The sequence below is a fragment of the Candidatus Binatota bacterium genome, from assembly GCA_012960245.1.
Lineage (GTDB): Bacteria > Desulfobacterota > Binatia > UBA1149 > UBA1149 > UBA1149.
In genome coordinates this window covers 1-57,671 of record DUBO01000028.1, presented here as the reverse complement: position 1 = coordinate 57,671, position 57,671 = coordinate 1, and the positions used below count along the sequence as shown (strand labels likewise).

The window sequence follows — 57,671 nt, the reverse complement described above, 5'->3', positions numbered from 1 at the left end:
ACCGTTATGCCCTCGGGCACGCCGGTGCTCTCGAGTCCGACGATGGCGTAGGCGTTCCAGTCAAACACGCCCGGCTCTATCGTGTTGGCGAGCCCGAGACCCAGCAGGCGACCTTCAGCCTGGGCGCTGTCGCGCTCGGCGCAGAGCTTTTGATAGTCGGCCATGTCGAGCAGCGCGTCCAGCGTGGCCTCGTAGTTGCCCGAGTCGTACTCGTTGCCGCTGGCTATGGTGTAGGGAAACGCGTCGGCCGGAATATAGTTGCGCCTGCGGATCTCGGCGGGGTCCAGCCCCAGCTCGCGCGCGGCCTTGTCCATGGTCTGCTCGAGTACCCAGTTGTGCGGCGGCGGTCCCATGCCGCGGTAGGGACTCTGCGGAATCTTGTTGGTGGCCACGAGCGTGAGATCGTACTCGGCCGCCTGTATGGCGTAACAACCGGTAAAAGCGGCCAGGGGCTTGGCCGCCGACACGGCGCCGAAAGCCTCGGCGGTGCCGCCCATGTCGTCGAGCAACTTCACGCGCAGGCCGGTCACGGTGCCGTCCTTCTTGAGCGCCAGCTGCAGCGTGTACTCGCGATCCCAGCTCTGCCCAGCACCCGCGAGCAGGTATTCCAGGCGGTCCTCTATCCACTTCACCGGTCGGCCGGAGGCCGCCTTGGAAAGCAGCGCGCAGATGTCCACGCCACGAAACCCGCCCTTGCCACCGAAGCTGCCGCCGTGCGGGTGACTGATCATGCGCACCTGGTTCGAAGGCAGGCCGAGCACCAGCGAGCGTGCGAGGCCCATGTGCGACTGTGACTGGAAGGAGCCGCGGCAGGTGAGCATGTCGTCGGCCGGGTTCCAGTCAACCACGCAGCCGAAGGTCTCCATGGGATTAGCGCCCAGGCGGTTCCAACGGTAGTCGTCGGAGACCACGAGGTCGGCCTGGTCAAACGCCGCGTCGACCTCGCCCCAGGTAAACTTGCGCTGGAGCATCACGTTGCTGCCGTGTTCCTCGAACAACAGCGCCGCGTCGGCCGCCAGCGCGGCCTGCGCGTTAGCCACCACCGGCAGCTCCTCGTACTCAACGATGATGAGCTCAAGGGCGTCCTCGGCCAGGTAGCGATTCGTTGCCGCCACCGCCACCACGGGCTCGCCCACGAAGCGGGTCTTCTCGTGGGCCAGGCAGTAGCCACCCCAACCCTCCGGTGCCGTAGTGGCCGGGTTGGTCAGGCGCGCAGCGTCGCTGCCGGTGATCACCGCATACACGCCCTCCATCTCTTCGGCCGCCGAGCTGTCGATCGAAACGATTCGTGCGTGGGCGTAGGGGCTGCGCAGTATGGCGCAGTGAAGCATGCCGGGGAGCACCACGTTGTCGATGAACTCGGTGCGGCCGGTTACAAGCGACGGGTCTTCGAGGCGCTCAACACCCTTGCCTATCCAGCGGATCTCGCTTACCGGAAGCTCCTGGACACTGTTGGGAATGTGACTACTCACTCGCCGCCCCCGTTGCCACCAGTATCGTTGCCACCAGTATCGTTGCCACTGGGCGCCGCTTTCTTTTCGAGGGCTGCGGTCAGAAGCTCGAGCGGACCCACGCCTTGCTGGCGTAATTTTTCAGCAGCGTCGCGCACCGACTCGATGATGGCCTCGTAACCCGTGCAACGGCACACCTGCCCGCCCAATGTTTCGAGCAGCGCCTGCTCGGATGGGTCGGAGTCACGCTCGAGCAACTCGGCTGCGGCCATGATGAAGCCAGGCGTACAGAAGCCGCACTGCAGGCCGTGCTTGTCGACGAAGGCTTGCTGCAGCGGGTGCAACTCACCCTCGTTGGCCAGCGCCTCGATAGTGGTCACCTCGTGTCCGGCGGCCTGCACGGCCAGCATTATGCAGCTGCGCACCGCGCGCCCGTCGAGCAACACGGTGCAGGCACCGCAGACGCCGTGCTCACAGCCCAGGTGGGTACCGGTGAGTCCCAGCTCCACGCGTAGAAAATCGGCGAGCGTCACGCGCGGCTCGAGTTCGGCCGACTGGCGGCGGCCGTTTACGGTGACCTCCACCGTCACCCTGGATGTTTTTCCTTCGCCCATTCTTGATCCTGTCGCCCTTATCCCGGCCGCTCGGCTTAAGCCCGCGTCGCGGCTTGCTCCATTGCCCGCGCGGCCATAACTCCAGCTACCGAACGCCGCTGAGCGGCGCTGGCGTGAACATCATCCAGGGGGTCTTCGACCGCCTCGGCCACCAGCGCTGCGGCTTCTTTCCATGCTGCCGGTCCCGGCTCGGCTCCGTCGAGCGACTGCTCGGCCGCCGCGCAGCGCAACGGCACAGCTCCCACGCCGAAGGCCACCACGCGGGGATCGGCCACGCGCGCGTCGGCGATGCGCAGGGTCACCACCGCACCGGCCAGCGCGAAATCGCCATGCCGACGGGTCACCTCCTGCACCGACCAGCCGCTGCCCTCTGCCGGCAACGGAAAGCGAGCCTCTACGAGCAACTCATCCTCTTCGAGCGTGGTGGTCAGGTAGGTGACAAAAAAATCCTCGGCGCGTTCGCTGCGTCTCCCATTGGGACCTTCTATAAACAGCTCGGCGTCGGTGGCCAGGGCCAGGGCCGGCAATTCGGCGGCGGGATCGGCATGGGCCAGTGAGCCGCACACTGTGCCCTGGTTGCGGTTCTGGGGGTGGGCCACGTGGCGCAGCCCGGCCAGCAAGAGCGGGTGGCTATCGCCCAGGCCGGGAAAAAATTCCAGTGAACGCTGGCGGGCCATCGCGCCCACGCCCAGGCAGTCGCCTGATATCTCAATGCTGTCGAGCCCGGGCACGCGGGCGATATCGACGAGCAGCTCGGGGCGCGCAAGGCGCATGTTGAGCAAGGCCATCAGGCTCTGCCCGCCGGCCAGGATCTTGGCGTCAAAACCACGCTCGGCCAGCAACCCGACTGCCTCGGCCACGGTAGCGGGAGCGGCATATTCAAAGGCTGGTGGCTTCATGTATCGCTACACCCCACCTGCAGCGACACAGGTAGAACATGTTCCATTTACCTCTCGACGGCAGGCGGGGCAAGCCGCCCCCTTCTTGCCTGCTCCCTGCGGGGGAGCTAATGCTGGCCCACGGGGAGCAAGCCTATGAGTTGGAGCGATTGGCAGCAGGTAAACGGCGACGGGCTCGTCTTTGACGAAATCGTCTACGAGAAGAAACACCACGCTAAACTAGGCGGAGGCATTGCACGGGTCACGCTGAACAAGCCCGACAAGTACAACGTGATGACCCTGGAAACCGTAGAACAGATGTTCCGCGCGTTTTACGATGCCAACCACGACACATCGATCGGCCTGATCGTGGTGGCCGGCGCAGGCAAGAACTTCGGTACCGGCGGCGACGTGGAGTGGGAGACCTGGGGGCTGCGCAAGGGTTTCTATTTTCGCTACCCCCACAACCGCCTGGTGCGCAATTCACGCAAACCGGTGCTGGCCCAGGTACAGGGCTACTGCCTGGGCGGACACAACCACATGGCCTACTGCTGCGACTTCACCATCGCCGCCGACACGGCAAAGTTCGGCCAAGCGGGCCCGCGCGTGTCGAGCCCGGCCGATGGGTTTTTCGTCCCCTACCTCACCAAGGTCATAGGCGCCAAGAAGGCACGCGAAATGTGGATGCTGTGTCGCAAGTACACCGCGGAGGAAGCCGAACGCATGGGGCTGGTCAACGAGGTGGTGCCGGTCGGTGATCTCGAGGCCGCGGTCGACCGCTGGGCAGAGGAACTGCTGGCCTTGAGTCCCGGATGCCTCGAGGTGCTCAAGGCGGCCTTCGACCAGGAGATGGACGGCTACCAGGAGATGGGGGCTATATCTTCGTCAATGTACCCCGACTGGTTTGACTCGCCCGAGGGCAAGGAAGGCGGCGTGGCTTTCATGGACGGCCGTCGCTCGCCCAGGTTCTGGGAACTGCGCGAGCGCGAGGCCGGTGAGCACCGGGAACTCATGGAGCGCTACCTCCAGGAAACCCCGGCGGCGCGCAAAAGCAGCGGCAAGGACTAACCGACTGCAGGGTTCGGCGTGGTTACCGGGCATGCCCCTGGTCGCCGCCGAGCGTGGCCTCGGGCTTGTCCAGCGGCGGGCTCCTGGCCCAGGCGGGCGCGACCACCGATGTTGCGCTGGCGATCGCCGCCCGTTTCTTTGCTGCCCTCCCGACAGCTCATGCGAAGGCCAGGATCAGGGGCAGGAAGACCGCCAGGGCGAAACCTCCACTAGCCACCAACGCCGGCAACGCTCTTCCTACCGCGCTACCCACCGCCGACCCTACGACTCCGCCGGTCCGGGCCGATCTCGCGACCAGGTCTTCGCTGTCTTCGTCCCAGCCCGCGAAGGCCCCTTGGGCCAGGTTTGCTACTGCGCATCCATTTGAGTTGATATTCATCGTATTATCTCCGTTGTTCTCAGTTCCAGTCATCGTCCCGGCCTCTCCGTAATCAATCTATGTGTACATACATAAGGTGCATATACACCTTGTCAAGCAAAAAAAAGGACTTCCTTTACGCCCTCGTCCTGGTAGCACCCACCAAACGCCCCAGATCCTCTATGACCCGGGAAACGCAGTTGCCCCCCACCAATTCCTCCACCTTCTGTTGCGCCTTGCGCATCACCGGCATCGCCACCTTGAGCCTGCTGTCTCCCTTGGCGGTAAGACTTACCACCCGCTCGCGCCTGTCCACGCCCTGCTCTATGCGAACCAGTCCTTCGCGCTCCAGTGGGCGCAGATTTCGGGTAAGCGTAGTGCGGTCAAGCACGGCTTCCTCGGCCAGGTTGCCCACGCTTACCGGGCCCATGGCACGCACGCCCATAAGCAGCATAACCTGCGAAGATCTGAGCCCTGTGGACCTGATTGTGTCGTCGTAAAGGCGGGTAACAGCCCTGGCCGCACGGCGTATGTTGAAGCACGCACATCCGCTGTCCTTTCCACTGCCGCTGTCGCCAGCGCTGGTCTTTTCAGAGCCCCTTCCCATGTCTGTGTATATACACATTATACGGGGAAGCGTCAACCCCTTTTTACAAACAAGTGCATATGCACACTGTTTACGGGGCTTTCGCAGGGGCCCACTCGAGTCGTGACCAGTAGTAACGCCGGGGGGCAGCTCAGGCGGGCGCAGGTCCGGGGTAGCGCTCGCGCAGTATGCGTTTGAGTATCTTACCCGAAGGGTTGCGGGGAATTTCTTCGACCATCTCAACAGCCACCGGTCTCTTGAAGGCGGCCAGCCGGGTCTTGCAGTGCTCAAGCACTGTGCCGGGATCTACCGGGCCGGCCGAACCCACCAGCACGGCCACCGGCGATTCGCCCCACTTCTCGCTGGGCTGGCCGATGACCGCAGCGTCGGCCACGCCGTCGCAGTCGAGCAACACGTTTTCTATCTCGGCGGGGTACACGTTCTCACCGCCCGAAATGATCATGTCCTTCATTCGATCCTGTATGTATATAAAACCCTCGTCGTCTATCGTCGCGATGTCCCCCGAGTGCAGCCAACCACCGGCCAGGGTCTCCTCGGAGGCCTCGGGCCGGTTCCAGTACTCTTTCATCACGTGGGCGCCCCGTATCCATACCTCCCCGGCTTCTCCGGGCGCTACATCGTCGCCCTTGTCATCGACTACCCGTACGTCGGTGTGAAAAAAGGCCTTGCCGGTAGACCCGGCCTTGCGCAGCGAATCGGCCGAGGTCAACAGGCAAGCCGGCCCGCAGGACTCGGTCATGCCGTAGACCTGCTGGATTTCTATATCCAGCTCGGCGCAGCGCTCTATGAGGTTGACGGGTACCGGAGCGGCGCCGCTCATGCACCAGCGCAGACGGCTGCGGTCGTACTTGTCGAAGTCGGGCACCTGCAACATGAAATTGAGCATCGCCGGCACCAGCAGCATATTATCAATCTTTTCTTCTTCCAGGGCCTGCCAGGCTCGCACCGGGTCGAACGCGCGCATTACCACGCTCGTGCCACCCTTGTAGACATTAACAAGCATCGGTGTAAGCGCGCCGACGTGGAACAACGGCAGGGTAACCATGTAACGGTCGGCGTAACGCATGTCTGCGGTAGCGGCTATCGTCAAGGCCCCCCACATGGCCGACGCGTGCGTGTGTACCGCCCCCTTGGGTAAACCGGTCGTACCCGAGGTGTACATTATGTAAAGTTCGTCTTCGTCCTCGCCGCCGGTTTCCGGAGCGTCAGCCGACGCGGACTGCTGCAGCTCGTCGTAGGACGAGGCCCAGTCGGCTCGTTGGTCATCGCCCGCCTGCACCCAGGTGGTCACCGCCGTCGCGTCGGGTCGCCCCTGCAGCGCGGCCACCACCTCGGCAAACTCACCGTCAAACAACAACACGGTGGCGCCACTGTCCGACAATATAAACGTCAGCTCGTCGGCCACCAGTCGCCAGTTAAGCGGCACCACGATGGCGCCTATCCTGGCGATAGCGAAGAACGACTCGATGTACTCGGCGCCGTTCATCATCAGCAACGCCACGCGGTCGCCCTTGCCTACGCCGAGCCCGGTGAGCGCATTGGCCGTCCGGCAGGAGCGCTCGTTGAACTCGCGGTAGGTCAATCGCTGCCCCGACTCCAGGCCCACGAAGGCCTCGAGGTCCGGGTCGAGTTCGGCACGCTTGGCCAGGAAAAGCCCGATGTTGTTTTTCATAGTTGTTTTCTTAGCGCCCATCCCGGGCCCCTGTCAACCAGTATGCAATACCGCCGCGGGGCCACGAGCCTCTTCCCATTAGGGCGAGCACGGTGCTACACAGGCCTATGATCACACAGTTCGACGAGTACATGATCCACCAAACGGCCGAGCCGGTGACCCAGCCCGGCCCCAGTGATCGCAACTTCTACGACCGCTACTGGTTCAACGGCTACTCGCGCGACGGCGACTGCACCTTCGAGGTCGGATTTGGCCTGTACCCCAACCGGCTGGTGATGGACGCACACCTTACCGTGGTCCTCGACGGCCGCCAGCACGCCTTCCACGCATCGCGTCGCGCCCCGCACGAGCGCGCGGAAATGAATGTAGGCCCGCTCAGCATCGAAATAGTCGAAGCCCTGCGACAAGTGCGCGTGCGGCTGGCCGACAACGAGACCGGCATTTCGGCCGACCTCACTTTCGTGGCTCGCACGGCTCCCCACCAGGAACCCCGCAACGTGATGTACGACGACGGCCGGCTCATCATGAACACGACCCGCTACACGCAGATGGGAAACTGGAAGGGGCATGTCTCGGCGAGTGGCACACGCGTGGACGTGGACCCGGCGCGCTGGCCGGGCACCCGCGACAGGAGCTGGGGCGTGCGCCCGGTAGGCGAGCCCGAGGCCGGCGCACCCGGCAAGCTCACCACCGAACCCGGTGTGTACTGGGTCTGGTGCCCGTTAATGTTTGACGAGTTTTCAAGCCAGTTCGGCACCTTCGAAGACCGCGACGGCACCGCCACGCAGCTGAGCGCGCACCTGCTACCCGTCTACGATTCGCCCGATGACATTCCCAGCGGCGATGACCCCGGCACCGAGCTCATACAGACCACTAGCCACCGCATACACTGGAAGCCCGGCACCCGCTGCCCGGAGCGAGCCGAGTTCGACCTCCTGCGTCCCAGCGGCGAGAGCCTGCACATAGAACTCGAGCCCATGATACGGCTGCACCTGCTCGGCATCGGCTACCAGCATCCCGAGTGGGGGCACGCCATCTGGAAGGGTGAGGAGGTGATCGCCGGCGAGTCATGGAGCCTGGACGACATGGACCTGCTCGACTACAAGCACATCCACGTTCACAACATCTGCCGTGCCCGCCTGGGCGATCTCGAAGGCATAGGCACGCTGGAGACCATCTGCTTTGGACGCCACGATCCCTCGGGCTTCAAGGAGCTGCTCGACGGCGCCTAGGAAAGACCTGTCAGCGCCCGCTCTATCAGCCACAGCCTATCCTGGCCCCAGGTCACCAGTGGCTCGCCGAGCCCCGGCCCCGAAAGCCTGAAGCTGGGCACACCCCAGCAACCCGCTGCCATCATGTCCACCCGGTTCTGCTCGACCTCGCCGCGCCAGTCGTCGTTGTCAACAACGGCGCAGGCGCTGCTCCAGTCCAGGCCGGCTCGCTGCACTATCTGCCGCAGGCCCGCGTCGCTTCCGGCGTCGATCCCGTGGGCCCACACCAGGTCGTAGAAGGCCAGCAGGTACTCGCGCTCACGACCCTGCCCGCGGGCCCAGTCATGCAGCGACAGCGCTCTCTCGACCGGACGACCAAGCGGATCGCTCACGCGGCCGAACGGCACCCCTGCCCGCCTGGCCTCTCGCGCGGTGTCGAGCAGTATGTACATGCGCTTGGCCCTGGGCACGGCCAGTCCGCGCATCACCATGGGCAGCACCGGGCGCACGCGCAGCTCGACCCCGCTGCGCTCGGCAAATTCAAAAACCCTCGGCGTAACTATCGCGGTGTAGGGGCTACGCAGCGAAGCGAAGTATTCGAGCACGAACCCCTCGCCGCTGCCGGCCGGCGCCGCGACAAGCACAGGCTCCACGAGTGACTGGCCTTGAGCGCCGCCGTCGGGCAAGCTCCGGCGCAGGCCCAGGTCGCCGAGGCGCTGCTCAAGATAGTGCAGCCTGTCCACACCCCAGTACCACTCGCCCGCGTAGTAGAAGGTCGCTCCAAGATAATGCCCGTGTTTGCCGCGCAGGCGGTCACCCTCGTCGAGCAGATTTTCGACCCGCTGGTCATCAGGCGCGGCCTGCAACAGCGCAGAGGTCGACCGCTCCAGCGCCTGCCGGTCGCCACCCCACAAGGCCGAGCTTACCGATGCTGCCACGCCGGGCATCGTCCCTGTTTCTACAGCCGCCGCCAGTGCCCGCGTGGCAAGGAGAAGCGAGCTGTCCGAAGGGCGTCCCCCGAGCGCCTCGAAACGCAGGCCCAACTCCCCGGCTACTGCCAGGGCGTCGGCCAGCGAGTAGTCCTGGAGCATTCGCGGCTCGGGTGCCGCAGCCGCGCGGGGTGGGCGCACGATGTGACAGGCGAGTTCCACCTGGTAGCGCGCGGCGAACCGCTCGAGCAGCTGGGCCGTCAGGGCCGAGTAAGGGTCATCGACCTGGTGAAAATAATCTACGCGATGGGGGCGGCCGAACAGTCGCCGTGCGAGCTCGGACCGCCGGCGCAGGAGATGCTGCGTACGATGGCTGGTGAGCAGGGCCGACACCCCGGGGGCTATGATGCTGCGCAGTAAGGACACTGTGGGCCCCGAAGTTCCTGCCCACGGGCGACCGAGTCAAGAGCGGGGCGGGCGGCACCGGCACCCCTCCCCCCAGGGGTGCATTCTCCGCGTGGCACTGGCAGCATACGCGGCTTACAGCGGGATCCGGATATAAATAAGGAGCAACAAGCAGTGAGCACCCCCAGCAACGACCCCATCGCAGCCATCGACGCCTACATAGAGGCGCAATCAATCGACACCACGCAGGCGGACTGGAAAACTAATCTGTCCAGGCCCGACTGCCTGCAGTTTGAGCCCGGTTGCCAGCTCACCTGGACGCTGGCGACCAACATCGGCGAGCTGGTCATCCGGCTGATGCCCGACGTGGCACCCATGCACGTGTCGAGCACGCTCTTTCTTACGCGCCTGGGTTTCTACGACGACGTGGTTTTTCACCGTGTAATAAGCGGCTTCATGGCCCAGGGCGGCGACCCGCTGGGCCAAGGCTTCGGCGGCCCGGGTTACCAGTACGACGGCGAGTTCTCCGCCGACGAGCGTCACGACAGGCCGGGCCTTCTCAGCATGGCCAACGCTGGACCGGGCACCGACGGCAGCCAGTTCTTCATCACCTTTGTACCCACTCCCCACCTCGACGACGCCCATACTATTTTTGGCGAAGTCGTAGATGGCATGACCACGCTGGGCGGACTCGAACAACGCGGCAGCGGTAGCGGGGAAACTACCGAGCGGCTGTTCATAGAAAAAGCCACCGTCGCTCTAGGCTGACAACCGGCCCTTGGCGAGTAACACCACCACGACCGATCAACAGCTGCCCGACACGATGCAGGCCGTGGTCATCCGCGAGCCCGGCGGCCCCGAGGTGCTGGTGCCAGCCGAACTGCCCACGCCGCAGGCTGACACCGGCCAGGTGCTCATCCGCGTTACGGCTGCCGGGGTGAACCGTCCCGACACGCTGCAACGAATGGGTCTTTACCCTGCGCCCGCCGATGCTCCCGACTGGCCGGGCCTCGAAGTGTCGGGAACCGTGGCCGCCGTGGGACAGGGCGTGAGTCGCTACAAGGGCGGCGAACAGGTCGTGGCCCTGCTCAACGGTGGCGGCTACGCCGAGTACGCCACGGCGCACGAGGGCAGCGTGCTGCCCTTGCCGAGCACCATAGACCCGGTCGACGGCGCCGGCCTGCCCGAAGCGCTGTTCACGGTCTGGTACAACGTCTTCGACCGCGCGGCCCTTGCCCCCGGTGAGAGCCTGCTCGTGCACGGCGGCGCGAGCGGCATCGGCACCACAGCCATACAGCTGGGCGCGGCGCGTGGGCACCGCGTGTTTACCACCGCCGGCAGCGACGAGAGATGCGCGCGCTGCCTCGAGCTCGGCGCCGAGCTGGCGATCAATTACAACGACGACGATTTCGTCGAAAAAATTACCGCCGCCACCAATCGACGCGGCGTCGACGTGATACTCGATATGGTCGGCGGCGACTACGTCGAGCGCAACCTGGCCTGCCTGGCCGAGAGCGGCCGCATGTCGATAATCGCCTTCCTGCGTGGGTCGCGGGTGGAGGTGGACCTGCTCAGGCTCATGCTCAAGCGCCAGGTCATCACCGGCTCAACGCTGAGAGTGCGTAGCAGCGAAGAGAAAATACGCATAGCAAACGCCTTGGCAACCGAGGTGTGGCCGTTGTTGGAATCGGGTGCGGTCGCACCCGTTGTCGACTCGGTGTTCCCCCTCGCCGAGGCCGCCGCCGCCCACGCCCACATGGAAGAAGGCCTGCACGTGGGCAAGATCCTGCTCACGACCGAAGGCTGATCGCCCGGCCCACTCCCCGCTGATAAGAGCCACCGCCGTCGGCAAACCTGGGCTACAATGGGAGGGTTGCTTTCCTGGCTAAGGGCCTCGAGAGATCCGCAACCGGGCTGACACAACCAGCAAACGGAGGAATTTGCATGACTGTCGTTTCAAACAATCGTCGAGGCCTTGTGCTCGCGCCACTACTGGCTGCGCTCATGATCACCGCCGTGGCCGCTACGGCGCCGGCCGAAGAATCGGGCTTAAAGCTGCCAGGGGGATTGCTCGTATTCCCGGACCTGACCGTGACCAAGCTCAACGGTGCCTCCGGCGACGAGGATACGTTTACCGCCAACCCGGGCGTGGACCTGTTTTTTTCCCGCGACTACGGAAAGCTGCGCTTACTGGCCGAGCTGTTTTTTGACAAATACGAGCAGGAGCTCGAACGCCTGATGGTGGGCAAGCAATTAACCCCGGGAACAAGCGTGTGGGGCGGACGCTTTCTCGCCCCACTCGGCTACTGGAACACCGCGTTTCACCACGGCACCTGGCTGCAGACCAGTATCAGCAGGCCGGGTATAATCGAGTTTGAAGACAAGGGCGGTGCGCTGCCTATGCATATAACCGGTGTCCTGGCCCAGGGCGACCTTCCCGTGCACGGGGCCAGCCTCTCCTGGGAGGCAGGGGCGGGCTTGGGACCGAAACTGGAGGCCGGCGAGCTCGAACCCTACGACCTGCTCGACCCGAGCGACGGAGACCGAGACCTGGCGGCGGCGGTCACAGTGACCCTCAGGCGCAGCAAGCGGGACTTGTCGGGAGTGGGCCTGTTTGCCGGTTACTGGGACGCCGAGCGGGACGACAGCGTGGGAGGGGACCTGCGTCTCACCGTGTACGGCGGCAATCTCATGCTCGAACTCGATGCCTTGCTGCTGAGCGGCGCGTTGTTTTACGTGGAAGACAAGAGCAGAGATGGGCAGTTTATCATCAACTCCCACTTCACCAGCGGCTACCTGCAGGCGGAGTACAGCCCGGGCTCAGACTGGACGACTTACGCGCGGGCCGAGCTGGCATCGAACGCCAGCGAATCACCCTACCTGGCCAACTTTCCCGATTTCGTGACCGAGGGCTACCTGGCTGGACTTCGCTGGGACTTTTCTGACCGTCAAGCTTTTAAACTCGAGGTGGGCGATCTGCGCCGTCTCGGCACCCATTCGCGGAGGTTCATGTTGCAGTGGAGCGCGCAGCTTCCCTGAAAACAAGTTTACTGCTCCCCCTGCTGATGCTGGGGGTGCTGTGGGTTCCGGCGCTGCTGGTTCCAGCGCACAGCTTCGCCCAGGCTTCGGGAGCAGAGCGCGTGCTGGTACTGGTGGCCGCTGCTGAAAGTCAGATCACGGCCCCCACGAACGAGCAGGTGCGTAACGCGTGGATGGGCCTGCCGGTAAAAATCAACGGCCAACTGCTCGAGCCCCTGCGTAACCTGGCCGAGCCCATGGCCGACGAGGTCTTCCTGCAGAAGGTAATGTTCATGGCCCGTCGCCGCTACGAACGAAACGTAATATCGCAGGTGTTTCACTTCGGTGGCACGCTGCCTCGACGCGTGGATGAGCGCGATCAGCTCACAATAATGCTGCGGAACAACCCCGGCGGAATAAGCTACATGTGGACCGAAGCGACCGGGGACCTTCCCGGTGTTAAGATCCTGGCCGAACTCTGGCGGGGAACTGTCGACTGAAATAATCTAATGAGATCGATACGTACTCGAATCGCTTCTTACACCGCGGGCCTGCTCGTGGGATCCGCCCTGCTGTACGGACTTCTTGGCCTGCGCGTCACCTCCGAGCTTCGCCCCGTCCTGTCGCTGCAGCTCAAGGACTCGGCCGCCATTACCCGGGCGGCCCTGCAGGAACTGCTGGCCGGCCAACTGCAGAACGTCAAGACCTGGGCAAGCCTCGGACTCACTAACTCCACTCGCACCGAGGACCAACCCGAGTTGGCACATTTTCTCGAGCAGCTGACCCGTAACTACGCCGTGTATCTTGACGTGCTGGTACTCGACGGCAACGACGTCTGCCTGGCGTCGAGCTGGCCCGAGCATCGGGGCCTTACTTACCCCGGCCTGGGCAAACGGTTCCTGGACGCCCACCAACGCCCGCGACCGGCAGTGGCATGGTCCGAAGAGCACCAAACTTTTTACGTTGGCATCGCTTCCCCCCTGCTGGGGAGCAAAAATGGAGCGCTACTCGTGGCGATGCTGGACCGCGCCGCGCTCGACACCATCGTGCGTCCGCGCAGAGACTCAGCCCCGGTGGAGCTACTGCTGCTCAACGCCGACCTGGAGATACTGGCTGGCTCAAACCGTGCCCTGCTCGGCGACTCGCTTCCCCTCTGGGAGAATCAGCTGATCAAAGGCGGCAAACACGAGCACGACGATGAGCAGATCTATTCGGCTGTTGACCCGGCCGGAGAGGAACTGCTCGTGAGCCGACTCCCCCTGCAGGCTTACAGGGCACTGCCACGACTGGACTGGACGGTTGTTGCTTCGCTGCCCGAACAGCTGGCCTTCCTGCCCCTGACCAGGGCGCGCAATTACATAGTGCTGCTGGTACTGGCGGCCATCGTACTGGGCATAGCCATGGCCTGGGCCCTGGCCGAAAGCGTCGCACGGCCAATCAAGGAGCTTACCCTGGTCACCCAGCGCATAGCCAGGGAAGGCACACTGGAGGCCGTCCCCGACCCGGACAGCAACGACGAGGTGGGTGAGCTGGCCCGTTCCTTTCAGGCCATGGTCGAAAACGTGACCGCCGCCCACGACGAACTGGTGCAATCATCCAAGCTCGCCTTCCTGGGGGAACTTGCGGCCGGCATAGCGCACGAAATCCGTACCCCCCTGGGCATCATAAAGAACTCTGCGCAACTGCTCGAAAGGCGGGCGCTGAAGGCAGACGACAAGGAGGCCCAGGAGTTCTCTCGTTTCATACAGGGAGAATCCGATCGTCTGAATTTAACTGTGGATGAACTGCTCAACCTGGCGCGCCCCACCCCGCTCAAAAAATCACCCGCGTCGATCAACGCCATCGTCGAACGGGCCACTGGTTTTCTTTCTACCGAGGCGCGGGCGAGAAAGGTCTCTCTTTCGGCCGACCTGGCCCCGTCGTTGCCCGAGACCAGGTGCGATGCCGGGCAGCTGTTCCAGGTGCTGCTCAACCTCACCATGAACTCGCTACAGGTAAGTACGCCTGGTTCGTCAGTGTTGATCTCCACCCGCCGCCTGGGCGATGAGCTTGAGATTGCCGTGACCGACGACGGCCCGGGCATACCCCCCGACCTGCTGGGTGCCCTGTTCACGCCCTTCGTCAGTCAGCGCGAAGGCGGGCTGGGACTGGGGCTCGCGATAGTAAAGCGTATCGTCGAGGCGCACGGGGGCAAGATAAGCGGAGAGAATCTTCAAACAGCAGGGGCGCGCTTCGCCCTCACGCTGCCCATTTCCACCCCGGGCGACAGCGACGAGGAGATAGTCTGAAAAGCAGCTCGCCATCACCCCGTCCGCGTCAATCGCCACCTCGCATACCTTCGTCACTCGCATTTTGCGAAAATAAATACCCACCTGCAGAAAAAACAACAGGGTGGATCCGACCCGATGAGAAAGCCGCGATGCTCGCGTCGAGGGCGGGCTGGGCAGAGTACGGCCAGGCCCAGCGCCGCGACGACATTTCAGTCACAACTGAAGCTCGGGTCATTGTTCTTGAGCTGGAAGTAGTCCTCCAGCGATTCCAGCGCAGATGTCAGCGCGTTACCCTGGGGAAACTCCTCGCGCCAGAAGTTCTGGTAGGTGAGCTTGGCGTGGGCCATGGTCGGGTCGTAACCGCCCGCCACACCGTTTCCATCTTTGCAGATCCGGGCTGAACCGGGAAAGTCCGAAGGGTCTTCAAAAGAGTAGTGCGCCACGTGGCAGCCACGGCACGACACCGCGTACACGTTGTCGTAAAAATCAGCCTCGTTTTCCGGGGTACCGGGGGCGTTGTCCCAACTTTCCGGCCTCCAGGGCGTAAAGTTTCCCGAGCTGAAGTTGTTGGTGTACCAGCCCTTAACCAGTTCCTCTATCGGCAGCCTCGGCTCGGTGTATTTCACCATCTCGTTGAGCGCCCTCATGTTGTCTTCCTGCTCGGCTTCACTGGCGACAGCCAGATGGCCCGGGGGAAACACGTAGGTCTTGGGATCAAAGGGCAGGAAGCTCGAGTAATTGTCTCCGTCAGGTGTGATTTTGGCCAGCAGGTCGCGGCGCTTGATCCACGCCGGATCCGCGATGTCGCCCGGTGTGGTAATACCTATGCCCGCCAGCTCGCAGTTCACATTGTCGGTCAGGCCAGCAATTATCGCGTCCAATTCAGCACCCTGGTTACCGTCGCCCGGCCAGGATCCGCCGTGACAGGACATGCAGACTTCGGGTACGCTCTTCGCGCCGCAGCCATCAAGATTGGCAGCACCCAGGCGCGTCCCCGAGGCGGTGCGACCGTCGTAGACGTAGAACTTGGTCACCGGCCCCAGCTCGCCGAAGCCCTCTACCGGGCTGAACTCCATGGCCACCGTGCCGTACGCGTGGGTGGGATTCACCCCAGGGTTGGCCTCTATCTGCTGCTGCCCCTCGTAGGCAAAATCCGCATTCGCTGCCAGGTTGGTGGGGTAGTTGTTACAGAAATCGGTGGTGTAATTGACCACGTAGCAGGCCACCGTGGCCGGAAAGCCCCTGAACAGTTTCACGTAATCGGGTGCCTCCAGGCTAAGGTTCTCCAGCCAGGTGTGGTCCAGGTACAAGTCGCCCGCCATGGGGTACGGATAATCAGCGTCTCGGCCTGAACTGGGCAGAGCCAGCCCGCTCGCCCCGGTCAATATTTTCGCCAGCAGGTAGGGGCTGTAAGAGGTTACCCGGCATTGCATCTCGCGGCCGAAGCCCAGGTCGTTGCTGTTCAGGTACCAGGCACTGACGACGTCCGTGCCCAGCCCGGTCACCGGGTCGAAGCCGTTTTTTGTCCACCAGTCGCCGAGCGTCAGGCGGCTGCACTTTCCGTCGGGGTCGCTGCCCGGATCGAGCGCACCGTCACAGTCCAGGTCCACGCAGTCCGGGTCTACCAGGTTGTAGTACAGGCAGGCGTCGTTCTTACTGTTGGAACTACCACGGTATTTCTCGGTGAGAAATTCTTTACGGCCGCCCGCCGGCTCAGGCACGTTATTGCCGCCGCTGACATTGTAACCGTCACCGCACAGCGTGTCTTCGTCCTTCAGCTCGAAAAGGCAGGGGTCGTAAACAAAGAGCTCGCTGGGATCAAGCGGTCCGAAAGTTATCGCCGCACTGGACAAGCCGCCGTAATTGTTTTTCGCCGATACCACGAGCTGCTGGATCTTGCCGATTCCCTTGGGAATCCACTTGGCAAAATCGCCGAGCAACGGATCGATACAAGCCTGCGACGACCGCCCGGGGCCGGCCGGCGAGAGCACCTCGCCCTCTCCCCTGGTCACCGTCCAGTGGTACTCGAGGTCGCCCGGGGTGGCGCTTCCGAAGTCAACCTGGACAAACAACTCGTCACCTTCGGATACCTGCAAGGGATCGGTAATAAGGTTGCCGTCGGAATCGGTCACGACCAGGCTCCCCGGTACCGGGCCGGCGTTGATCATGCGCAGGTCCTCTCTCAGTACCCCGCTGCCACCCGCCGCGGACACGGCCGCGGTAGAGGTCTCGTCTCCGCAGTCGGCCACCACGATATAGTCGCCCGCCGACGGTGCGAGAAGCATGTAAGACCCGTCAGATCCCACCTCTACCCGCGCTGCGACTTGTCCACCTGTTACCGCCAGCAGCGAAGCACCTCCACGAAAAGTGGGGTCGCTACCGTTGTAACGCCGGTAACAGGCGGTCCCGTCGGCCCTGAGAACCTTGCCGTATACTAACGTGCTCCCGGCCCCACGCGGAGCGGTGAGGTCCTGGTCCGGCAAGTTCAGCGACCCCCGCGTGGCTTCGAAATCTTCTGCGGCGCAGGACTGTTGACCTTCCTTTTCCCAGCACAGGCGATAACTGCGGTAGGCCTGGACGTTGAAGCTGAACTGCCCGGAGGAGTCAGTCTCACCCGACACCAGGATCGTATCTGCGCTGCCTGGATCAACAAGCAGCACGGTAGCGTCTGCAGCCCGCAGGGTGTCGCCCTCGCCAGCGACGTCGGCAACCCCCAGTGCTCCCTTGACCAGCGAACCACCGCTGGCGTGCTCCAGTTCGAGCGCCGAGGCGGCTACGCCCACGGCCCTGTCGAACAGGCAGCCGGTTAACCCCGCCATGGTCTGCCCAGCCGAGCCACCCGCGTGCCCGCAGGCACGCAAGCCCGCGACAGCCTGGTCGTCGCATCTCTTTGAAATTTTTGCAGCCCCGCGTTCCGCATACGAAGCCAGCGCATCGGCTGCCGTCTGCAGGCAGCCCTCTACCGAGCGAAAAGCGTCGCCCTCGACGGTGCCACCCCTGTCCACCCGGTCTGCGCAGCGTGAACCAAGACCCTTGATCGCGTTCTTAAGCTGCTTGGCCGTTCCCTTGCCCAGGGTTTTCTGGCAGGACATCGCCTCCTTACCGTAAGCCGGCTGGGCAGGGTCAGGTTGCCCGTAGACCAGGTCGACCAGGTGACGGGCCAGTCTCTCGTGCTCGGCCTGCTGCCCCGACAGCAATGACACGAGGCTGCCAAACGCCAACCCCCGTGGTCTCGGGTCGGCCAGCTCAGCTGTAGAGAGCCCTCCACAACCCTTGCTTATCTTCGCCGCTAACTTGTCAGCGGCTTTCTGAAGCCTGCCGGTGGTCCTTGCCTCGTCGCAGGCCGCGGTCTGCTTGCCAGACAACTCAGACTCGCGACACTTCGACAGAGTCTTGACCACCGATGAGAGATACTTGCGGCCGCTCTTCGATACGGTTTTCTGACAGGACTGCTGCGGCCTCAACACGCCGGCCGACACGGGTTCGGCTATTACGGCCGTCGCAAGCAGGCAGGTAGCAAGCAGCATCGGCAAGCGGACATCGCCGTGCGAAGAAGTACGGGCGGGCAAAACAAGTTTCATCAGCTTTCTTCCGTGGCCTTGCCGCACGAAGGACCCCCCTTTGTTACGACAGCGACTGGTAAACAGCAGCCTGCTTCAATAATCGACCGCTTTAGTGTGTTGACGCAAGAGTCATGCCCGGATTATCTGACCTCCCCCGCCACTTTAAGCCCGCTGGTGGCGACCACCGAGTCGGTGGAGCCGCAGCTTGCCCCATACCCGGCTTAGCCTGGCGCCGCCTCGATCGGGGGCTACCGACAACCAGGGTTTGCAGCAAGGCGGCCGCGCGCAGTCGGCCCGTAAGCGCTCAGGCAGCGCCGGCAGCGCGCGAAGACAGCAACTGCTCGACCGCGTCGGCGTCGTAACCCAGCTCCGCCAGCAGTTCGCGTGTGTGCTGGCCGTGCACGGGCGGCGCCAGGCGCACCGAGCCGGGGGTAGACCCCAGCTTGACCGGCACACCGGTCACCGTCACCGGGCCCAGCGTGGCGTGCTCCACCTCGGCCAGCATGCCGTTGTGCCTTAGCTGCGGGTCGCTGCTGACCTCGTCAATGGTCTTTATGGGCGCGGTGAGAACGTCGGCCGCCACCAGGCGCTCGACCAACTCCTCGCGATCAAATGTCCGGGTGCGCGATGCGACCAACTCGTCGAGCTCACCAGCGTTGGCCAGGCGATCGTTCACCGACGCGAAGCGCGACTGCTCGTGCCAGTCGACTTCGAGCGCGCTGCACAGGTTGGCAAAGAACTTGTCGGCGGGGCAGGTGATTACAACGTGGCTGTCATCGAGGGTCGGGTAGATGCCCGAGGGGGCAAAGTACTGGCTGGCGTTGCCCGTGCGCGGCGTCACTTCGCCCGCAACGTTCCACACCGCCAGGCCCGGCGACTGCGCGTGCGCCAACGCGTCGAGCAACGACACGTCAACGCGCTGTCCCTCACCCGTGCGCTCGCGCACCAGCAACGCCGCCAGCACACCGGTGACCACCAGCTCCGAGGTCATCACGTCCACCACCGGTATGGTTACCCTCGCCTGCTCAGAGCCAGGTTGACCGTTCAGGGAAATCATCCCCGCGTAGCCCTGGGCCAGGAAGTCTATGCCGGGTCGGCCCGCGTAAGGACCGTCGGGGCCAAAAGCTGTAACCCCCGCCCAGATGACGTCGTCGCGATGGGCCTTGACCTGCTCGTAGGCAAGGCCGAGCCGCGACAGGGCGGGCTCCCGCACGTTGGTGATGAGCACGTCGGTGGTGGCCAACAGCCGCTCGAACACCGGCCGGGCTTCGTCCTGCCGCAGGTCGAGCAGAAGGCTGCGCTTGTTGCGGTTGATGGCAAGAAAAGGCGTGTGTTCACCGTCACGCTCGGGACCGAGGTAGCGGCTGTCGTCGCCGCGGTGGGCCTCGACCTTGATGACGTCGGCGCCGAGATCGCCCAGCAGCGTGGCCGCGTAAGGCGCAGCCATCATGCTGCCCAGGTCGAGCACCCGCAGGCCGTCGAGGGCACCGGGTTTCTGTGTACTGCCTGCGCCCACGGCCGGCATTCCTAGAGTATGGCGCCCGACGACTTGAGCTCGCCGATGCGATCCCAGTCGTAGCCCAGGGTTTCGAACAGTATCAACTCGGTGTCCTGTCCCAGCTCGGGGCCCAGCGTGTTGATCGTGCCCGGGGTACCACGCAAGCCCAGGGGCAGGCCGCGCAGCATCACCTCGCGATTGACCTCGTTGCAGTGGGTGCGCGCGAGATAGTCGTTGGCCCAGGCGCCCTCGTCCTCGGCCAGCTCGGCCAGCGTGCACACCACGCCCGCGTGCAGCCCGGTCTCTGCGAGCCTCTCGACCCAGTTCTCAGCCGTGTCGCCCACCAGCACGCGGTCGAGTTCGGCCACCAGCTCGACATTGTTTTCGCCGCGTGCGGCTTCAGTCGTAAAACGCGCGTCAGCGGCCAGCACGTCATCGCCTAGTGCACCGGCCAGCTTCGCCCACTGCCCGTCGTCGTTGTGCACGCAAACGACCAGCCAACGGTCCGAGGCACGATAAGTATTCCAGGTCGGATTGCGTGCATGGCTGCGCGACACCTGCCGCGAGAACCTGTCACTGGCCGTCGCCAGCCACGCCTGCATCGTGGGCGCGGCCATGAACAACTGCGCACCGTAGAGCGACGCGTCGAGAAACTGCCCACGGCCGGTCTTCTCGCGGGCCCAGAGGGCGGTGGTGATACCGAAGGCCGCCATCAAGCCACCCATGGCGTCGCCCGAACCCATGCCAAGGTAGATAGGCGGCTGACCGGGCTCGCCCAGGCGGGTCATCACGCCGATCAATGCCTGCACCGTGAGATCGAAAGACGGCTTGGTCACCGTGCCGCGCGGCCCATAACCGCTGCCCATGGCGTAGACCAAGCGCGGGTTTATGGCAGAGAGGTCATCGTAACTCACGCCCCATTTTGACAGCGCGCCGGCGCTCAGGTTGGTGAGAAAAACGTCGGACTTCTCCACCAGCTCGTACATGACCTGGCGTCCTGCATCGCTCTTGAGATCAACCGCCATGCTCTTCTTGTTACGGTTTATGACCAGGAAGTACTGGTTCCAGTCGCCCACGGGCAGCGCCTTGATGCTCGCCACGCCGCGGCCGAGATCGCCTCCCTTCGGGTTCTCAAAGTGTATGACCTCGGCGCCCTGGTCGGCGAGGTGCTGACCGGCCACCGGGCCCTGGAACCACATGGTGAGATCGATGACGCGTATGCCGTCGAGCGCGCCCGCCATCAGCGCTCTCCTCCCGACACGACCCCTGCCTTGCGCAGGCGCTCGAGGCGGGCCTCGTCCATGCCGGCAAGCGCAAGCAACAACTCGTCCGTGTGTTCTCCCACCGCGGGTGCTTCGCGGTGCATGGCCGCCGGCGTGTCCTGCATCCACACCGGGAAGCCGAGCGAGCGCTGCCCGTCTTCGAGCTCGATGATGTAGCGATTGTCACTGGCCTGCGCATCGGCGGCCGGAAACTCGTAGCTCTCGATGACGTCGGCCGACATCTGCAGTTCGTTGAAACGCTCGCGCCAGTGGGCTGCCGACTCGAGCTGGAACGCCCCGTCAAGCAATTCCATGAGCAGCAAGCGGTTGTCGCCACACCTCAAGTCGTGTGTGGCAAATCTCGGGTCGTCACTGTCCAGGCCCACCAGGCCCGACAGCGCCGGCCACCAGCGATCGGTCTCCGGCATGGTGAGCGTGACCCACAACCCGTCGTTGGTGGGATACTTGGTGCCGCTCATCGGGTTGCCCGCGTCGAGCCGCGAAACCGGCTCGCAGAAACGCTGTCCGCCGATGGCGAGAAAGGCCTGCAGGTCAAGACTGGCGCCGTACATGTTGCCGCCCAGCAGGGAGGCGTCCACGGCCTGTCCCTCGCCAGTGGCACGGCGGTGAAGCAGCGCCGTCACCGCGCCCAGGGCCAGCATCACCGAGGTATACATCTGCCCGTGGCCCGGGTAGACCGGCGGCTGTCCGGGCTCGGGCAGTATGGGCATCATACCCGTGCGCGCGGCGGCCAACTCGTCGAGTGGAGGCTCGTTTTTGTCGGGGCCTTCGGGGCCGAAGGCCGAACCACGCAGGTACACTATATCTTCGCGCATCTCGCGCAGGCTGTTTTCGTCAAGCCCGCAGCGCTCAAGCTCATCAAGCGCGAGATCGGTGAGAAACACATCGGCCGTCGCGCTCAGCTCGCGGGCCAGCGCGCGGCCTTCGTCGTTCGAAATATCCACGGCCACGCTGCGACGGTTGCGATGCACAAGCGCGCCCATGCAGTCGTTGTCGCCCAGGGCCGGGCGCTCAATGTCGTCGGGAAACTCGCGGCTGCTGCCGTCGGGCGAATCCAGGCGCACGACGTCGGCGCCAAAGTCGCCAAGCAATGTACCCGCCATGGCGCCCCAGAAAGTGCGCGTGAGATCAACTACCCTCAGGTCGTCGAGGGCTCCCGTTGGCTGGCTGCCGGCCACCCGTGGATTACTCTCCTTCCGAGGACCACTCGGCCACTACGGCCAGCGTATGGTCCTCGTACTCGCACTTGTCGGGCAACTCGCGGCCCAACCACTCGCGGTAGAAGGTGTCGAGGTCGGGCAGGAATTCAAAGTCGGGCGGGCAGCCACGCGGCACGGCCTCTACTTCGAGCATACTGCCGCAGCCCGGACAGATGTACTCGCGCAACTGCACCCATGCCTCGTCCAGGGCATCGCGGCCACGGTAGATTTCGTCGAGGGCCTCCTGGCTGTCACGCACGTGCACCAGGGCCGACAGCTTCCAGTTTACGCGGTAGTCGCCGTACTCCTGCCCGCACACACACTTGACCACGCGCTCGCCCTTGCGCGCCACTATCATCAGCTGCGGCGTAAGAGGCAGCAGTATGGTGTCGTCCCATGGCACGCGCTCGGCCATTATCTCGAGGAACTTATCAAAGCGGTCGAGATCCTTGGGGCTTTTGAGCATGTCCTGCACGGCCGGCCAGGGCAGCTCCCCGTCCATTAAGCGCGCAATGTCTTCCTTGTGAAATTCGGCCATCGCTCAGCTCCCCTCTTTGCCTGCTTCCGGTAACTCGAAAATAAAATCTTCGGGCAGCCGCCAGAAGGCGCGTAGCTCGTCGCCGTAGCCCGGCGACAACTCCATCGAGCTGCGCCACATCTCGATGACGGCCGGATCCATGTTTTCGCAGGCCTCTACGCGCTTGCGTTCTTCATCCCACCACTGGCGAAACGGTACGGCCTTGCCCTTGCGTTTGTCGCGCAGCTCCTTGCGCTTCCTGGCGGTGGCCTTCTCGTCTACCGTCCAGCGACCGTTGCTCACCGCCACCACCCCGTGCACGCGCTCGGCCACGCCGGCGCGCACCCAGCCCTTGTTGAGATCGTCTTCTACGGCCGCCGGATCGCGGTCCAGGGGGTCGCCCATCGACTGGGCGCCAGACACCGGGTGAACGATGATGTCGTAGTTCTGCAAGGGCTCGGGCGTCACGAAGGGAGCTATGGCCGCGTCTTCGAGTTCACGCGCCTTGACGTTGTTGGAGATCTGCTGGTCCTCGGGGTCACCGCGCTCGTGCACCAGTGGTTTCTGCGCATCTATGAGTTCCTTGACGTTGGTGTCGTGGGCGTAGGCCGGGCGGTCGGGCACCGCCGGGTAAGCACCGTACATGCCGTGGTTCGAAATCGTCTTGCTTCGTATACCGGCGCAACCGCACTGGTACTCGATGCCCGGAGTATTGTGCACCATCCACACGGCGGTGTGACCGAGGCCACCGCGAAAGCGTCCGTAGCCTGCCGAGTCGGGCTCCAGGTTACGGCCCAGGTAGAGAATGGGGTAGTAGAGCTCGGCGATTTCGGCGTTGCCGAAGTCGGCGTTGGGCGTATAGATGCACCAGGCGCTGTTCTCACCATCGGTAAAGCCGCGCGCGGGCGAGCCGTTGCAGGCCTGCTCAAGAGTGAGGCCGGCCACGTACTGGCCGGTCTGGTTAATGCCCGCGAACTCGGCCGTCATGGTGGTGGCCGCGCCGGCGGCCATCTCCTCTATGAAACCGCGCATGTGGTACAACCGCCCGAAAACCTCGTAAAGGCTGCTCATCCACATCACCGCCGGTGCCCAAGCCACTCCCGACGAGGCCGAGAAGTCCTTCTCGAACGGGTTTGCCCAGGAACCACCGGGCGGGGTTTCAACTTCCCAGGAAGCCGACGGCCCCGAGTTGAACATGTCAAAGCCAACTATGTGCGAGTAGCCGTTGAGAAGGCCCGACTTGAGCGCGGTGGGGCTTATGTTCTCGCCGAAAGGCACCGTGCCACTCGCGCCCCGGAGTGAAATGGCCACGTTGGCGTCGGCCTTGATCTCGAGCTCCATGGGCAGGTTGAACAGGCAGTCGATGTCCTGCTTGGCCAGCAGCACGCGCTTGCCCTTCATGGCAAGGTCTTTGAACTGCGACTTGCGTATGCGCCCGGGCACGGTCTGGGTCCTGACGCGGCCCACGGCGTAGCGGCGACTGTCTTCGACGTACTCCTTGCAAGCGTCGCGAAAGAAATCCAGCCCGTACTTGTCGATGACCTCGATGAGTTTTTCGCGCACCGTGATGCAGCCGGCCAGACGCCCGCGCGCGTCGCCCAGCACCCAGTCAGGAGTACGCGTGCGCGACTTGATGCGCATGTCGTACCAGGGGTAAAACTTGTCGGCCTCGCCCACCTTCTCCATGGCGATGCACAGGCCGTCGGAGTAGCAGTCGGGATTGAGAAAACCGATGGAGCCCGGCGTCACCGAACCACAGTCGCTCACGTGCGACACGCAGCTGGTCCAGGCCACCAGCTCGTCGCCGTAAAAGATCGGCATGGCCATGTCGAAGTCGGGCGCGTGGATGCCGCCGTAGTGGGGATCGTTGTTTTCGAAAATGTCGCCCTGGTGAAAGCCCGGGTAGTCCTCGTAGTCGAGCTCGATGAAGTTGCGTATCATGTCGGCCAGCAGGCCGGGGTGGGCGGTGATGCCGCGCGACACGCACACCGCCTCGCCGGTGGGGGTGTGCAGCGCCCACAGGGCGTCGCCACCCTCGGCGGCAATGGGCGAACTGGAAACCTTGCAGCCCACCGACCACGCGGCGTTACAGAGATTAGATAGTATGTGCCACACGGCCTCGTAGGTGCCGGGGTCGCTTTCCTTGCGCTCAAGCTTCTCAAGCCCGAAAAGATGTCCCGTATCGGCCAGCTCCCGGTCGTTGACCCTGAGCTGTTCTTTCAGCTTTAACGCGTTGGCATTGCCCATAATCTGCTTTCCTGTTGCCGCTTTACGGCTAGCGTTCCGGCCGCCACCGGGGAACGAGTGAAACACGTTCTACCCGCCGCGTAATATGTGCAGGGCCGGCGGTTATGGCAACGGCCGGCGGCTTGCCGCTGGCCGTTCGGCGGTCTAACATTCGGGCAACGCCCGGAGGAACAACAGCATGAGCGACACCGCCAACACCACCGATACTGCCAGCACGGACAGCAAGCCCCAGGACAAGGGAGCAGCACCGCCGCGCTGGATTCTCAAGATCATCACCCGCCTGCACGTCATGTTGAGCCGGCTGACCGGCGCGCGCCTGGGCAACACCCTGGGCGGCGACGAGGTCTGCTTTGTCGACATGACCGGTGCCCGCAGCGGCCGCCGACTGACCGTGCCGCTTATGTACGTGCCGCACGGAGACGATGTTTTGCTGGTGGCATCGCTGGGCGGCGCGCCGAAGAATCCCATCTGGTATCACAACATCGTCAAGAACCCGGGCGTCGACATCACTTACCGTGGCCTGCGCAAGAGCTACACGGCCCGCCTGGCCCAGGCCGACGAAAAGCCCGCCATGTGGCCGGTGTGCGACGGTTGCTACGCGCCCTTCGCCGACTACCGCAAGCGAACCACCCGCGACATTCCCATCTTCGTCTGCTCGCCGGTGTAGTAAGAGCGAGCCCGGCTCCTGCCACAAAACATCCCCTGCCTCATGCCCGAACCGTGGATCCTGTTAACCGTAGCGGCTGCCTTCCTGCAGAACATTCGCTCGGCGCTGCAGAAGGATCTCAAGACGAGACTCAGCAACACCGGAGCGACCTACGTCCGCTTCGCTTTTGGCGCACCGTTCGCCCTCGTTTACCTACTGGTGCTGACGGTCGGGCTCGACCACCCGCTGCCGAAGCCGGGCGGCACCTTCTTTTTTTATGGAGCCCTGGGCGGGATCGGCCAGGTGCTTGCCACCGCCACCCTGCTGCACGCATTTTCGTTTAGAAACTTCGCCGTGAGCACCGCCTACCGGAAGACCGAGCCCCTGCAGGCTGCGGCATTCAGCGTTGCCATTCTCGGGGAGTCGGTGGGAGAGCTGGCAGGGATCGGCATACTCGTGTCGGTCGTGGGCGTGTTGTTGCTCACCGTCTCCCGCCAGGACGTAACCCGGCGCCCCCTGCGCAACATTTTCCTGGACCGGGGGGCCGGGCTGGGAATGTTATCGGCCGCACTGTTCGCCCTGGCGGGTGTTTCGTACCGGGCAGCCTCGCTCTCCCTGGTATCCGACGGGGGAGCGTTCCTGCGCGCCGGGTTCACGCTTTCCTGCGTATTAGTGTTCCAGGCCGTGTTAATGACCCTTTACCTCGCGCTGCGTGAGCCCGGACAACTTCGCGAGGTGGGCCGGGCATGGCGACCGTCGCTCTGGGTAGGAATATGCGGCGCATCGGCATCGGTAGGCTGGTTTACCGCGATGACTTTACAGAACGTGGCCTACGTGACCGCGCTCGGGCAGGTGGAACTTCTCTTCGCGATGGCAGCTTCGTGGATATTCTTCCGCGAACGCAGCAACCGCCTCGAACTCGCGGGCATGGCCGTCATGCTTTTCGGTATCGTTATACTGATCCTCGAGAGCTGAGCCCGATCAATCCCGCCGCGGCGGCCAGGGCACGAGCGCCGAGGTGCGCCGGGCGTAGTCGGCGTAGCCCGGCCGTCGAGCGAGACTGCGCTCGTCCATCATGGGAACGCTCGCAAAGACGAACATCAGTATCATTGCCACTGCGCCTACCCCGGTCCACCACCACCCGGGTGCAGCCGCCAGGCCGAACAAGAACAGCGACACCCAGAACAGTATCTCGCCAAGGTAGTTGGGGTGGCGTGAGTAACGCCACAGCCCGCTCGACATGTTTTCGCCCTCGGCGCGCCTGCGTATGAAATTGCGCATCTGTTCGTCGGCGACCAGTTCCAGGGCCACGGCGACCAGGCCAACGACCAGGGCCAGCAGGTCCAGCGCAACGAACTCGCCGCCGCCCAGCACCAGCGCCGGGTAAAGCGGCAGGCAGCCGAGCACCACCTGCAAGGCGGGAAAGAGATCAACGAGAAACAACCGTACGGCCCACCGTGGTAACGGCGTCTTCTCGTAAAGATCAACGTAGCGGAAATCCTCGTGTGTCAGGCCGGGATAGTCGCGGAACCAGTTCAGGGTGAGCCGCAGCGACCACGCCACGACCACCACGAGCACGGCCAGCTGTCGGTCGCTCAGCCCCTCGCCCGCCGCAAGCGTGAGAAAATAAAGCGCGGCGAATGGAGGCAACACGCTCCACCAGGGGTCAAACACCGAGCCGTTGTTGACCGGCAGCATGGCCACGAAGCAGAGCAGCGCGGAGGCGAACAGGCCCGCACTCATGGCCCACAGCGGGGAGAGGTCAAAGGCGCCGAAGGTCCACCAGGCCAGCCCGACCACCAGCTGGTAAACGAGGACGACGTAGGCCATGGAAGCAAAGCGATCCTGGGTGAAAGCGGGTCGGTTCATGCCCCAGCAGTGCCCCCACGCGCGGGCTGACACAACGCCTGCCCGACGCCGGGTGGCTGCAACGCACCGTCTCGTATAGTCAATCGGCGCCCGACAACGGCAAGGAAAACGAAATGCCCGTATTCAAAAACAACGAAACCGAGATCTACTACGAGGAACACGGCGAGGGTTTCCCGCTGCTGCTGCTGGCATCCGGCGGCATGCGCTCCACGCTTGAGATGTGGGACACGCAGCCCTGGAACCCGGTGCCGGCCCTGGCCGAACACTTTCGCGTGATCACCATGGACCAACGCAACGCCGGGCGCTCAACAGCGCCGGTACTGCCCACCGACTCCTGGCAGGTTTATACCGCCGACCAGCTTGCCCTGCTCGACCACCTGGGCGTGAACCGCTTCAGCGTCGTGGGCATGTGCATCGGTGGGTCATTCGGCATGGGGCTCATCGAAGCCGCGCCCGAACGCGTGGCATCGGCCGTACTGTTTCAACCCATAGGCCTCGACGAAACCGGGCCCGGGAATAACCGCGGCGCTTTCCATGAGATGTTCGACCAGTGGGCAAGCCAACTGACGCCCGAGCGGCCCGGGGTCGCGCCGGATACCTGGCAGGCATTCAAGCACGCCATGTACGACGGTGACTTTCTGTTCAACGTGTCACGCGATTTCGTGGCCGGCTGCAACACGCCGCTACTGGTGCTGTGTGGCCGCGACCTGTACCACCCCGAGGCTATCTCCCGCGAGATCGTCGCACTGGCCCCCAACGCAGAGCTGGTGGAGCGATGGAAAGAGCCCGAACACGTAGGGGCCTCCTCGGCGCGGGTGACCGAGTTTCTCAAGCAGCACGGCGGCAACTGAGATTCACCACGGGAAATGCCGCCACCGCGCAGCCCGGTAAGGGCCTGCACCCGACCAGTTGCGAAGGCTCCGCGGTCAATTGCCAGGGCAGGTAGAACCAGTCGCAGGCGAAAAAGGCCTGTAAACACGGGAAAACTTACCAGCAGATCTTTTTTTTGGGTCGGCTTGACAGTCCTATTAATACGTAGTACTACTACTTACTACGTATTAATAGGAGAAAAAAATATGTCTACTGCAGATCACTACACCAGTCCCCCCGAGAACCAGCATTGGGAAGCCGCGCAGTCCTTCGACGCGAACTTCTGCTGGGAGTACGACGACGGCCGAAAGAAACTCCTCGGCCTCTACGACAAGGGCAAAAAACTCCAGTGGAACGCCGCCGAACGCATCGACTGGTCGGTGGATCTTGATCCCGACAACCCCGCAGGACTGCCGGATGAGGTTATCGGCATCTACGGCTCTAAGATCTGGGACGGTATGGACGAAGCCGCACGGGTAAACGTGCGTCGACACTTCCAGGCCTGGCAGATGTCACAATTCCTTCACGGCGAGCAGGGCGCTCTTGTCTGCACCGCCAAGATCGTACAGCAAGTGCCCAACATGGATGCCAAATTCTATGCCGCCACACAGGTGGTCGACGAGGCGCGCCATGTCGAGGCCTACTCGCGGCTTCTGCACGAGAAGTACGAGCTCATTTACCCGATCAACCCGCACCTCAAGTCGCTGCTCGAAGACACCATCTCCGACTCCCGTTGGGATATCACCTATCTCGGCATGCAGGTCCTGATAGAGGGAGTCGCGTTGGCTGCGTTTGGCATGATCCGCGACCACGCGCAGAACCCTCTCGCACAGTCGGTCACCGCCTACGTGATGCAAGACGAGGCGCGCCACGTTGCCTTTGGACGGCTGGCTCTACGGGATTACTATCCGCAGCTCACGGACAAAGAGCGAGACGAGCGCGAGGAGTTTGTAGTGGAAGGCTGCTACCTGTTGCGCGATCGATTCCTGGGCGACGAGATCTGGGCAAATCTTGGCCTCCCGGTAGACGAGTGCAAGGAGGCGACCGAGCGCTCGGAGTTCATGCGCAGCTATCGCTCCGCTCTTTTCAGCCGCATTGTGCCCACGATCAAGGACATCGGCCTGTGGGGACCGCGAGTGCGCAAGGCATACGCCGACATGGGAATCCTCGGATTCGCCGATGCCGACCTGGAGGCACTCGGCCAGCATGATGAAGAGATCGCCCTGCAGTTCGACCAACGCCAGCGTGAAGTCGAGGAGGTTGCTGCGCTCGCCGAGGGGAGCTAGGCTGGAGAGCCCGTGCCCGAAGAACTCCCCACGCAACAGCCTCCCAAGCGGCTCAAGATGAAAGACCTGGAAGAGGCGACCGGGGTCGGGCGCGAGACTATACGGTTCTACCTTAACCAGGGGCTACTGCCCGAACCCGAGCGTCCGGCGAGAAACGTCGCTTGGTACGACGAATCCTTCGTCAAGCGCATCCTCTTCATCAAGGAACTACAAAAAAAGCGTTACCTGCCCCTGAACGTCATTGAGCGCATTGTGGCCGATGACGGCAATCCGTCGGGCGCCGAAATCCAAGCGCTCCTCGAGATTGACGGCAAGCTCTTCCCGCAGATCGAGGGCGCACCCAATGCCAAGCGCGAGCTGGTTCGGGACGCGGTACAGCGACTTGGCTTGCCGGCGAGCGACGTCCACAAGGCAGCCCAGGCACGGGCCATAGAGATCAAATCGCACAACGGCGAGGACTGGATCGAGGACACCTCGCTCGCCATCCTTGAGCTGTGGGCGGAGCTGCGCAGCTCCGGCTTCACGACCGAAGGTGGGTTCGACGCCGACCAGATCGGCCTCTACGTCACCATGGTCGAGTGGCTGGCAAGCCAGGAGCTACGCTTGTTCACCCGCGGTATCGCCGGGCGGGTTGAAAGCGACGAGGCTGCGCGCATGGCCGAGGTCGGGATCGATCTGCTGAACCAGATAATCGGCCTCCTGCGGAAGAAGACGCTCGTCGAACTCATCTCACGGGGTAACCTACCGCCCCACCCGCAGCGCAACCCGGCGTAAGCAAAGCGCGGATCTGTCCCCATAGTCGAGCTGTACCAGCACGGCGGCAACTGAAGGCCGCGGTACTGGCGCAGTTAAGAAAACAACCTCCTGCCAGGAGACCGCAGACGGGACCGACTCAATCGAAATACAGCGCCGGACTGGACTGGGGGTTGCACGGGACTTACAAGCAACTATGCCGGGGCAGGGCTGCCAGTGCCCGGGCAGGCGAGGAGTCGATATGCCTGAAAATACGAAAGCAATGCAGACCAGCTTCACAGCCATGCGCGACGCAAGTCGCGAAGACTACCAGCAGATCGCGCATCACTCGATCGAGTTCGGCTCCGGGTTACCAGGCCGCGTCATGGGGCACCTTGAGATTCTTGCCGGCGACACCGGGGGCTACGCCGTTGACCGACTCACCCACAGCCTGCAGAGTGCTACCCGCGCGCAGCGCGACGGCCGCGACGAGGAGTACGTCGTTTGCGCTTTGCTGCATGACATCGGCGATACGCTCGCGTGCTTTAACCACGCCGATCTCGCCGCGACGATACTGGAACCTTTTGTGAGTGAGAAGAACCACTGGATCGTCAAGCACCACGGCATCTTCCAGGGCTACTACTTCTTTCATCACCTCGACCTGGACCGCGACATGCGCGACCGTTTTCGCGATCACCCCTACTGGAAAGACTGCGCGGAATTCTGTGAGAAATACGACCAGAACAGCTTCGACCCCGCCTATGACACGCTGGCCCTGGAACACTTTGAGCCCCTTGTCGAAAGCGTCTTCGCATCGCTGAAAAAGTCTATATACCTGGAAGGAACGACCGACCAGGCCAGCAACTCAGAATCCCCATAGAGACCAGAAGACCGCCCATGGCCAAACTATTTACAGCAACGTCACTCGACAGTGGGATCGCCGCCAGTCGCTGCAACCGCCTGCTGGTACTCCTACTGGGCCTGCTGGCCATGCAACCGTTTGTAAGCGGGACCCTGGGCAGCGTGATAATAGGTGTCACGTTCCTGTCCGTGATCGGACAGGCGGCGGCCGCGCTAGCCGACAGCGACCGCCACCGGATCACTGTGCTCACGCTCGGGGGCTTATCCACCCTGGCCCTGATCGTACACATAGTACGACCCCTGGGGAGTACCGAGGAATACGCGTTTGTTCCTGCGCTGCTCGCGCTCTTCGTTGCATACGTAGGCTGGACCATGCTGGGATTCGTCGTGAGGGGGAACGCCGACACCAGGACCCGCCTGTCGGCGGCGCTGTGCGTCTACCTGCTTGCCGGCCTGGCCTGGAGCATGATCTACGTAATGGTCTTTCTCATCGACCCGTCCAGCTTCACCGGTGCACCTATACAGGAGCTGGTCGCAAACAGGGCCGACCCGGCTTACACGAGCGACGCGTTCCCAGTTTTTACATACTTCAGTTACGTCACCCTGACCACGCTCGGCTACGGGGACATCACCCCCGTATCGCCGCACGCCAGGACACTGGTCATACTCGAAGCGATCGGCGGCGTACTTTACGTGGGTGTGATGGTTGCCAGCCTGGTGGGTGACCGCTCAACCCAGTCCGTCGAGTGACTCGACATAGCTGGCAGTACACCCTAAAAAGCCCCATCCGCTTTAGTACCGCCATCGCACTTGCAGGTGCCCTGCTGGCCACGGCACCCGCGACCCCATGTTACGCCGCACGGACGATCGACGTCGCGTTCATCATGGACCACCAGCTACAACTGGTCGAAGTCGACGCCATGGTGCGCAAGGAGCTGGAGACACTGCTCGGCGAGGACTTCACTGTACGTTACCCCGAATCAGCCCGCGTGGTTACCGGGGCCGATCCGGTGGTCGCACGCGAAGCGGCCGATAGTTTACTTTCTGACCCTGAGATCGACATTGTTATCGGACTGGGTGCGAGCAGCGCTGTAGAACTCGGCTCGCGCGGCCCACTGGCCAAGCCGGCCTTTGCCGCCCTCGTGTTTGATTCCAAGTTGCTTGGCCTGCCCAGTGATGAAGGGACGAGCGGCGTCACCAACTTCAGCTACGTAACCTCCCCCGTCGATTTCGCTCGCCTGGCAGAGTTCGTGCGCGAGGTCACCACCGCCGACAAGATCGCACTGCTGATAGATGGGCGACACCTGTCAGCCTACCCGGCAATAGCCGACCGCATAAAAACGCTGGCGGGGTCGCTCAACGTTCAGGTAGAACTGGTCTCGGTCGGTGATTCCCTCGCCGGCCTCGCAAACAAAATACCTGCCGACGTTGACGCCGTTATCGCTACACCCCTGCTCCGGTTCACGGCCGAACAGGTGAGTGGGCTGGCAACCGACCTGGTCGCGCGCCGCTTGCCGTCTTTCGCCTTCCTGGGCACGCAAGAAGTTGAACTCGGGTTTCTCGCCAGCAACTCCCCGGATTCGGAGTTCATGCGCATCGCCAGGCGTCTATCTTTGAATGTACAACGCACACTGCTCGGCGATGACGCGGCGGAATTCCCCTTGGCCTTGTCGGCCGACGCCGCGGTTACCATAAACGCGAAGACCGCCGTCGATATCGGCAATGTCCCGGCCTATGACCTTCTTATAAGCGCAAAAATTATTAACGAGGAAGCGCTCAAGGATACCAAGGCAATGACCCTGGCCGAAGCCATGCACAGCAGCGTCCAGGTCAACCTGGACCTGCAGGCCGAGGAACGGGTTGTGGCGGCGGGTCGGTCTGACGTGATGTTGTCCATCGCCAAGTTGCTCCCGCAGGCCCGGGCCTCCTTTCTTGCCACCGTTATCGACGCCGACCGGGCCGCGCAGACCAACGGGCGCACCCCAGAAAAAGACCAGCGGGCCAGGGCTGAGGTCAGCCAGGTAATTTTCGACGAAAAGCTTATGGCCGACGTATCCATACGCAAGCACCTGCTGGCGTCGACAGAGGCGTCCAGGGACCAGGTTCGGCTTGACGTCATCCAGGGGACCGGAATCGCCTTCCTGCAGGTACTGCGCGCCGAGGCCACGCGACGTATCAGGAAAGAGAACGAACGCGTTACGAAGGAGAACCTCAAGCTGGCCGAAACGCGGCGCAAGGTGGGCACGGCCGCGGCAGGCGAAGTATACCGCTGGCGCAGCCAGTTGGCCCGAGATCAAAGGTCGGCAATCTTTGCCTTTCGTGACCGGCGACAGGCCGAAATCGCACTAAACCGCATCCTCGATCGCGATACCGAGTCGCGGATCACGCTCGATCCGGCCGCGCCTCCGGCGGCGATGCACCTGTTCGGCGACGAGCAGGTGCAACAGGCACTGAGCAAGCCCGCGGGTTTCGGAATGATCCGCACGATGCTCGTAGCCGAGGCAATGGGACATTCTCCCGAACTACGAGAAATACAGGAGCAGATTACCGCGCAGCAGCGCGTGCTCGCATCGGCCAGGCGATCGTTCTGGATGCCCACTTTTTCGCTCAACGGGCGCTTTGACCGCGTGGTCGATGAGGGAGGCGACGGATCGGGACTGCGCCTCGACGACGACGACCAGTGGACCGTCGGCATCGAGGCGGGGATCCCCCTGTTCGAGGGTGGCCGGCGAGTCTTTGCGCAACGGCAGGCCTACGACACCCTTTCGGAACTCAGACTGCGCGAGTCGGCGGCCCGCAAGAGGGTAGACGGGGCCGTGAGGACGGCCGCTTTCCAGGCCTGGTCAAGCCTGATGGCAATAGACTTGTCACGAAGCGCGTCGGAATCGGCCGCCCGCAACCTTGAGCTTGTCACCGGCTCCTACAGCCGGGGCGCCGTCTCGGTCGTTGAACTTCTCGACGCTCAGAACGCCGCGACGACCTCGGCCGACGAAGCGGAGAACGCCGTTTTTGACTACCTGGTAGACCTGCTCTCCCTGCAGCGAGAGATCGGGAGATTCTGGTTGTTCCTTTCAGAAGACGAACGCGCCGCCGAACTAAACAGAGCCCATGTTCAACTGGCCGGCCAGGAGGCACGCTGATGCCAATTCGACCAATGATGCTTCCCTCCCTGCTCCTCGTTCTACTCGCGGCCGCATGCACCGAGGCACCGCCACCCCCCGAGAGGCCGGCGAGGCCTGTCGAAGCGATAGTCGTGTCGAAGCCCGGCGTGGACCGCGTGCGGACTTTTTCGGGAACGGTAGAGGCCAACACCACCCTCGAACTGAGCTTTCGCGTCAGCGGACAGCTGGTCAAGGTCAACGTCAACGTCGGTGACATACTCAAAAAAGGTGACACCGTGGCGGTGCTGGACCGTACCGATTTCGAGCTCAAGACACGCGAGGCGCAGGCATCGCTGGCACAGGCGAAGGCCGAGGAAAGAAACGCGCGCGCCAACTATACTCGCATAGGCGACCTGTACGAGGAGCAGAGCGTGTCGCTGACCGATCTGGACGCGGCGCGAGCGCAGGCCGAATCCCGCAAGGCGACGGTTCAATCGCTCGAGCAGAGCCTGGCCCTGGCCAAGCAGCAACTCGAGTATACGACCCTGCTCGCCCCCCAGCGCATGGCGATCACCCAGGTGATCCGTTCCGACAATGAGAACGTTAAGTCCGGTGACCCGGTGGCGGTAGCCGTCTACGGGGAACTGCCCGAAGTGAAAGTAGTGGTGCCGGAGAGCCTGATCTCGCCCATACGCAGGCAGGACCGTGTCGAGGTACGATTTGACGCCATACCCGGCGAGATTGTCGGGGCCGAGGTAACCGAGGTCGGCGTCGCCGCCACGCAGGGTGGCGCAACCTTCCCGGTAACCGTCAGGCTCGACTATAGCGACACCCGGCTGCGCGCAGGCATGGCAGCCAAGGTTGATTTTCGTTTTTCTGCCGGAGTTCACGGGCGACTGGTCGTGCCGGCATACGCGGTGGGGCACGACAGGAAGGGCCACTTCGTCTACGTGCTTGAATCCGGCGAAGACGACACCGCGACCACGAGCAGGGTCGAGGTAACGATAGGCGAGCTCACCGCCCATGGCATAGAAATCACCAGCGGGCTCAGCGGTGGCGAGATCATCGCAAGTGCCGGCGTGCCCAGGATACGCGGAGGAATGAAGGTCCGAGTGCTGCGCACCGACCTCTAGTAACCGTGAACATAGCCAAGATCGCTATCGAGAAGAGCCGCATCACCACAGTTGCGCTTGTGCTGACCGTGTTCGCCGGGATTTCGACTTACAACAGTATGCCCCGCGCCGAGGATCCTGGGTTCACCATCCGGACGGCCGTGGTGACCGCTTATTTTCCCGGGGCCAGCCCCGACCGCGTCGAGCAACTCGTCACCGACAAGATAGAGGAAAAGATACAGCGCATCCCCGAACTCGACCAGGTCCGCAGCGTGTCCAAGAACGGTGTGTCCATCGTGTACGTCGACATACGAGACGAGTTCGACAACATCCGACCCATCTGGGACAACCTGCGCCGCAAGATGGAAGAAGCCGCGCGCGACCTGCCCAGCAACGTGCACGGCCCCTACGTCAACGACGAGTACGGCGACGTGTACGGGGTGATCCTCACCCTGACCGGTGAGGGATTCGACTACGCCAGGCTCAAGGATGTTGCCGACGAGGTCCGCGACGAACTTCTGTTCGTCAACGACGTGGCCAAGGTCGACGTCGTGGGCATACAGGACGAGAGGGTTTTCGTCGAGTTCTCCAACGCCAGGCTCGCTCGCTACGGCCTTTCGCCGAGCCAGCTCCAGGACATACTTAAAAAACAGAACATCGTCCTGTCGGGGGGAGAGATATACAACCGCTTCGAGGCCATCACACTGGAGCCCACGGGCAACTTTGATACCGTCGACGACATCCGCCGCGCGGTGGTGCAGCTGCCCGACTCCGATGGCCTGGTCACTCTCGAAGACCTGGCTGACATTTACAGAAGCTACATCGACCCTCCCCAGCGCTTGATGCGTTCGAACGGGGTGCCGAGCCTGGGGCTGGCGGTTTCCATGAGCGACGGTGGCAACGTCATCACGATGGGCGAAGACATCACCCGGCTCGTCGATCGGCTTGCCCCCCAGTACCCGGTAGGGCTGGAAATATCCGTCGCACAATTTCAGCCCGAGGCGGTCTCGCAAAAAGTTTCGGCGTTCCAGGTCAACCTGCTCCAGTCGGTGGCCGTGGTTACCCTGGTCATGCTGATCACCCTTGGCTTGCGTAGCGGCCTGATCGTCGCCTCGCTGGTACCGATGGCAATGGTATCGGCCATCGCCGTCATGGGCCTCCTGGGAATCGGCCTGGACCAGATGTCGCTCGCAGCGCTCATCATCGCGCTCGGGATGCTGGTCGACAACGCCATCGTGATGTCCGAGAGCACGATGACGCAGATGAGCGCGGGCAAACCCGCCCGCCAGGCTGCGATAGACGCGGCCGGCGAATTGACGATCCCGCTGCTTACCTCGTCTCTCACGACGGCCGCAGCCTTCTTACCCATATTCATAACGCCCAACTCTACGGGTGAGTACACCGGGCCAATTTTTTCGGTCGTGACGATCACCTTGCTGTGTTCGTGGATACTGGCACTGACCATGGTGCCGATGTTGTGCACGCTTTTCCTTAAGGTGAAGGTCAGCGACAAACCCGAGAGCTTCGATTCCAGGCTCTACAAGACATACCGCGGCCTGCTCTTGCCGGCATTGCGCCGTCCGCTGGCCATCGTCGCTGGCGCCGTGTTGCTACTGGTCGTCTCCCTGCGCGCGTTTTCGCTGGTGCCTGTAATTTTCTTCCCCCCCAACGACAGGCCGACTTTTACCCTCGACCTGGAGATGCCCGTCGGTTCGCCCATCGAAAGGACCATCGAGGTGGCTGATGCCATGGACGAGTACATCCGGACGGAACTGGTCGCGGGCGAAGACCGACAGGAAGGAATCTCCAGCTGGACCGCCTATCTCGGCGAGCCACCACCCCGCTTCATACTCACCTATGCGCCCCCGGACCGCGGGGCCGAGATCGGAGTTTACCTCTTGAACGCGACCAGCCGGCCGGAAGTCGACCGGCTGATGGAGGTCATGGGGACGCACATCGAAAAGACTTTCCCCGACGTGAAGGCCGTCCTGCGTCCGCTCGCGCTCGGACCGCCGGCCTGGCCGCCGGTAGAAATACGGATCGCGGGGTCCGACAAGACCAGGATTTTTGAAATAGTCGACATGGTGAAGGACAAGCTCCGGTCCATCCCGGGCACGTACAACATCGACGATGACTGGGGAGCGGAAACCAAAAAACTGGTCGTCGACATTGACCAGGCACGGGCCTCGCGCGCGCACGTAAGCTCCCAGGACATAGCAGTGTCGCTGCAGACCTACCTGACGGGACTCGAAACGACGGAGTTCCGGGAGGACGACAATTTAATCCCCGTAACGCTGAGGGCCAAGGCCCTGGATCGCAACGACATGGGCAACCTCGAGGGCATCAATGTCTACTCGCAGTCGACCGGGGTGTCGGTACCGCTCAAACAGGTCGCCGACGTTCGAGTCGCCTGGCAGTCAGCACAGATCCAGCGCCGGGACCGCCGAAAAACCGTGGCGGTAGAATCCGGGGTAAGCGGTGGAATTACCGCCCATGACGTGAACACCCAGCTACGACCCTGGCTTGAAGAAATCTCAGCGCAGTGGCCGGTCGGGTACTCCTGGGAATTTGGTGGTGAAGAAGAAAGCTCGAGCAAGGCCAACGCTGCGCTCGTATCGACCCTGCCGCTCGCGGGCATGTTCATCGTGTTGCTCCTGGTCATGCAGTTCAACTCGATCCGCAAACCGTTGATCATACTGATGACCATTCCGCTGGGCATAATCGGAGTAGTTGTCGGCCTGCTTGTAGCCCGCTCTTACTTCGGGTTCATGACGTTTCTCGGAATAATATCGTTGTCGGGCATAGTCATAAACAACGCTATCGTCCTGCTCGATCGAATACAGACCGAGCTCGACGAGTTCGGCAGGGAGCCGCAGGCAGCGGTGATAGAGGCCGCGCAACGGCGACTGCGGCCGATCCTGCTCACGACCACCACCACGGTGACCGGACTTCTACCGCTGTATCTTGGCGGCGGGCCGATGTGGGAACCGCTGGCGATCTCTATCATGGCGGGGCTGATATTCGCCACCATGCTCACGCTGTGTATCGTGCCCGTCCTGTACGCGCTTTTTTTCAACGTGAACTTCACCGACTACACCCACGACTGACCCCCCGGCAGCCCTGCCCTGCCCTGCCTGGATCGGCGCGCCCTGAGGCCGCTCGCAACCAGGCTTAGCACTCAGCCCCCGGCAGGCGCCAACCTTTCTTTACAGCCGCGGCGGCCACCCCCTTTTCAGGCTGTTTTTCTGCTCTTTCACGCTGGCACGGCTGTTGCTGAACCAGGCTGTCCGCGGGGAGAAAAACAGGCCATGAAAACCATAGATATCACCGACCGAAACGCGTTCGGCAGGATCATCGACGAGTTACGAGTCAACGCCGTGGTCGTGCAGCTGGCACCGGTATACGTGCTCATCGCCGCCCCGACCAGCCAGGGAGTCGGCCATCTCGACAGGCTCAAAATACGACTACCCAACAAGACCTACAGCGCGACGATAGGCGACCTCTCGCGCTTCTGGCAGAGCCTGGACCACGACAGGCTCCCCGATGGATTCCACTTGCCCGAAGCCATCTCGGACATGTCCGACGTCATCCTGCGATTCCCCTTCGCCGCCCCCGGCTTCCAATCCTCCACCGTCCGCGATGGCAGCCACCAGGCCCTGATGCTCAACGGCATACACCGCGAAATGGTAAAGGAAATTGAAGCTGCCTTTGATCACAGCGCGGAGCCCGGGATGTGGGCCGGCAAGCACTTCGCGGCGCCGCTTGCCACCAGTTGCAACATCAGTGGAGATCCACTGGGCTCTATTGTCGACGAGCAACGGGCTCTCGAGTTCGCCAACAGTCGCGGTGTAGGATTGTTGGTCACCAGCGAAGCGACAAAGGGCGAGTGCGGATCCTACCCCATTCTCGAGCTAGCCCACGAGGGAGTCTCGGTACGCCGCGAGGGCCCCGGCCTGTCGCGGCTGCTGCGCCACGTCCGCCACGCTATAACCATCGACCGTTACGCGGCCCAGGTCGGGGCGCCGTGGGGAAAGACCGCGGGGCCTGTAATACCGCCCCATTTCCGCCCCTACATTCAACGCCAGAACACCTGTATAAGTCACGGGTAAGGCGTTCCTGGAGCAGGCTACGTGTCGTGACCGGGAAGCCGCCGTGTATCTTTGATGGTCGCACTATCAGCATGGTCCACCCGCTTGAATTCCATTGGGAGGAGCCGACTCGCCAGCGGCTGGACCTTCCGGTGGGGGGCTGTCTTCGCCCTGGCCACCTGTGTACTTCTGCCGGCCATCCCGGCGGGAGCGGTACCCGACACCGTGCTCTACGACGGCGAACCCGGGGGCTCACCTCTCCCCTCGGCCAGCTGCGTTGAATACGCCTCCGAGACGACCGCCGAATCCTACAGCGGCCTGCAGAGCCTTCTCCTCGAGCCCTCGCCCTGGCACAGGCCCAAGCTGATCCTGTACTGCGACAGTGGCGGACGTCGCAACCTCAGCGGCTACGACGCGATCGACTTCTACACGCGGGCAGCCGACCCGCTGGACCCGGTCCAGGGACAGACCTTGTACCTGACCAAGTGGGACCAGGCCTCGAACGAAATCGCGATCGCAGACTACATCGAGGGAGGAGTCCTGGACGGCACCTGGAGGAAGGTGACCATTCCCATCGCCGACCTCCAGACCCAGGCCTGGGACCTTTCGGACGTGGAGATGTTTCACTGGAGCGTTGATGCGCAGTACCGGCAGACCTACGTCGACGACATCGCCGCCCGCGACACGACCCCGGTGGAGGTCAGCGAGGTCATTGTCGAAAGCAACCGCTACACGCGCCTTCGTTTCTCCGAGCGTTACAACACCGCCGACGCCGGTGACCCGGCCCGCTACACGCTCCTGAGTTCCAGCGACCCCGCCTACGCTTCGCCGCGTACGCCGGTCGACGCGGGCCTGGAGTGGCGTACCGTTGACTTCGCAGGCGGCGTGCCCAGCGGAGTGAGCGGGGCGCCGGTAGTGATTTATGACGTGACCCTCCAGTGGCCCGAGGATCTACTGGAAGGCCACGCTTACCAGATCGATGTCGACGGCATCAGGGACGAGGCCGGCAACTCGATGATTCCCTCCACCCTGCCACTTGGCTTCGACCCGGAAGCACCAAACCCCAACGTAAAAATAGACCAGGTCGGCTACCGCCCCAATGACCCCAAGGTCGGCTTCGTGGGCGGTTACCTCGGCGACCTCGGCGGCGGTATCTGGGTGGTCGGCGAATCCGGCATGGTCGCTCGGTGGCACCCACGCGACGGGTGGACTGTTGAATCGGTGGGTACCGAAAATCTACGGGGAGTCGCCATCCGTCACGCGTCTGATGCCTGGGTCGTCGGAGACGGTGGCAGCGTTCGTCGTTTCGACGGGGCCGCGTGGCAGGAGATCACGGTCCCCGCGACCGTCGATCTCAACGATATATCGTTCACCGATACCCTCGAAGGCTGGATCGTCGGCGATGGTGGCCTCATCCTTCACCGCTCGGCGGCGGGCGAATCATGGCAAGTCGTCGCGTCCGGAACCTCGCAGAACCTCGCGGCCGTTTTCGCCATCAACGACTCGAACGCCCTGGCCGTTGGTGACGCGGGCACCCTTCTTGACTGGGACGGGTCGAGTTGGACCGAGACGGTGGGCGTGACTTCGGCTGATCTTCTCGACGTCGGTGGCTTCCCCTACTCGGTCGCCTGGGCTATCGGCCGCGGCGGAGCCTTCTTTGAACGCAAGTACGGGCAGTGGCAGGAGCGTGTCTCTCCGCAGCCCGTCGATCTATGGAAAATAACGGGCGACCCGCACGGCGGAGCGGTCGCCGTGGGTGACAACGGCACCATCGTTCGCCGCTCGGGATCCGGCTACGACGTGCTCACCCTCGACCCCAGCCCGGGCGTCGATGCCCTGTCGGCCATCGCCTTCCTCGACAACCGGCGCGGAATGGCGCTGGGGCCGGCGGGCCTGGCCTACGTCTACGACTCAAACGCAGGCGGCTGGTCAAGCCAGGCAGCCCCGCTGCCGGGCGCGGTACTCGATGCCATGGCCTTACCTTACGGGCCGCTGCGCACCGACGCGTCGTCTGCCGATATCGTCGACACAGACACCGACTCAGTGGTCCTGACCGTGCCCATCGAGCTGCACGCCGCGAACTGGCACCTCTCGGGCGAAGACGTCTACGGCTTTGATTTCTCCGCCCTCGTGATTCCCGGAACCTACGTGGCCAGGGTGGAAGGCTTCGGAACAAGCGACCCCTTCGTTGTCGCCGATGACGTCTACGACCCGGTCGTGCAAACGACCGGGCGTGCGCTTTACCACCAGCGTTGCGGAACCGATCTCGTCGGCACTACCCACCCGCACGACGCGTGTCACGTCGCGCCGGCTCAATACCACGCCAGCGTCGCGGCCAGTGCCCTCTACGCCGGGGAAACCGTCGGTGGCCAACGCGACGTCAGCGGCGGCTGGCACGACGCCGGCGACTACAACAAGTACATTCCAACCGGGGCCACGGCCCTGTGGTACCTGCTGGCCGCCTTCGACCTCGGCAACTGCGATGGCCCGACCCACGCCGACGACTGGGGTCTCCCCGAAAGCGGCAACGGGGTGCCCGATCTCCTCGACGAAGCGCGCTGGGAACTCGACTGGCTCGTCCGCCTCCAGGAGGCCGACGGCGGCTTCCCCAACAAGGTGACTACCTCCTGCTGGGTTGGCGGCATGCCCGAAACGAGCACCGAGACACAGTACATCCTCGAGAAAACCACCCACGACACGGCCAGCGCAGCTGCCGTCCTGGCCATGGCGAGCCGGATCTTTTCCGCCTGGGACGGTGATCTCGCCGAGACCTATCTCGAGGCCGCCCGCAGCGCGTGGACCTTTCTCGTCGCTAACCCGTCCGCGGAGCCGGCCGCGGGATTCGTCAACCCGTCGGGTGTCTGTACCGGCTCTTACCAGGACCCCCTGGGCGATGACGACGAACGCGCGTGGGCCGCGGCCGAACTGTTCCGGACCACGGGAGAAGTCTCGTTCCGAGACGCTTTCGCGACCTACTGGGCAATGCACCCTCCCCTGTGGGGATGGAATACCTGGCAACACCATCAGCGCGAGGCTAGCTGGGCCTACGCCAACAGCCCGCACGCGTCGGTCGACGAAACCAGTCGCGAGGAGATTCGCCAGGCCTTCGTCACCGAGGCCGACGTGCTTGTCTCACGAACCGAGTCCAGTCCCTACCGCAGCGGTAGCCGTCTCGACGTTCCGGTGTGGATAGCCTGGGGTTCGTTCGCGCACTCCACCGACTACGCCTTCCAGTTGCTGCAGGCGTATAGTCTCACCGAGGACCCGGTATACCGCGACAGCGCCGCCCGTAACCTGCACGTACAGCTGGGCGCCAACCCGCTCTCGCTCAGTTTCATCACGGGGACCGGCGCGCGTTCGCCACGGGACCCACTGCAGAAGCCGTCGATGTACGACGGCATCGAGGAACCCGTACCGGGTATACCGGTCTTCGGAACGATGACCGTGCTGAGCAACGCCAATCCTTACGACCAGGCCGTGCAGGCCGACGAAAACTCCTACCCGTGGGCAAACGGGGAGCGCGACCCCTACCCGCCCCTGCGCCGTTACGTTGACAGCAACGAACTGGTCTCCTACAGCGAGTTCACCGTACTCGAACTAGCGCGAACCGTCGGTGCGCTGGCGGTGGCCAGCCGCGACCCGTCGGGTTGCACCGGTACAAGTGGCCCCTGCTCGGCAATCAACAAACCGCGCATCATCGTCGCGCGCCTCGACAGGCCCTCCGGCGAGCAGAAGATCAAGCTCGGCGGTACCTTCACCAGGCCTTACCCCTTCATACCCGAACTCGACCCTGCTGCTGACGGCGTACGCGTCTTCCTGCGCGACGCGGCCGGCGACGACGTCGTGTCGGCCACCATTCCGGCAGGCCTTTTCGACCCCGCTACGAAGGAAGGATGGAAGACCAACAGTAAGGGCACGTCGGCAAAATGGAGCGGCAGTTCCCTGGCGAGCGGAATCAACCGTGTCGTGCTTCGCTGGGGGCGATCCAGTGACCCGGGGCAGATTAAATTCAAAATAGTAGGCCGGCAGGCCGCGGCCACGCTGTACCCGCAGTCGCTACCTTTAACGGTGGAAATTCGCCTCGACACCGAAATCGAGCCCTCGGCTCACTGTGGCGACGCCGACTTCAGCACGGCTGGCCACGAGTGCGTTCTCAAGGCGCGCCTGGCCAAGTGCCGCTAGAAAACCGCGCGCTGCGGGTTCCAGCAGGGGTAGTCGCCCGGCCGGGGATTGGGGTTGCGGGAGTCGGTGCAACCGCCAAAGGGCCGGGTCAACTGCTCGCCAGCCGTATCGGCATCCTGGGCGAGAGCGCCATGGCTGCGGACCCAGAGCTCTACGCTCACGTCGGCCGCCTGCCCCGGTTGTAGACCGTTACCGATAAAAATATACCCTGGCGCATTGTGCGCCCCGGCCGGAAGCACGGTGTTCAAGCTCAGCTTCCCCCTCCTACCGACCAACGCATTCCCGGCCCATAGTATGCTGACTTCGCCATCAGCATGGGTGAGGTGCAACCAGAACGTGTAGACCGCCGGGGGAAGATCCCTGGTCTTCAGTTTCAGCGCCAGGGAGTCGTCACGACGGACGAGCCTGGCTCTCGAGCCACCGACCTCATCGGTTTCATCCAGGGTAGTATTGGGCACCATCTCCGGTACCTGGAAGGTCTCCAGCTTCACGTTCGTGACCTTTGCGGCGCTACCATCATCATCGCCATCATCATGGGCCCACGAGGAGGTCGAAAGACCTATCAACGCCAGCGAAGCGAGTACCAATGCGAGTCTCATCGTTTTGATTTTCATACTTCTCATTTCTCCATCCTGCCCCCCCCCCGATACTGCAGGGAGCCGGAGACCTGGTTACGAGGCGCGTCAAAACACCCCGGGGCCAACGCCACCCAGCTTGTCGTGGCGGCGTGTTCTACTATCGATGTCTTCGATATAATCGAAGTCTTCAGCCATGACCAGATCCCTGGTCTGCTGAATTCGTTTTCGTATTCCTTCTTTAAGCTAACTAAAAAACGACGCGCCCTGGCATCGCCACGGTATCGTCCCAGCGCTTGCCACTGCCCGTTAGTCGGCGCGGGTGAGCCAGTAGATGTCGTGCTCGTCGATGCGTAGTTTCCATTCGCGGGGAACGAACAGCGTGGTGTTCGATGCCTCGATGACCGCCAGGCCCTCGATCTCGTTGCCCGGCACAAGTGACTCCATGCGCCATATGTCGGCGTCGTTCCACTCGCCACCCTGGAACACGGGCCGGGTAAACTTGAAGGCTTCCTTGCTGGGTTTCTTGTCAGCCAGCTCATGGCGCCGCAGTCGCGGCTTAACGGTGGCCACCTTGGCAGTGACACAGACCTCGGTGATCAGGTAGCTGCCCGCGTCGGGCTTTGCTGCCAGCGTAAACATCTTCGTGTACAGGTCCTCGAAAGCAGTTATGAGCTGGCCGAGATCGTCGAGGTTCTCGAGCGTGGCCACCGGCGAGTCGACCTCCACATCCTCGAGCTGACCAAAGTAGCGCACGTAGGCCACCTGGTTGAGAGTGATCTGGTCGCGGTCAAATCCCTCTTCCTGCAGCTCTTCGAGCAGTTCGGTCTCGAGATCGCGCCAGGCCTGCGCCACCGGCGCCACGTAGGCAAGCCGCGTTGCATCGTCGAGTTCGGGCGTGAGCAGGGCCTGCACGCTTTTATGGCGTCGGTGCGAGTAGTCCATGCAGGCGCCGCCCCAGGCCGAGAACCCGCCTGCGTGCGGTACGGTTGCCACCGCCTTCCACGGGTGATCACCGGCGTAGCCGAGCAGGTGCATGGGGCCACCGCCGCCGTAGCCCAGCAACACGTACTCCCTCAAGTCGTGCCCGACCATAAGGCTGCGCACCAGGTGCTCGCGCATCATCACGTTGAGCAGCTCGAGACAGGTCTCGGCGGCCACGTATACGTCCATGCCCAGGGGGTCGGCTACCTTCTCCTTGAAGGTGTCGTAAGACACCTGCTTGTTTACCGACAGCTTGCCGCCCAGGTAGTTGTCCTCGTTGAGTATGCCCAGCAACAGGTTGACGTCGTTGATGGTCGGCGTGGTGTTGCCGGCCTCCAGGAAGGCTGGCCCCGGTGTACCGCCGGCCGAGTCGGGGCCGAGCTTGATGCGATTGGTCTGCGGATCGAGCCGTATGTAGGTGCCCGTACCCGCGCCTATGGAGGTGATGCCGAGCATGGGCACGTTGACGTACATGTCCTGGAAACCGGGCTCGCGGTCGATGGGCAGAACGCCTGCGGTGATGGCACCGGCGTCAAACGACGTGCCACCCACGTCGGAGCACACTATGTTGTCCTCGCCTATCACGCTCGACAGGTACTTGGCCCCCATCAGTCCGCCTACCGGGCCAGACATGGCGGCTTCAAAAAGGCGCGGGTAGCGTATGTTGGTGATGCCGCCATAGCCGAGCACGGTCTTCAGGCTGTGTTCGTAGCCCACGCCCTTCATTTCTTCTTCAATGCGCAGCAGCTGCTTGCGCGCCGGATCGCTCGCGTAGGCCTGCACCACGGTGGCGTTGGCGCGCGACACCTCGCGGGTGGTGGGGGCCACCTGGCTCGACAGTTCGAGCACCACCTCGCGGCCGGTTTCTTTCATGACCTCGCGGGCGATCTCGGCTGCGCGCCGTTCGTGGGTGGCATTGTTGAACGACTGCAGAAACACGATGGCGATGGCTTCTACCTGCTCGTCTACCAGCAGCTCGCGTATGCCCTGCTCGACCTCGTGCTCGTACATGGGGATGACTACCTGCCCGAACATGTCCACGCGCTCGGTCACTCCACGGGCCAGGCTGCGCGGCACCAGCGGCGTGCGGTGCTTGCGGTACTGCATGTGGGTGATCTCGGTCCACTGGGCGTTGATAAAAGTCTGCGAACCGCGGCCCTGGGCGATGATGTCTTCAAACCCACGGGTGACGAGCAGACCGGTGCGGTAGCCGCTCATGTTGATCACCGTGTTGAGCATCGAGGTGCCGGTGTAGATGGCGGTCTCGACCTGGGCACCGAACTGCGCGCCCTGCTCGCGGTCGATACCCATGAACTCCAGGGCTTCCCAGAAGGACTCCATGTAGCCGATGCTCTCGTCCTGCGGCGAAGTGGGCGCCTTGCCTATGACACTGCGGCCTTCCTCATCGACGATGATGACATCGGTCATCGTGCCGCCCGCGTCGCAGGCTACAACATAACGTGACATTCTTGGTGGTCTCCTTCCTGTTGGGCGCCGGCGGAGCGAAACTGCCCCCGTGCCGGCCGCGCGGGCGGATTATCGGTGGCCGCGACTCATATTGCAACACGTTCTAGCCGTGGCACGCGGCTTTGCGCGGCTGTTTTACCGTCAGCCACGGCCCAACAGGCGGCGGAACAGACGGACTATGGCGGCCGCCAGGGTGCGCAGCAGCAGGGGCAGCACGCGTATGGCGTTGTCGGCCGGTGCCGGCGCTGTTGTTCCTGGAGAAATCGCCAGGGAAGCCGGCGCGCTGGAAGTCCCGGCTCCGGAAGATGCCGCGCCAGCCTCGAGCTCGGCTTTGAGCTTGCGCACGAACTGCTTGAACAGCTGGTCCGACACGCCCTGTATCATACGCCCGCCCACCTGCATCAGCCGACCGGTTATATCCACCGCCGCGAACACGGTGACGGCGGTTGTGCCGTTGTCGCCCGCGGTCACGGTGGCGGTCATGGTTGCGCGGGCCGTACCACCGCCGGTCTCTCTACCCTCGGCCAGCATCTCGAGCAGGCCCGCTGCCTGGTCGGCCTTCTGCATGCACACGCTGCCCTTGTAAGCGGCCGAAACGGCGCCCACCTTTATGCGAACCGAACCGCGAAAGTTCTTGTCGTCGATGACCTCGTCGAGTGTGGCACCGGGCATGCACGGAGCCACGCGATGCGGGTCCATGACAAACGCCCACACCTGCTCGGCGGGCGCGTTAACTTCAAACTGCTGCTTGATCTCTATTGCCATCGTTTTCCTTTGCGGGTAGTAGCGCCGACCAGTTAGCCCATGCGCGGCTCTTTTTTCAAGTTACCCGTTTTCAAGTCGCCCGCGTCGATCATATCGGCCAGCGCGGCGAGGTAATCATCGTGGCTGTCGATGTCAGGGGGCGGCGGGCCTTCGAGCTCGAGCTCGAGCAACAGCGATGGATCGGCAGCAAACAACTCGCGCGCGCCCTGCTCGCCCGAAAGCGCGGCTACCGACGGCCACAGCGATCGCCCGAGCAGCACGGGATGGCCGGGTACTCGCTGGCCGGGTACGGGATCACCCTCGCCACCGGTGTAGACCGGTCGCGCGGCTTCGCGGTCGCCGGCCGACCAGGCGGCTATCACCCGCTCGACCAGCTCGTGGCCCAGCGTGGGTTGATCGCCCAGCAGCACCGCGGCCGCCTCGCTCGTGGGCGAACAGGCCGCCAGGCCCGCTTGCAGCGACGAGGCCACGCCGCGGGCGTAGTCCCGGTTGCGGGCTATCGTGATCCGCGCGTCGTCCATCTGCTCAAGCAGCGCGGCCACGCGCTCGGCCTCGCGACCCAGCACGACCACCAGCTCGCAGAACTCAACCCGCAACAACTCGGCCGTCACCGCCTCTATCAGCGTGACCTCGCCCCAGGGCAGCAGCGGCTTGCACTCGCCCATGCGCGAGGAAGCACCGGCGGCCAGCAGTACGCCGCTCACAAGTCGCCCGTGGGTCACGACAGTGCCCGGCCGTGACGCGCGGCCACCAGCTCGGCGAGTACGGCCACGGCTATCTCGGCGGGCTCGCGGCCACCCAGGTCGAGCCCCACTGGCCCGTGAATGCTGTCGAGCTGTTCTTCTGCGACCCCGCGCGAGGCCAGCTCACGACGACGACGGGCCTGGGTGGCACGACTGCCCAGCGCGCCCACGTAGCGTATGTCTGCGGCGAGCGCGGCTTCGAGCGCCGGCATGTCAAACTTCTCGTCGTGGCTCAGAGTAACAACGCTGGCCGTAACGGGCAGATCCTCTCGCTTGAAAACCGCCTGCGGCCACTCGCACAACAGTGCCCGCGCATCTAGAAAACGATCAGGGCGAGCGAAAGCCGCGCGCGGGTCTATGACCGTCACCGCAAAGCCGGTGGCCGAGGCCATGCGACACAGCTGCGCCGCGGTGTCGGTGGCGCCAACGATGTACAGTGGCTCGTCGGGCTCCAGCTGCTCGAAAAATACCTCGTCAGAGTCTCGCAATTGCCCTGCCGTGAGCGCTCCCAGGCTGCCTTGCATAACGCCCGCCCTGTTTTCGTCGTGGTCGATACACAGCCTTCCCGACCCCGGCGGCAAGGCTGTCACCAGGGAGCAGGCACGCCCCGCGGCGAGCTCGGCCAGCGCCAGGTCCAGCGCCGGTTCATCGCCAGCCAGCACTTCGACCAGCACGCTTATACTGCCGCAGGAAGTTGCCTCGGGGCCTCGCTCGACACCCGGCCGGCTGTCGACACTCGTGGCCAGCTCGTAGTCGAGCAGTTTCGCAGCCTCTCCACTGGCGATCATGTCCAGGGCCACGCGCGCGAGGTCCGACTCGACGCAGCCCCCGCTCACCGATCCCTCGACGCTGCCGTCATCGGACACCAGCATGCGCGCCCCGCTACGGCGCGGTGCCGAGCCCTGCACCGCCACCAGCGTGGCCACGGCGACGCGTCGGCCCTGTTGGCGCCAGCCATTGAGCGTATCGGCCAGCTCGCGCAAGCGTCGTATTCCTCTCGCCCGACCCGACCCTTCAGGCGGCGTCGAGTACCTCGGCGGCCACCAGCTCTTCGAGGTAGCGCGTGTCCCACCAGGCCAATTGCATCTGCTTGGCGCGGCGGAAGAACAACTGGATATCGTACTCTATGGTGAAACCCATACCGCCGTGGACCTGGACCATCATGGCAGTGGCATCGCGGTAGGTGTTGCAGGCAAAGAGCTTGGCCATGGGCGCGAGCCTGGCAGTCGACAGTCCCTGGTCGCGGGTCCACGCGGCCTCGTAAGCCAGCGTGCGACCGCCTGAGATCAGGGTCGTTGCGTCGGCCATGTAGTGTGACAGCGCCTGGAAAGCGCCCAGCGGTTTGCCGAACTGCTCGCGATCGAGCGAGTACTGCACGGTTATCTCCAGCCCGCGCTCGGCCCCGCCCATGGCCTGGGCCGCCTGCAACACGATGCCGTTGAGCATGGCTGTATTCCACGCAGCCCAGCCCGAACCAGCGGCGCCAACGCGCGAGGAGGCGTCGACCTGCACGCCGTCAAAGGTCAGCAGGTACTGACAGTCCGACGCCATCGACAACTGCTGCTCCATCTGGAGGCCCTCGGTGCGGGCATCGACGATAAATATATCTACATCCTCGTCGCCGTCGCCGCTGCGGGCCAGCACAAGCAGAGCGTCGGCCTCACGCGCAAAATGCACGTGGAGTTTTTCGCCCTCGAGCACGAAGCCGCCACCGTCCGGACGGGCGCGCATCTGCACGCCGCGCGGACCGCAGCCGTTGCCCGGCTCCAACCACGCGGGCACCACGATCTTTTCGCCCGAAGCTATGCCAGGAAGCCACTCGTCCTTCTGCTCCGTGCTGCCCGCGGCGGCCAGCACGCCACCAGCCATCACGCAGCTGTCAAAATGCGGAGAAGCGGCCAACGCACGCCCTAATTCCTCGTACACCACCACCGCGTCCATAAGTCCCATACCCGCGCCCCAGGGCTCGGGCAGGGTGAGGCCGGTGATACCCAGCTCGGCCAGCTTGCCCCAGAACTCGTCGGTGTAGCCCTTGGCGTCATCCTCGAGGGCGCGCACGACTTCGATCGTGGAGTGCTCGGCGCAAAGCGAGCGCAAGGTGTCGCGCAGCATCTGTTGTTCTTCGCTGAAATCCAGGTCCATGTGTTCTTCCTCTTCTCTCGTCTACCGCGTGGCTCTCGGCCGACGCCTTCAGGCAACGGCCCCGCTGTCAAACAACTCGTCCAGGGCCTCGGCTCCCAGGCCGGCAGCGCCCAGCAGCTCGCGCGTATGGGTGACCTCGGGGTCGGGCAGCTGCACGCGGTCATCGCCCCGTTGCTGACCGGCCAGGAGCGGGGTTACCTGCCGCAGGCGACCCTCGACAGGATGCTCGGCCGTGCCAAAAACCCCGCGCGCCGCGAACTGCGGGTCATCTACCAGTTCGTCTATCGAGTACACGGGCGTCACGCAGGTGTCGGCGTCGAGCAGCAGGTCGAGCCAGTGTTGCCGATCCTCGCCGGCAAACACTCGCGCGAGCTCTGCGCGCAGCTCTTCCTGGGCGTCGTCGTCGTACTGGCGCTGCGCGAGCTTGTCGAGCCCGAGTGCACGGCAAAGGTTGGCCCAGAAGGCAGCCTCGATGGCGCCCACCGCAAGCCAAGCGCCGTCGCGGGCCTGGTAGCAGTCGTAGCAGGCGTAGCGACCGGTGAGCACGTTGCTGCCCGGGCCCGGCTCGGCGCCAGTGGCCAGGTGCTCGTCTACGTGCAGGGCCATGAGCGCCAGCACGCCGTCGGCCACCGACACGTCCAGGTACTCGCCCTGTCCCGTGCGCGCGCGCCGCAGCAGCGCCGCCAGTATGGCCACCGCCGCCTGCATGCCACCGGCGGCGCTGTCGGCTACCGTGGCCCCGGGCGTCGGCGGTCCTCCGTCGGCCCGCCGGGTGGAGCAGTGCAGAAATCCACCCACGGCAAGATAGTTGAGATCGTGGCCGGCGCGTTGCGAGGCCGGGCCCTGTTGGCCGTAGCCGCTCGTTGAGCAGTAGACCAGGCCGGGGTTGCCGGCCGACAGGTCTGCGTAACCGATGCCAAGGCGATCAACGACGCCGGGACGAAAACTCTCGATCACGACGTCGGCCTTACAAGCGAGCGCCGCGAAGGCGTCGCGACCGCTGGGGTCCTTGAAGTCGAACAGCGCGCGGCGGTAACCGCGGCCGGCCGAGTAGCTGTGAAACGGAGGGCGGATCTGCACGCCCTCGTGGCGCGGCACGGGGCCGATCTTGACCACATCGGCGCCGTAGTCGGCCAGTATGCGACTGCACCTGGCCGCCGGCCCCACGCTCGACAGGTCGAGCACGGTGGTGCCCTTGAGCATGGGCACAGCGGGAGTTGACGCGTTGTCTGTCATGGCTGGCAACGGTGTCGGCTCAGAAGTTGCGCGGCAACCCCAGCTTGCGACGCGCGATGATGTTCTTCTGAATCTCCGAGGCGCCGCCGCCTATGGTCTCGACCACGGTGCAACGATAAGTGCCCTCGAAGCGGGAACGCAGCGGCGCGCTGTCGGTACCCTCCTTGAGCTGGGCCTCGCCGCCTATTACGTCGAGGGCCGTATTGGCCACGCGCTGCGACAGGTTGGTGCCGTAGAGCTTGTATTCCGATGCCTCGCAGGTGGGCGGCTTGCCACCCTTCAGCGACGCGGCCACGAACTTGTAGCCCAGGCAGCGGGCCACCTCGGTCTCGGTCACGGTGTTGGCGATGGTGCTGCGTACGACCGGGTCGTCGCGCAGCGCGCGCCCGTCGCGCTGAGTGTCGCGCACCCAGTTGCACAGCAGGCGGGTGCGTTCCTCTATGGGCGAGAAGGTAAACATAGTGAAGCGCTCCAGGTCGAGCGCCTCGCTTATGTACTGAAAACCCTTGCCCGGCTCGCCGACCATGTAGTCGTTGTGCACGCGCACGTTGTCGAAGAACACCTCGTTGGTGGTGTCCTTGCCTATGGTGGGCGTACTCAGGATCTGCATGCCCTCGCTGCGCATGGGGGCGAGAAACAGGCTGATGCCGTTGTGCTTGGAAGCGTCGGGGTCGGTGCGGGCACCGAACCAGTACCAGTCGGCAAAGTGGGCGGAGGTGGTCCAGATTTTCTGGCCGTTCATCACCCACCAGTCGCCGTCGCGCTCGGCCTTCAACTGCATGTTGGCCGCGTCGCTACCGGCCTGGGGCTCGCTGTAGCCAACGGCAAACTCGACCTCGGCGCTGAGAATCTTCGGCAGGAATTCGCTCTTGAGCTTATCGCTACCGTGGCGAATGAGCGTCTTACCGATGATGCCCACGCCCTTGCCGATCTGCGGGGCGCCCACGCGCGCAAGCGCCTCGTTGAGTATGTACTCGTAGACACCCTCCATTTCCTGGCCGCCGTACTCCCGGGGCCAGGTCATGCCCATCCAGCCCTGGGCGGCGAGCTTCTTCATGAACGCGCGGCGCTCGGGCGTGTCGGCCAACTGGGTGAAGTTCTCGCGGGTGGGATCCATGACCTCGGGGTCGTGGTTGTCGGCCAGCCACTGCTCAACTTCCTGCTGAAAAGCCTGCTCGGCCTGGGAAAACTCGAAATTCAAGGCTACCTCCGCTGCCCGGCCGCTGCCCGGCGAAACGGGCGCGATGGCTCACGGGCAAGCAAAGAGAAGTAGCACGCCACCCCCCTCAAGTGAAACGTGTTCTACTCCAGCCGGAAGGGGGATACGCTCCTTTGCCATCAAAGAAACGTAGCGAGCTTCTTGACTGGTGTGGGGAGGCAGGACAGTCAGGGGGATGGCCGACGCAGTAAAGTTCAACCCGGAAACACGGTTACTCATCGATGGCGAGCTGGTAGAGGCCGCCTCGGGGCGTAGCTACGACAACATCAACCCGGCCACCGAAGAGGTCCTGGGCCAGGCTGCCGACGGCGACAGCGAGGACGCTGAACGCGCCGTCGCGGCTGCGCGCCGGGCCTTCGACGACGGGCAGTGGGCCGGCGACCGGCAACTGCGCAAACGCTGCCTGGAACAGCTGCGCGAAGCGCTCGAGGCAGAGAAAGAGCCGCTGCGCTGGCAGACCGTGGCCGAGGCCGGCAGCCCGCTGCAGCTCACCTGGGCCGTGCAGTGCGACACGGTGATCGAGCAGGCCAGGTGGCCCATCGCGCTCATCGACGGCTTCGAGTGGGAGCGCGACCTGGGAATATCCGACTTCATGGGAATGAAGAGCCGCCGAACCGTCGTGCGCGAGCCCATCGGCGTGGTCGCCGCCATAACACCTTGGAACTACCCGCTGCAGGTCAACATGGCCAAGATCCTGCCGGCACTGGCGGCGGGCAACACGGTGGTGCTCAAGCCCGCGCCCGATACCCCGTGGAACGCCACCTGGCTCGGACGCCTGGCGGCCGAGCACACCGACATGCCCCCGGGCGTATTCAACGTGGTGACCGCGAGCGATCCAGCCGAGGTGGGCGAGTTCCTCACCGCCGACCCACGCGTGGACATGGTAAGCTTCACCGGCTCGACGGCCGTGGGCCGCCACATCATGGCCCGCTCGGCGGACACGGTTAAAAAGGTATTCCTCGAGCTGGGCGGCAAGTCGGCGCACATAGTCCTCGACGACACCGACCTTGAGGCTACTATGCCGTTCGCTGCCTTCAGCTTTGCCCACGCGGCCCAGGGCTGCGCAATGACCATGCGCTGGCTCATTCCCCGCGACCGCTACGATCAAGCGGTCGAACTTGCGGCCACGGCCGTCGAGGGCGTGGCCTGGGGAGACCCCACCGACCCCTCCAACCTGATGGGCCCGCTCATCAATGCTCGCCAGCGGGAGCGCGTGCTGGGCTACATCGAAAAGGGCAAGGCCGAGGGCGCGCGCCTTGTCACCGGCGGCGGACGCGGGCCGCACGAAAAGGGCTACTACGTTGAACCGACGCTGTTTGCCGACGTCGATAACTCCATGACCATAGCCCGCGAAGAAATATTCGGGCCGGTACTCACCCTGCTGCCCTTTGACGACGACGACGACGCCGTGCGCATAGCCAACGACTCTGACTACGGGCTGTCGGGCGGCGTAAGCTCGGCATCGCTCGAGCGCGCCGAGAGCGTGGCCCGTCGTCTTCGCACCGGCACCGTGGGCGTAAACGGAGGCATGTGGTTCGCGCCCGACTCGCCCTTCGGCGGCTACCGCCAGAGCGGGATAGGACGCGAGATGGGGCTGGAGGGTTTCTCGGAGTACCTGGAGACCAAGACGCTGGGATTCCCCGCTTGAGCGAAGCAGGCAGTCACAGCACCCCGCGCTCACTTGCCGGCAAAACCGCCCTGGTCACAGGTGCCTCGCGCGGCCTGGGCCTGGCCATCACCGAGGCGCTGGTCGAACGCGGCGTATGCGTAGCAATGCTCGCCCGCGCTGGCGACAGCGACCCCGACGATGCCACCAACAAAACCGGCAAGCTGGCGGAAGAAGCCGCGCGCCTGGGCGAGCGGGCCAGGGCTATACAGGCCGACGTGGCCGACCCCGACTCGGTTCGAAGCGCGTTCGCCGAAGCCGCCGATCTGTTTGACGGCCGCCTGGACATACTGGTCATCAACGCCGGCGTGGCCGAACTCGCGCGCGTGGAAGACCTCGCCGACCACGAGTTGACCGCGCAGCTGGACACCAACCTGCTGGGCGCAATGTACTGCTGCCGCGAGGCCGTGCCACTGCTGCGCGCGGCCAAAGGTGGCCAGGTGGTGATGATCTCTTCGACGACAGTGAACGACCCCTACCCGTGGATGGCGGTGTACGCCGCTACCAAGGCGGCGCTTGAAAACTATGCCGTCTCGCTCAGGCGCGAACTGGCCGAACAGGGCACACGGGTAACGGTGCTGCGCTGCGGACCGGCCTGGACCAACTTCAACGCCAGCTGGGATCCCGAACGCGCCCAGGTGGCCTACCAGGAGTGGGAAGCCGGCGGCTACCCGGGCTGGGCAGGCGCCATGGACCCGGCGGTAGTGGGGCTTACCGTGGCACGCACGCTTGAACTGCCCGAGCAGGCCTGCGCCGAGCTGCTGGAGATCGATCCGACGGCCGCCGCCCCCACCGAACCCGCCAGCAGAACCTAAAAACTGCGCGGCAGGCCAAGCGCCCGCGTGGCTATTATGTTTTTCTGTATCTCCGAGGTGCCGCCGCCTATGGTGTCGACCACCGTGTAGCGATAGCTGCGCTCGAAGCGTCCGTCCTGGGGTGTGTGGCGCTGCCCTACCCGCAACTGGCCGGCAACGCCCGCGAGGTCGAGCGCGGTGTCGGCCACGCGCTGCCCCGCTTCGTTCATGAACAGCTTGTACTGCGACGACTCGACGGTGGGCACGGTGTCGCCAAGGGCCGCGGCAAGCACGCGCTTCTGTAACGCTCGCGCCACCTGCAGGTCGGTCGCCACGAGAGCCAGTTGCCTGCGTGCCCTGGGATCTTCTGCGAGCGGGCGGCCCTCGCGAGTGGCCTCGCGGGCCCAGGCAAACAAGGCGGCCGCCTTGGTCTCGAGCGGGCCCATGGGCATCATGGCAAAACGCTCCAGGTCCAACGCCTCGCATATATAGGTCCAGCCGCGGTTGAGTTCGCCCACCACGCAGTCGTCGTCCACGCGCACCTTGTCGAAGAACACCTGGTTGGTACGCTCGTCGCCCATGGTCATTATGGGCGTCACCTCCAGGCCCGGGCTGTCCATGGGAATGAGGAACAGCGTTATGCCGCGATGCCTCGGCGCGTCGGGGTCGGTACGTGCGCCCAGCCAGTACCAGTCGGCAAAGTGGGCCGAGGTGGTCCACATCTTGGTGCCGTTGAGCAGCCAGTGGTCGCCGTCGCGCTCGGCGCGCAGCTGCATGTTGGCCGCGTCGCTGCCGGCCTCGGGCTCGCTGTAGCCCACCGCGAACTCGATCTCGCCGCGGATGATCTGCGGCAGGAAACGCTTTTTCATCTCGTCGCTGCCGTTGCGGATGATGGTCTTGCCCACCATGCCCACGCCCTTGCCCGGCTGCGGCAGGCCGCGCCGCGCCAGCGCCTCGGTGAGTATGAAATCGTAGATGCCCGACAACGCCGCACCGCCGTACTCGACCGGCCACGACATGCCCAGCCAGCCGCGCTCGGCCAGCGCGGCAATGAACTCGCGCTTGGCCGCGCTGTCGACCGTCTGCGAGAGCTGCTCGGGGTGACGGTCGCTCACCGCCGCGCGGCGCGCGGGATCGGACAGGTACTCGTCGAGGAACTGCTCAACCTCGGCCGCGAAGGCCAGTTCTTTTTCACCGTGCGCGAAGTTCATGTCGCTTAAGAACGATCAGTCCCGTCCCTCAGTCCCTGGCCGGGAACACGTCGCCCTGCTTACCGTCGACGTCGGCCCAGCCTTCGCCCACCGGCACCAGGAAACGGATGTGCAACACCCTCGAGTCAAACTTCCACGCGCCGTCCTCGCGTACGTAGCTGTCGTCGTACCAGCCCGAGCCTATCATGCTCTGGTCACCCATGGTCGCCCTGAGATCGAGGTAGCAGTTGCCCGTGGCGTGGTCACCGTCGAGTTCGACCACGTGGTTGTGCACGTAGGGGTAGAGACCGATGCCGGTAAGCATGTCACCGTAGTCGCGCTTGAGATTCTCGCGGCCGACTATGGGCCGGCCGTCGCCTATGTCCATGCTGCCCTGCTCGGCGAACAGCTCGACAATACTTTTGCCGTCGCCGTTCCACACGCAGTGCGCGTAGCGGCGCGGCAGGTCGCGTATGGCCTCGAGGTCGGCCAGCCGTCTAACGGTCGCTTCGAGATTGCTGTTGTTGCTCATTGATCGTCGCTCCTTGTTTTGTTCCCGGCCCGCGGCTGAACCGCGCCGTCGCGCTCCAGCTCGGCTATATCAGCCGCGCTCAAGCCCAGCAGTTCGCCCAGCACGTAATCGTTGTGCTCGGCCACGGCGGCCCCGGCCACACCGCTGGCCGCGGGCGTGTCACCCAGGCCCAGCGGCAACGCGCAGGCCGTCACCGTGCCGAGAGTAAGGTGTTCCACCAGCTCAAAGAAGCCCCGAGCGTGTAGCTGTGGGTCGTGGTGGTACTGGTCATCGACGTTCTGCACGGGGGCGGCGGCGACACCGGCGGCCTGCAACTGCTCGCTGGCCTCGAGCGGGCTACGTTCTGCCGTCCAATCGCTGATGCCCTCGTTGATTTCGTTGGCGCGCTCCAAGCGGCCGTCGGCGTGGACGAGCCCGGCGTCGGCCAGCCAGGCCGAGCGTCCAAGCACACGGCAAAGCCCGGCCCACTGGCCGTCGTCCTGCACCGACAGCGCGAGCCAGCGATCTTCACCCGAGCAGCGGTACACGCCCTCGGGGCAGGCGGAGGCCGGCTGCTGGGATGGTGTTGCCCCCGCAGACGACCCGGCCAGCGCGTCCACCAGTAACTCGCCCGCAAGCCCGGCCGTGCACTCGAACTGTGACAGGTCGACGTACTGTCCCCGTCCTGTCTGCCGGCGGTACTCCAGCGCCGACATGACGGCGAACAGTCCGTGCAGCGCCGTCATGGGGTCGGGAAACGCATACTGGTCCATGGTGCACTCGCGCTCTGCAAAGCCCGACGCAGCCGCCATGCCCGACAGCGCCATGATGTTGGGCCCCCAGC

General features: G+C 63.9%; 46 protein-coding genes (1 of these 46 running past the window's edge). 21 read left to right on the top strand and 25 right to left on the bottom strand.

Features of this window, described 5'->3' with window-relative positions; translation table 11 throughout:
* The 3 genes in view from EYQ35_04955 to EYQ35_04945 are tightly spaced (at most 35 nt apart) and all read right to left on the bottom strand, a layout consistent with a single transcriptional unit that may run on beyond the window.
* A protein-coding gene (locus EYQ35_04955; GenBank protein ID HIF63493.1) for a xanthine dehydrogenase family protein molybdopterin-binding subunit crosses the window boundary here: on the bottom strand, positions 1 to 1,472 show its 5' portion. The gene continues 940 nt to the left of window position 1, outside the view; the window shows 1,472 of its 2,412 coding nt (coding positions 1-1,472); its start codon is at positions 1,470 to 1,472; its stop codon lies beyond the left edge, outside the window.
* Positions 1,469 to 2,065 carry a (2Fe-2S)-binding protein gene (locus tag EYQ35_04950; GenBank protein ID HIF63492.1) on the bottom strand — a complete coding sequence of 199 codons (597 nt, stop codon included), beginning with the start codon at positions 2,063 to 2,065 and terminating at the stop codon, positions 1,469 to 1,471. Before EYQ35_04950 ends, EYQ35_04955 begins: the two co-directional genes overlap by 4 nt.
* Before the next feature lie 35 nt (positions 2,066 to 2,100).
* On the bottom strand, positions 2,101 to 2,964 hold the full coding sequence (locus EYQ35_04945; GenBank protein ID HIF63491.1) for a xanthine dehydrogenase family protein subunit M: 864 nt from the start codon (positions 2,962 to 2,964) through the stop codon (positions 2,101 to 2,103).
* A 135-nt stretch (positions 2,965 to 3,099) separates the two neighbouring features.
* Between EYQ35_04945 and EYQ35_04940 the strand changes: the two genes are divergently transcribed.
* Positions 3,100 to 4,011, top strand: coding sequence for a hypothetical protein (locus EYQ35_04940; GenBank protein HIF63490.1), 912 nt, complete (start codon positions 3,100 to 3,102; stop codon positions 4,009 to 4,011).
* 157 nt (positions 4,012 to 4,168) lie between these two features.
* Here EYQ35_04940 and EYQ35_04935 read toward each other — a convergent pair whose 3' ends face one another.
* From EYQ35_04935 to EYQ35_04925, 3 genes are all read right to left on the bottom strand, one after another.
* Entirely contained in the window at positions 4,169 to 4,390 is a 222-nt protein-coding gene (locus EYQ35_04935; GenBank protein HIF63489.1) for a hypothetical protein, read from the bottom strand.
* Positions 4,391 to 4,505: 115 nt separating this feature from the next.
* Positions 4,506 to 4,994 (bottom strand): MarR family transcriptional regulator, encoded by a 489-nt coding sequence (locus tag EYQ35_04930; GenBank protein ID HIF63488.1) that lies wholly within the window; start codon positions 4,992 to 4,994, stop codon positions 4,506 to 4,508.
* A 112-nt stretch (positions 4,995 to 5,106) separates the two neighbouring features.
* Complete coding sequence (locus tag EYQ35_04925; protein HIF63487.1) at positions 5,107 to 6,648, bottom strand: long-chain-fatty-acid--CoA ligase; 1,542 nt, start codon at positions 6,646 to 6,648, stop codon at positions 5,107 to 5,109.
* Between the two features lie 107 nt (positions 6,649 to 6,755).
* Between EYQ35_04925 and EYQ35_04920 the strand changes: the two genes are divergently transcribed.
* Positions 6,756 to 7,880 (top strand): hypothetical protein, encoded by a 1,125-nt coding sequence (locus EYQ35_04920; protein ID HIF63486.1) that lies wholly within the window; start codon positions 6,756 to 6,758, stop codon positions 7,878 to 7,880.
* Here the strand turns inward: EYQ35_04920 and EYQ35_04915 are convergent.
* The gene (locus tag EYQ35_04915; GenBank protein ID HIF63485.1) at positions 7,877 to 9,112 is read right to left on the bottom strand and encodes a 2-hydroxychromene-2-carboxylate isomerase; all 1,236 of its coding nucleotides are present in this window, start codon (positions 9,110 to 9,112) and stop codon (positions 7,877 to 7,879) included. The two genes, EYQ35_04920 and EYQ35_04915, sit on opposite strands and share 4 nt — an antisense overlap.
* A gap of 207 nt (positions 9,113 to 9,319) precedes the next feature.
* Here EYQ35_04915 and EYQ35_04910 point away from each other — a divergent pair, with 207 nt between their 5' ends.
* The 5 genes from EYQ35_04910 to EYQ35_04890 all read left to right on the top strand — a co-directional run bounded on the left by EYQ35_04910 (position 9,320) and on the right by EYQ35_04890 (position 14,499).
* Positions 9,320 to 9,961, top strand: a complete 642-nt coding sequence (locus EYQ35_04910; GenBank protein HIF63484.1) for a peptidylprolyl isomerase — start codon at positions 9,320 to 9,322, stop codon at positions 9,959 to 9,961.
* 55 nt (positions 9,962 to 10,016) lie between these two features.
* Entirely contained in the window at positions 10,017 to 11,000 is a 984-nt protein-coding gene (locus EYQ35_04905; GenBank protein ID HIF63483.1) for an NAD(P)H-quinone oxidoreductase, read from the top strand.
* Positions 11,001 to 11,137: 137 nt separating this feature from the next.
* The gene (locus EYQ35_04900; protein ID HIF63482.1) at positions 11,138 to 12,232 is read left to right on the top strand and encodes a hypothetical protein; all 1,095 of its coding nucleotides are present in this window, start codon (positions 11,138 to 11,140) and stop codon (positions 12,230 to 12,232) included.
* Positions 12,211 to 12,711 carry a hypothetical protein gene (locus EYQ35_04895; protein ID HIF63481.1) on the top strand — a complete coding sequence of 167 codons (501 nt, stop codon included), beginning with the start codon at positions 12,211 to 12,213 and terminating at the stop codon, positions 12,709 to 12,711. The genes EYQ35_04900 and EYQ35_04895 overlap by 22 nt, the downstream gene beginning before the upstream one ends.
* Before the next feature lie 9 nt (positions 12,712 to 12,720).
* A complete protein-coding gene (locus EYQ35_04890; GenBank protein ID HIF63480.1) occupies positions 12,721 to 14,499 on the top strand; it encodes a HAMP domain-containing protein in 1,779 nt (592 codons plus the stop codon).
* A gap of 191 nt (positions 14,500 to 14,690) precedes the next feature.
* On the opposite strand, the gene EYQ35_04885 is transcribed toward EYQ35_04890, so the two are convergent.
* The 6 genes from EYQ35_04885 to EYQ35_04860 all read right to left on the bottom strand — a co-directional run bounded on the left by EYQ35_04885 (position 14,691) and on the right by EYQ35_04860 (position 24,788).
* Entirely contained in the window at positions 14,691 to 18,062 is a 3,372-nt protein-coding gene (locus EYQ35_04885) for a hypothetical protein (GenBank protein HIF63479.1), read from the bottom strand.
* 286 nt (positions 18,063 to 18,348) lie between these two features.
* Positions 18,349 to 19,569 carry a CoA transferase gene (locus EYQ35_04880; GenBank protein ID HIF63478.1) on the bottom strand — a complete coding sequence of 407 codons (1,221 nt, stop codon included), beginning with the start codon at positions 19,567 to 19,569 and terminating at the stop codon, positions 18,349 to 18,351.
* A 2-nt stretch (positions 19,570 to 19,571) separates the two neighbouring features.
* The gene (locus EYQ35_04875; protein ID HIF63477.1) at positions 19,572 to 20,783 is read right to left on the bottom strand and encodes a CoA transferase; all 1,212 of its coding nucleotides are present in this window, start codon (positions 20,781 to 20,783) and stop codon (positions 19,572 to 19,574) included.
* Complete coding sequence (locus EYQ35_04870) at positions 20,783 to 22,003, bottom strand: hypothetical protein (protein ID HIF63476.1); 1,221 nt, start codon at positions 22,001 to 22,003, stop codon at positions 20,783 to 20,785. Before EYQ35_04870 ends, EYQ35_04875 begins: the two co-directional genes overlap by 1 nt.
* 7 nt (positions 22,004 to 22,010) lie before the next feature.
* On the bottom strand, positions 22,011 to 22,562 hold the full coding sequence (locus tag EYQ35_04865; GenBank protein HIF63475.1) for an acetone carboxylase subunit gamma: 552 nt from the start codon (positions 22,560 to 22,562) through the stop codon (positions 22,011 to 22,013).
* A 3-nt stretch (positions 22,563 to 22,565) separates the two neighbouring features.
* Positions 22,566 to 24,788 (bottom strand): hypothetical protein, encoded by a 2,223-nt coding sequence (locus tag EYQ35_04860; GenBank protein HIF63474.1) that lies wholly within the window; start codon positions 24,786 to 24,788, stop codon positions 22,566 to 22,568.
* 178 nt (positions 24,789 to 24,966) lie between these two features.
* On the opposite strand from EYQ35_04860, the gene EYQ35_04855 reads away from it, so the two are divergent.
* Both EYQ35_04855 and EYQ35_04850 read left to right on the top strand, forming a co-directional pair.
* Positions 24,967 to 25,455, top strand: coding sequence for a nitroreductase family deazaflavin-dependent oxidoreductase (locus tag EYQ35_04855; protein HIF63473.1), 489 nt, complete (start codon positions 24,967 to 24,969; stop codon positions 25,453 to 25,455).
* Between the two features lie 42 nt (positions 25,456 to 25,497).
* Positions 25,498 to 26,409, top strand: a complete 912-nt coding sequence (locus tag EYQ35_04850) for a DMT family transporter (protein ID HIF63472.1) — start codon at positions 25,498 to 25,500, stop codon at positions 26,407 to 26,409.
* Positions 26,410 to 26,415: 6 nt separating this feature from the next.
* Here EYQ35_04850 and EYQ35_04845 read toward each other — a convergent pair whose 3' ends face one another.
* Positions 26,416 to 27,303 carry a DUF1295 domain-containing protein gene (locus EYQ35_04845; GenBank protein HIF63471.1) on the bottom strand — a complete coding sequence of 296 codons (888 nt, stop codon included), beginning with the start codon at positions 27,301 to 27,303 and terminating at the stop codon, positions 26,416 to 26,418.
* 113 nt (positions 27,304 to 27,416) lie between these two features.
* Between EYQ35_04845 and EYQ35_04840 the strand changes: the two genes are divergently transcribed.
* The 10 genes from EYQ35_04840 (at position 27,417) to EYQ35_04795 (ending at position 43,535) form a co-directional block, all read left to right on the top strand.
* Entirely contained in the window at positions 27,417 to 28,154 is a 738-nt protein-coding gene (locus EYQ35_04840) for an alpha/beta fold hydrolase (GenBank protein ID HIF63470.1), read from the top strand.
* 225 nt (positions 28,155 to 28,379) lie between these two features.
* Positions 28,380 to 29,459, top strand: a complete 1,080-nt coding sequence (locus EYQ35_04835; protein HIF63469.1) for a ferritin-like domain-containing protein — start codon at positions 28,380 to 28,382, stop codon at positions 29,457 to 29,459.
* A 12-nt stretch (positions 29,460 to 29,471) separates the two neighbouring features.
* Positions 29,472 to 30,233 carry a MerR family transcriptional regulator gene (locus tag EYQ35_04830; GenBank protein ID HIF63468.1) on the top strand — a complete coding sequence of 254 codons (762 nt, stop codon included), beginning with the start codon at positions 29,472 to 29,474 and terminating at the stop codon, positions 30,231 to 30,233.
* A 241-nt stretch (positions 30,234 to 30,474) separates the two neighbouring features.
* A complete protein-coding gene (locus EYQ35_04825; protein ID HIF63467.1) occupies positions 30,475 to 31,071 on the top strand; it encodes an HD domain-containing protein in 597 nt (198 codons plus the stop codon).
* 17 nt (positions 31,072 to 31,088) lie between these two features.
* The gene (locus EYQ35_04820; protein HIF63466.1) at positions 31,089 to 31,802 is read left to right on the top strand and encodes a two pore domain potassium channel family protein; all 714 of its coding nucleotides are present in this window, start codon (positions 31,089 to 31,091) and stop codon (positions 31,800 to 31,802) included.
* 134 nt (positions 31,803 to 31,936) lie between these two features.
* Positions 31,937 to 34,192 (top strand): TolC family protein, encoded by a 2,256-nt coding sequence (locus EYQ35_04815; GenBank protein HIF63465.1) that lies wholly within the window; start codon positions 31,937 to 31,939, stop codon positions 34,190 to 34,192.
* Positions 34,192 to 35,286: an efflux RND transporter periplasmic adaptor subunit gene (locus tag EYQ35_04810; protein HIF63464.1), complete on the top strand. Its 1,095-nt coding sequence runs from the start codon at positions 34,192 to 34,194 to the stop codon at positions 35,284 to 35,286. The genes EYQ35_04815 and EYQ35_04810 overlap by 1 nt, the downstream gene beginning before the upstream one ends.
* Before the next feature lie 5 nt (positions 35,287 to 35,291).
* Positions 35,292 to 38,372, top strand: coding sequence for an efflux RND transporter permease subunit (locus tag EYQ35_04805; protein HIF63463.1), 3,081 nt, complete (start codon positions 35,292 to 35,294; stop codon positions 38,370 to 38,372).
* A gap of 201 nt (positions 38,373 to 38,573) precedes the next feature.
* Positions 38,574 to 39,374, top strand: a complete 801-nt coding sequence (locus EYQ35_04800) for a hypothetical protein (GenBank protein ID HIF63462.1) — start codon at positions 38,574 to 38,576, stop codon at positions 39,372 to 39,374.
* Between the two features lie 54 nt (positions 39,375 to 39,428).
* Positions 39,429 to 43,535 carry a hypothetical protein gene (locus EYQ35_04795; GenBank protein HIF63461.1) on the top strand — a complete coding sequence of 1,369 codons (4,107 nt, stop codon included), beginning with the start codon at positions 39,429 to 39,431 and terminating at the stop codon, positions 43,533 to 43,535.
* Here the strand turns inward: EYQ35_04795 and EYQ35_04790 are convergent.
* The 8 genes from EYQ35_04790 to EYQ35_04755 form a co-directional block, all read right to left on the bottom strand.
* Positions 43,532 to 44,149, bottom strand: coding sequence for a hypothetical protein (locus EYQ35_04790; protein HIF63460.1), 618 nt, complete (start codon positions 44,147 to 44,149; stop codon positions 43,532 to 43,534). The genes EYQ35_04795 and EYQ35_04790 overlap by 4 nt on opposite strands.
* A gap of 270 nt (positions 44,150 to 44,419) precedes the next feature.
* A complete protein-coding gene (locus EYQ35_04785) occupies positions 44,420 to 46,561 on the bottom strand; it encodes a hydantoinase/oxoprolinase family protein (protein ID HIF63459.1) in 2,142 nt (713 codons plus the stop codon).
* Between the two features lie 141 nt (positions 46,562 to 46,702).
* Positions 46,703 to 47,326, bottom strand: coding sequence for a carbon monoxide dehydrogenase (locus tag EYQ35_04780; GenBank protein HIF63458.1), 624 nt, complete (start codon positions 47,324 to 47,326; stop codon positions 46,703 to 46,705).
* A gap of 32 nt (positions 47,327 to 47,358) precedes the next feature.
* Positions 47,359 to 48,030 (bottom strand): nucleotidyltransferase family protein, encoded by a 672-nt coding sequence (locus tag EYQ35_04775; GenBank protein HIF63457.1) that lies wholly within the window; start codon positions 48,028 to 48,030, stop codon positions 47,359 to 47,361.
* 14 nt (positions 48,031 to 48,044) lie between these two features.
* A complete protein-coding gene (locus EYQ35_04770; protein HIF63456.1) occupies positions 48,045 to 49,052 on the bottom strand; it encodes an XdhC/CoxI family protein in 1,008 nt (335 codons plus the stop codon).
* Between the two features lie 31 nt (positions 49,053 to 49,083).
* A complete protein-coding gene (locus tag EYQ35_04765) occupies positions 49,084 to 50,211 on the bottom strand; it encodes an acyl-CoA dehydrogenase (GenBank protein HIF63455.1) in 1,128 nt (375 codons plus the stop codon).
* Positions 50,212 to 50,259: 48 nt separating this feature from the next.
* A complete protein-coding gene (locus EYQ35_04760; GenBank protein HIF63454.1) occupies positions 50,260 to 51,414 on the bottom strand; it encodes a CoA transferase in 1,155 nt (384 codons plus the stop codon).
* Positions 51,415 to 51,466: 52 nt separating this feature from the next.
* A complete protein-coding gene (locus EYQ35_04755; protein HIF63453.1) occupies positions 51,467 to 52,648 on the bottom strand; it encodes an acyl-CoA dehydrogenase in 1,182 nt (393 codons plus the stop codon).
* A 193-nt stretch (positions 52,649 to 52,841) separates the two neighbouring features.
* Between EYQ35_04755 and EYQ35_04750 the strand changes: the two genes are divergently transcribed.
* Both EYQ35_04750 and EYQ35_04745 read left to right on the top strand, forming a co-directional pair.
* Complete coding sequence (locus EYQ35_04750; GenBank protein ID HIF63452.1) at positions 52,842 to 54,314, top strand: aldehyde dehydrogenase family protein; 1,473 nt, start codon at positions 52,842 to 52,844, stop codon at positions 54,312 to 54,314.
* Positions 54,197 to 55,147, top strand: coding sequence for an SDR family oxidoreductase (locus tag EYQ35_04745; GenBank protein ID HIF63451.1), 951 nt, complete (start codon positions 54,197 to 54,199; stop codon positions 55,145 to 55,147). The genes EYQ35_04750 and EYQ35_04745 overlap by 118 nt, the downstream gene beginning before the upstream one ends.
* Here EYQ35_04745 and EYQ35_04740 read toward each other — a convergent pair.
* The 3 genes from EYQ35_04740 to EYQ35_04730 all read right to left on the bottom strand — a co-directional run.
* Positions 55,144 to 56,337: an acyl-CoA dehydrogenase gene (locus EYQ35_04740; protein HIF63450.1), complete on the bottom strand. Its 1,194-nt coding sequence runs from the start codon at positions 56,335 to 56,337 to the stop codon at positions 55,144 to 55,146. The genes EYQ35_04745 and EYQ35_04740 overlap by 4 nt on opposite strands.
* Before the next feature lie 28 nt (positions 56,338 to 56,365).
* Entirely contained in the window at positions 56,366 to 56,848 is a 483-nt protein-coding gene (locus tag EYQ35_04735) for a nuclear transport factor 2 family protein (protein ID HIF63449.1), read from the bottom strand.
* Positions 56,845 to 57,671 (bottom strand): hypothetical protein (locus EYQ35_04730; GenBank protein HIF63448.1); only part of this gene is annotated, 827 nt, incomplete at its 5' end. The genes EYQ35_04730 and EYQ35_04735, both read right to left, overlap by 4 nt.

What these genes read in the sequence shown, in the direction of transcription:
- EYQ35_04950 (HIF63492.1), bottom strand. Translation starts at nt 2,065, where the DNA reads ATGGGCGAAGGAAAAACATCCAGGGTGACGGTGGAGGTCACCGTAAAC.
- EYQ35_04945 (HIF63491.1), bottom strand. Translation starts at nt 2,964, where the DNA reads ATGAAGCCACCAGCCTTTGAATATGCCGCTCCCGCTACCGTGGCCGAG.
- EYQ35_04940 (HIF63490.1), top strand. Translation starts at nt 3,100, where the DNA reads ATGAGTTGGAGCGATTGGCAGCAGGTAAACGGCGACGGGCTCGTCTTT.
- EYQ35_04935 (HIF63489.1), bottom strand. Translation starts at nt 4,390, where the DNA reads ATGAATATCAACTCAAATGGATGCGCAGTAGCAAACCTGGCCCAAGGG.
- EYQ35_04930 (HIF63488.1), bottom strand. Translation starts at nt 4,994, where the DNA reads ATGTGTATATACACAGACATGGGAAGGGGCTCTGAAAAGACCAGCGCT.
- EYQ35_04925 (HIF63487.1), bottom strand. Translation starts at nt 6,648, where the DNA reads ATGAAAAACAACATCGGGCTTTTCCTGGCCAAGCGTGCCGAACTCGAC.
- EYQ35_04920 (HIF63486.1), top strand. Translation starts at nt 6,756, where the DNA reads ATGATCACACAGTTCGACGAGTACATGATCCACCAAACGGCCGAGCCG.
- EYQ35_04905 (HIF63483.1), top strand. Translation starts at nt 10,017, where the DNA reads ATGCAGGCCGTGGTCATCCGCGAGCCCGGCGGCCCCGAGGTGCTGGTG.
- EYQ35_04900 (HIF63482.1), top strand. Translation starts at nt 11,138, where the DNA reads ATGACTGTCGTTTCAAACAATCGTCGAGGCCTTGTGCTCGCGCCACTA.
- EYQ35_04890 (HIF63480.1), top strand. Translation starts at nt 12,721, where the DNA reads ATGAGATCGATACGTACTCGAATCGCTTCTTACACCGCGGGCCTGCTC.
- EYQ35_04885 (HIF63479.1), bottom strand. Translation starts at nt 18,062, where the DNA reads ATGAAACTTGTTTTGCCCGCCCGTACTTCTTCGCACGGCGATGTCCGC.
- EYQ35_04880 (HIF63478.1), bottom strand. Translation starts at nt 19,569, where the DNA reads ATGCCGGCCGTGGGCGCAGGCAGTACACAGAAACCCGGTGCCCTCGAC.
- EYQ35_04875 (HIF63477.1), bottom strand. Translation starts at nt 20,783, where the DNA reads ATGGCGGGCGCGCTCGACGGCATACGCGTCATCGATCTCACCATGTGG.
- EYQ35_04865 (HIF63475.1), bottom strand. Translation starts at nt 22,562, where the DNA reads ATGGCCGAATTTCACAAGGAAGACATTGCGCGCTTAATGGACGGGGAG.
- EYQ35_04860 (HIF63474.1), bottom strand. Translation starts at nt 24,788, where the DNA reads ATGGGCAATGCCAACGCGTTAAAGCTGAAAGAACAGCTCAGGGTCAAC.
- EYQ35_04855 (HIF63473.1), top strand. Translation starts at nt 24,967, where the DNA reads ATGAGCGACACCGCCAACACCACCGATACTGCCAGCACGGACAGCAAG.
- EYQ35_04850 (HIF63472.1), top strand. Translation starts at nt 25,498, where the DNA reads ATGCCCGAACCGTGGATCCTGTTAACCGTAGCGGCTGCCTTCCTGCAG.
- EYQ35_04845 (HIF63471.1), bottom strand. Translation starts at nt 27,303, where the DNA reads ATGAACCGACCCGCTTTCACCCAGGATCGCTTTGCTTCCATGGCCTAC.
- EYQ35_04840 (HIF63470.1), top strand. Translation starts at nt 27,417, where the DNA reads ATGCCCGTATTCAAAAACAACGAAACCGAGATCTACTACGAGGAACAC.
- EYQ35_04835 (HIF63469.1), top strand. Translation starts at nt 28,380, where the DNA reads ATGTCTACTGCAGATCACTACACCAGTCCCCCCGAGAACCAGCATTGG.
- EYQ35_04825 (HIF63467.1), top strand. Translation starts at nt 30,475, where the DNA reads ATGCAGACCAGCTTCACAGCCATGCGCGACGCAAGTCGCGAAGACTAC.
- EYQ35_04820 (HIF63466.1), top strand. Translation starts at nt 31,089, where the DNA reads ATGGCCAAACTATTTACAGCAACGTCACTCGACAGTGGGATCGCCGCC.
- EYQ35_04815 (HIF63465.1), top strand. Translation starts at nt 31,937, where the DNA reads ATGGACCACCAGCTACAACTGGTCGAAGTCGACGCCATGGTGCGCAAG.
- EYQ35_04810 (HIF63464.1), top strand. Translation starts at nt 34,192, where the DNA reads ATGCCAATTCGACCAATGATGCTTCCCTCCCTGCTCCTCGTTCTACTC.
- EYQ35_04800 (HIF63462.1), top strand. Translation starts at nt 38,574, where the DNA reads ATGAAAACCATAGATATCACCGACCGAAACGCGTTCGGCAGGATCATC.
- EYQ35_04795 (HIF63461.1), top strand. Translation starts at nt 39,429, where the DNA reads ATGGTCGCACTATCAGCATGGTCCACCCGCTTGAATTCCATTGGGAGG.
- EYQ35_04790 (HIF63460.1), bottom strand. Translation starts at nt 44,149, where the DNA reads ATGAAAATCAAAACGATGAGACTCGCATTGGTACTCGCTTCGCTGGCG.
- EYQ35_04785 (HIF63459.1), bottom strand. Translation starts at nt 46,561, where the DNA reads ATGTCACGTTATGTTGTAGCCTGCGACGCGGGCGGCACGATGACCGAT.
- EYQ35_04780 (HIF63458.1), bottom strand. Translation starts at nt 47,326, where the DNA reads ATGGCAATAGAGATCAAGCAGCAGTTTGAAGTTAACGCGCCCGCCGAG.
- EYQ35_04765 (HIF63455.1), bottom strand. Translation starts at nt 50,211, where the DNA reads ATGGACCTGGATTTCAGCGAAGAACAACAGATGCTGCGCGACACCTTG.
- EYQ35_04760 (HIF63454.1), bottom strand. Translation starts at nt 51,414, where the DNA reads ATGCTCAAGGGCACCACCGTGCTCGACCTGTCGAGCGTGGGGCCGGCG.
- EYQ35_04750 (HIF63452.1), top strand. Translation starts at nt 52,842, where the DNA reads ATGGCCGACGCAGTAAAGTTCAACCCGGAAACACGGTTACTCATCGAT.
- EYQ35_04740 (HIF63450.1), bottom strand. Translation starts at nt 56,337, where the DNA reads ATGAACTTCGCGCACGGTGAAAAAGAACTGGCCTTCGCGGCCGAGGTT.
- EYQ35_04735 (HIF63449.1), bottom strand. Translation starts at nt 56,848, where the DNA reads ATGAGCAACAACAGCAATCTCGAAGCGACCGTTAGACGGCTGGCCGAC.